We start from the raw sequence: 55859 nt of genomic DNA, 5'->3' as shown, positions 1-55859 counted from the left end.
CACAACCGAACGGCTGCTTGCGATCGATCATCGCACCGATATCGCCCGCCAGCGCCATTTCCGCGAGCGTCACCGCGATGCCACCATCGGATACGTCATGCACGGCGGAAAGCTGGCCGGACTGGATCGCCCCCCGGATCAGATCACCAGTTGCCTTTTCCGCCGCCAGATCGACGCGCGGCGGCGGGCCTTCCTCGCGACCATGCACTTCGCGCAACCACAGGCTCTGCCCGAGATGCCCGCGCCGCGTGCCCACCACCATTATCACGTCGCCCGATCCCTTGAAGGCAATCGTGGCGGATTTGCTCCAGTCCTTCAGCAATCCGACGCCGCCGATCGCCGGGGTCGGCAGGATCGCGGAGCCGCCACCGGTCGCTTTGCTCTCATTGTAGAGGCTGACGTTGCCGGACACGATCGGATAATCGAGCGCGCGACAGGCGTCCCCCATTCCCTCCAGACAGCCGACGATCTGGCCCATGATCTCGGGCCGTTGCGGATTGGCGAAGTTCAGGCAGTTGGTGATCGCCAGCGGCGTGGCGCCCACGGCGGTCAGATTACGCCATGTTTCGGCGACGGCCTGCTTGCCGCCCTCCACCGGGTCCGCGAAGCAATAACGCGGGGTGCAATCGGTGGTGATGGCGAGCGCTTTGTCGGTGCCGTGGACGCGCACTACCGCCGCGTCGCCGCCCGGGCGCTGCGCGGTGTCCGCGCCGACCATGTGGTCATATTGTTCCCAAATCCAGCGGCGGCTGGCGATGTCCGGCGAGCCCATCAGCGTCAGCAGATCGGCGGCGATGTCGCTGCTTTCCGGCACGTTGGTCAGCGCCTTGGCGGGCGGGGTGGGGACGTGCGGCCGATCATAGAGCGGGGCTTCGTCCGCGAGTGGCCCGAGCGGGATGTCGCACACGACATCGCCCTTCCACTTCAGCACCATCCGGCCGGTATCGGTGACGTGCCCGATCACCGCGAAATCCAGCTCCCACTTCCGGAAGATCGCCTCGGCGAACGCCTCGCGCCCCGGCTTGAGCACCATTAGCATCCGCTCCTGGCTTTCAGACAGCATCATTTCATACGGCGTCATGCCGCTCTCGCGCTGTGGCACGTCGTCCATTACGAGTTCGATGCCGACGCCACCCTTGGATGCCATCTCGACGCTGGAGGAGGTCAGGCCCGCGGCGCCCATATCCTGGATCGCGACGATCGCGTCGGACGCCATCAGTTCCAGGCATGCCTCGATCAGCAGCTTTTCGGTGAACGGATCGCCGACCTGCACCGTGGGGCGCTTCTCTTCCGAATCCTCGGAGAAATCGGCCGAGGCCATCGTCGCGCCGTGGATGCCGTCACGCCCGGTCTTGCTGCCCACGTAGACGATCGGATTGCCGATCCCGGATGCTGCCGAGTAGAAGATCTTGTCGGTATCCGCGACGCCCACCGTCATCGCATTGACCAGGATATTGCCGTCGTAGGCGGGGTGAAAATTCACCTCGCCGCCCACCGTCGGCACGCCGACGCAATTGCCATAGCCCCCGATGCCGTGCACCACGCCGGAAATCAGGTGGCGCATCCTGGGATGATCGGGCCTGCCGAAGCGCAACGCGTTCATGTTCGCCACCGGCCGCGCGCCCATCGTGAACACGTCGCGCAGGATCCCCCCTACGCCCGTCGCCGCGCCCTGATAAGGCTCGATATAGCTCGGGTGGTTGTGGCTCTCCATCTTGAAGATCGCCGCCTGCCCGTCACCAATATCGATCACGCCGGCATTCTCGCCGGGGCCGCAGATCACCCAGGGCGCTTCGGTCGGCAGCTTCTTGAGGTGGATACGGCTGGACTTGTAGCTGCAATGCTCGGACCACATCACCGAGAAGATTCCAAGCTCCACCAGATTTGGCTCGCGGCCAAGCGCGTGGAGAAGTCGGTCATATTCCTGCGGGGAGAGGCCGTGTTCGGCAACGATCTCGGGCGTGATCTGGCTCATGGCTGCGCCTTTAGGGGGCAAGGCCGATCGGAACAACACCAGGATGGCATCGACGCATTGCAATCAATCCCTGGCGCGGATTCTCAACCGGCGGAGCAGGCCGCGTTTCGAGAGCGGCTCGAACATTTCGGTCGGTCCTTCCGGGTCCAGAACCTCATTGTCCGCCAGCCATTTCTGGACATCGTCCAGATCGGGCACCTCATAGGGGATCAGCGTGTGGCCGCCCCCCCGGCGTGCCTCGATCGTGGCGATCAGGCCGTGTTCGGCGATGTCGGCGGCGATAGATGCCGGATCGCAGCCAAGATGCTCCGCCACCAGCCCGTCGCGGATCGCCGCGATGCGCGCGCCATCGTCAACGATGGTGACATCGCATTCGGTATCGAGCCTTAGCGAGCGATTGTTGAAGTTCGACGAGCCGACGCGAACCACCTCCTCATCGATCACCAGCACTTTGGCATGGACGTAGATCGCGCGGCCGGAGGTGGTGACCGGGTGATAAATGCGCAGCCGACCATGAGGATCGTTCTGTTTCAGCGCCTGAAACAGCCGGGCGCGCGCAGTATCCATCGCGATCGGCTCCAGCCAGCCCTGCGCGACGACGGGATTGATGATGACAATCTCGGGCCCGTCCGGCTCCGTCAGGCGCGCCGCGATCGCCTCCGCAACACGGCGTGAAGCGAAATACTGGCTCTCGGCATAGATGCGCCGCCTCGCGCGGGCGATCAGGTGGACGTAGAGGTTCTCTATTTCCAGCACTTCGGGCTGATCGCCGCAGTGCGGCTGGGTGCGGGAAATAGCGACGTCGATGTCCGTGAAGTCGGGGGTCAGGCTGGGCGGCCAGCCTTCGCCGTGGCGCGCGGGCGGGTGGATCGGTCGGCCTCCCGCGATCCGCCAGCGCTCGCGGCACAACTCGCCAAGCGCCGCAGCGACCGGGCCCTCGAGCGCGGTGGTTGCGTCATGCCACGGTTTGTATGGTTTGCCTCGGGGGGTAACACGGTGCACATCGTCGTCGCGATGGTCGCGCGTGTCCCAACGGGCGTCGGTCATGTCGATGCCGCCGCAGAATGCGATCGAATCGTCTATCACCACGATCTTCTGGTGCTGCGACGCGGCGATCGGATGGTGACCGTCAAGCTTCAGGTGGATCCGACGCCGGGCGAACCGCCATTTCGTGAGCGTCCACAGCGTCTTGCCTCGAAACAGCGTCTTCAGCGCGCCTTTGTCCCAGCGCAGGATATATACTTCCAGCCCGGGCGTACGATCCACCAGCCAGCCGATGAAGTCGCCCACCGTCACCGGAGCGACTACCTCCTCGTCGTCGAATACAAGAGAGATGCGCGCGTCGAAATCCCAGCCGACCAGCAGGATTTGCCGACGCGCCCGTTGCATCGCTTCCCATGCCGCACGGAAGTAATTGTCCGCGTCGATGACGACGGAAGCGCGACTGGCGCGCGCGGTGCGCCAGCGGGTATTCGCAGGCAGCGTCACAGTATGTCGCGCACCCGCTCGGGTGGGCGGGCAATGACGACGCCCTTGTCGGTCTCGACTACCGGGCGTTCGATCAGCGCCGGATCGGCGGCCATCGCATCCAGCGCCTCGTCATCGCTGGCCAGCGCCGGCGCATCCTTGCGCAGCGCTGCACGCGGGGCGATGCCGCCGCGCGCATAGAGCCGTGCCAGCGCGTCGCGCGTCGGCGGCGTCTTGAGATACTCGACGATGGTGACGTCCACGCCTGCTTCGTTGAGCAACGCAAGCGCCTCACGGGATTTCGAGCAGCGGGGGTTATGCCAGATAATAGCCTTCATCGCCTCCCTCTAGACCAGCCGGACGCGCGGTCCACCCTTCAGAACGCGCGTGCGCCCGACCCAGAAGGCGAGCGCCGCGAGCAGCGCATAAGCGACCAGCGCGGTCAAAGGTTGCGAGGCGGGGACCGGGTCGATCACCATTGTCGGTTGCGGGCTCAGCCAGTTGAACGCCTGCACCCCCGCCAGCGCGACCGCCAGCACCACCAGCGGCAGCCGCGCGCCGCGCGTACGGCCGGCATAGAAAAGCAGCGCGCCGCCGGTCAGCGCCACTTCCAGCGGCATTTCGATCGCCGGATGATTCCACAAGCCGAGCCCGTAGCGCGCGCCGCCGCCCAGCAACGTCAGATCCGGCGCATGGACCAGCAGGTCAAGAAACCAGTGCGACGCCACCACCGCCGCGCCGATCGCCGCCGCCGGCCACCCACCACCCAGCAAGCGCGTGCCCACCGCCCAGGCCGCCGCGAACCCAAGCGCGCCGATCAGGCTGTGCGTGTAGGGCATGCTGTACAGGTCCATCGCGTTCATGACGGTGAAGCCGGGCACCGCGCGCATATGTTCCGCGCCGAGCAGCACGAACGAGAAAAAGGCGATGTCGACGAGTTGCGCGGCGATGAACAACGGCCCCAGGCGCGGTGCCTTCGGGCTGGTCGCCGCGACGATTGCCGGTGCATAATGGCCGATGAACATGCGCTGCCTCCCCGTCCCCGCTCAGGGAGCGAGCGTCGCCCACGCGCGCGGGCGACGCAAGCGAAAGCGGCTGGTGGCGCGCCCGGCGCTATGGCTGCTTCGCCAGCCACTCCTCCAGCCACTTGATCGTATACTTGCCTTCCTGGAAATCGGGATCGTCGAGCAGGGCCTGATGCAACGGGATGGTCGTCTTCATCCCCTCGATCACGAATTCCTCCAGCGCGCGGCGCAACCGCCGCAGTGCGCCCTGCCGGGTGGTTCCATAGACGATCAGCTTGGCGATCATGCTGTCGTAATAGGGGGGCACCTTGTAGCCGGCGTAAAGCCCCGAATCGACGCGCACGTGCATCCCGCCCGGCGCGTGATACTGTTTCACCATCCCCGGTGAGGGCGCGAACGTGCGCGGGTCTTCGGCGTTAATGCGGCATTCGATCGCGTGGCCGCGGATGTGCACATCCTGTTGCCGCAACGTCAGCGGATGGCCCTCGGCGATGCGGATCTGCTCGCGCACCAGATCGAGGCCGGTCACCATCTCGGTCACCGGGTGCTCAACCTGAAGGCGGGTGTTCATTTCGATGAAATAGAATTCCCCGTCTTCCCACAGAAACTCGATCGTCCCCGCCCCGCGATAGCCCATGTCGGCCATCGCTTTCGCGACGATCCCGCCCATCCGCTCGCGCTCCGCCTCGGAAATGACGGGGGAGGGCGCTTCCTCCAGCACCTTCTGGTGGCGGCGCTGGAGCGAGCAGTCGCGCTCGCCGAGATGGATCGCGTTGCCGTTGCCGTCACCGAATACCTGGAATTCGATGTGGCGCGGGTTGCCGAGATATTTTTCGAGATAGACGGTCGCGTCCCCGAACGCGGCCTTCGCCTCGGTGCCGGCCTGCGCCATCTGCGTTTCGAGCGCCGCCTCGTCGGTCACGACCTTCATGCCGCGCCCGCCGCCGCCGGAGGCAGCCTTGATGATGACGGGATAGCCGGCCTCCGCCGCGATCGCCTTTGCCTCCGCAAGATCCGAAATCGGCCCGTCCGAACCGGGAACGAGCGGCAGGCCAAGCGCACCCGCAGTGCGCTTCGCCTCGATCTTGTCGCCCATCGTGCGGATATGTTCGGGCTTCGGCCCGACGAAGATCAGACCGTGCGCTTCGACGATCTCCGCGAACTTGGCGTTCTCGGAGAGGAAGCCGTACCCGGGATGGATCGCCTCCGCGCCGGAAATCTCGGCGGCCGAAATGATGTTCGGGATATTGAGATAGCTGTCGGCGGCCGCCGGCGGCCCGATACAGATCGCCTCGTCGGCGAGCCGGACGTGCATCGCATCGGCATCGGCGGTGGAATGGACCGCGACCGTCTTGATGCCCATTTCGTGGCAGGCACGATGGATGCGAAGCGCGATCTCGCCGCGATTGGCGATGAGCAGTTTCTTGATCTGCGGCATGTGCGCCTTACTCGACCACGACGAGCGGCTGATCGAACTCGACCGGCTGGCCATTTTCCACCAGCACGGCCTTCACCGTGCCGGCGGTGGGGGCCAGGATCGGGTTCATCACCTTCATCGCCTCGACGATCAGCAATGTGTCGCCGGCCTTCACCTGTTTGCCCGGCGACACGAACGGCGCCGCGCCCGGCTCCGCCGAGAGATAGACCGTGCCGACCATCGGCGAACGCACCGCATTCGCATTGCTCGGCGCAGCCGGCGCCTCTGCCGTGACGAGCGGCGTCGCGGCGACCGGCGCGGGGGCCGCCACCGGCGCCGGGGCGTAATGCATCGCCGGCGCGGCCGCGGCCTTGCGCGCGACGCGGATCTTGCGATCGCCTTCCTCAACCTCGATCTCGGTGAGGTTGGTCACGTCGAGCAGCTCGGCAAGCTGGCGCACCAGCCCGACATCGACCTTCATCGCGCCCTTGTTGTCTTCGTTGTCAGCCATGTGACCAATGTTCCCCTGGGAATTCAGGGCGCGCGCTCTGTCAGAACCGCGCCGCCGCTTCAAGCGCAAGCATATAGGAGGTCGCGCCGAAACCGGCGATCGTTCCCTTCGCGGCGCGCCCGACGAAAGAATGGTGGCGGAATTCCTCCCGCGTGTGTGGATTGGACAGGTGCACCTCGATCACCGGCGTCCGCACCGCCTTGATCGCATCATACAGCGCGATCGAGGAATGGGTGAAGGCACCGGCATTGAGGAGCACGGCCTTCGCGCCCTGTGCCTGCGCCTCGTGGAGCCAGTCGACTAGATGGCCCTCGTGGTTCGACTGGCGCATGTCGATCTCCAGCCCCAGTTCGCGGGCGCGATCCTCCAGCCGCCCGGCGATGTCGTCGAGCGTATCATGGCCGTAGATATCCGGCTCGCGCGTGCCGAGCAGGTTCAGGTTCGGGCCATTAAGGACGTAGACGAGGCCGGTCATCGCGCGCCTTCTCGCATTGCGGGCGAAGGAGCGCAACATCGCCCTGCGCCGCATTGCCCCCATGGGCTTTGAACCCTAGATGGCGCGGCATGACGCACACTGACGGCACCATCTCGATCACCGTTAACGGCGAGCATCGCCGCGTCGCGGCCGGCCTCACGCTTGCTGCCCTCGCGAGCGAACTCGGCCTCGCGCCCGAGAAGGTGGCGGTGGAGCGCAATCTGGTCGTGGTGCCGCGCTCCACGCTTGCCGAGGTGCGGATCGAGGACGGCGACGAGCTGGAGATCGTGCATTTCGTCGGCGGCGGCGATCATGACGACACCTGGACGGTGGCGGGGCGCACCTTCCGCTCGCGGCTGATCGTCGGCACCGGCAAATACAAGGATTTCGCGCAGAATGCCGCCGCACTGGAGGCGTCCGGCGCCGAAATCGTCACGGTCGCGGTGCGCCGCGTCAACGTCAGCGATCCGAACGCGCCGATGCTGACCGATTTCATCGATCCGAAGAAGATCACCTACCTGCCCAATACCGCCGGCTGCTTCACCGCCGAGGAGGCCATCCGCACGCTGCGGCTGGCGCGCGAGGCGGGCGGCTGGGATCTCGTCAAGCTGGAAGTGCTGGGCGAGGCGCGCACGCTCTATCCCGACATGGTGGAAACGCTCCGCGCGACCGAGGTGCTGGCCAGGGAGGGCTTCCTCCCGATGGTCTATTGCGTGGACGATCCGATCGCGGCGAAGCGGCTGGAGGATGCCGGCGCGGTGGCGATCATGCCGCTGGGTGCGCCGATCGGCTCGGGGCTGGGCATCCAGAACGAGGTGACGATCCGGCTGATCGTGGAGGGCGCGGGCGTGCCGGTGCTGGTCGATGCCGGTGTCGGGCAGGCGTCCGATGCAGCGCGGGCGATGGAGCTGGGCTGCGACGGTGTGCTGATGAACACCGCGATCGCAGAGGCGAAAGATCCGCTGGTGATGGCGGCGGCGATGAAGGCGGCGGTGGAGGCGGGGCGGCTCAGCTATCGCGCCGGCCGCATGGGCAAGCGCCGCTATGCCGATCCGTCAAGCCCGCTCGCCGGGCTGATCTAAGGAACCGCACGCGGGCTTGCCCGTTCTCTTCCCAGACAGGCCGCGTGGCCGGCATCTGAGAAGGAGATCGACAATGGGCGAGCTGATCGACAAGGTCAAAGGCAACGTGAACGAAGCCATCGGCAAGGCGAAGCAGGCCATTGCGGACAAGGATCCGGCAACCCGCACCGAGAAGGATGCGAAGCTGGAAGCCGAAGGTGCCGGTCAGGAGCTGAAGGGCAAGGCCCAGCAGGTGGCCGGCTCGGTAAAGGGCGCGTTCGGCAACAAGATCTGACCGACGCGCACAGTTTGAGCTGATGGAAGGGCCGCTCCGGGAAGCCGGAGCGGCCCTTTTCCGTGGACCGGTCCATCAGGAGTAATAGCGGTTCACCGCCTCGCGATGGCGGACAGGGTGGTGCCGGCGGTGATCTGCTCGATGTCCGTCTTCACATGCAGCAAGCGTACGCCGCGCTGCGCCATCGCGCGCTCCAGCGCCGGAGCGAAATCCTCCGTTTGCGTCACCGTTTCGCTCCACCCGCCATAGGCGCGGGCGAGCGCCGCGAAATCGGGGTTGGCGAGACGGGTGGCGGAGACGCGCCCGGGAAACTCGCGCTCCTGATGCATGCGGATCGTTCCATAGGCGCCGTTGTCAACCAGCACGACGAGCATCTCGCAGCCATGCTGCACGGCGGTTGCAAGTTCCTGTCCGTTCATCAGGAAATCGCCGTCGCCGGCCAGCGCCACCACGCCGCGGCCCGGATGGCGCAGCGATGCCGCCACCGCCGCCGGCACGCCATAGCCCATCGCGCCGGCGGTGGGCGCGAGCTGTGTTCCCGGCCCGGCATAGCGCCAGTAGCGGTGCCACCAGCCGGAGAAATTGCCCGCGCCATTGCAGATGATCGTATCTGCCGGCAGCCGCTCCCGCATCGCGGCGACGCACGGACCCAGATCCATGGCGACGCCTGCGCGCGCCTGCGGCGTCGACCAGACGAGATAATCGGCATGTGCCGCCGCGCCCGCGGTTCGGGCCGGGGCATCGATCGACGCAACGGCGCTGGCGAACCCTGCCATCGACGCGCAGATCGCCAGATCGGTGGCATAGGTCATGCCCAGTTCGTCGGCATCGGGATGAACATGCACCAGCCGCTGACCGGGATGATCGGGCGTAATGAGCGTATAGCCGTCGGTGGTCGCTTCCCCCAGCCGCGCGCCTGCGACGAGCAGCAGATCCGCTTCCTTCACCCGCGCGACCAGCGCCGGGTTCGGGCCATAGCCCAGGTTGCCGGCGTAGACCGGGCAATCGTTCGGCACCGCATCCTGCCGCCGGAAAGCAGCGACCACCGGGATGCCGATGCGTTCGGACCAGGCGCCGAAATCGCGGGCTGCGTCCGCGTCCCAGCCCGCACCGCCGATGATCGCGACCGGGCGTTCGGCCGCCGCGAGCAATGCCGCCAGCCGGTCGACCGCGGCGCTGTCGGCCGCCTGCGCGATGCGCTCGACGCGTGGGCGATCGATTGCCTCCACCTCGTCGAGCAGCATGTCCTCGGGCAGCGCGAGTACGACCGGGCCGGGGCGCCCGTTCATCGCGACGGCATAGGCGCGCGCGACATATTCCGGGATGCGCCGCGCATCGTCGATCCGGGCCGCCCATTTGACGACCGGGCCGAACATCGCCTCGAAATTGATTTCCTGAAACGCCTCGCGATCGCGCGTGCCACGATCGACATCCCCGACGAACAGGATCATCGGCTGGCTATCCTGCGTCGCGACATGCGCGCCGATCGAGGCATTGGTCGCACCCGGTCCGCGCGTGACGAAGGCGATGCCGGGACGGTGCGTCAGCGCGCCGTCTGCGCAGGCCATGAAGGCGACGCCGCCTTCCTGACGGCAGGTGACGACTTCGATCGCCGGGGCATCCACCAGCGCATCGAGCACCGCGAGGAAGCTCTCCCCCGGCACGGTGAAGATACGATCGCAGCCTTGCGCCACGAGTTGATCGACGAGGATGCGCCCCCCGGTGCGGATATTGCTCTCCATCCACGCCGTCTAGCCGCGCGGCGGCGGCGGTGGAAGGGTGGCTATTGCTAAGTCGCCCGCCTTGGACGATCCTTTCTCAAGACAGATAAGGAGAGCGAGCGCGTGAGCGATTTCACCCTTGTGGCCGATGGGCTGCGTTTCCCCGAAGGCCCGGTGGCGATGCCTGACGGCAGCATCATCCTGGTCGAGATCGAGCCGGGGCGCATCACCCGCGTTACGCCGGACGGCCGCAAGGAGACGGTCGCGGAGCCGGGCGGCGGCCCGAACGGTCTGGCGATGGGGCCGGACGGCATGCTTTATTGCTGCAACAACGGCGGCTTCGACTGGAACGAGAACGGCGGCTATCTCGCCCCGCACGGGATCGCGAGCGACTATGCCGGCGGTCGTATCGAGCGGATCGATCCGGCCACCGGAAAGGTCGAGGTGCTCTACAGCTCCGGCGACTTCGGCTGCGTGCTGCGCGGCCCGAACGATATCGTGTTCGACAGCCATGGCGGCTTCTGGTTCACCGATCACGGCAAGGTCGATTATGCGAAGCGTGCCCATGACATCGTTGGGATATTCTACGCCAAGGCCGACGGCAGCCACCTCGAAGAGGTGATCTTCCCGTCGAACAACCCCAATGGCTGCGGTCTCTCCCCCGACGGCAAGACGCTGTACGCGGCGGAAACCTACACCTGCCGCCTGATGAAATTTAACATCACCGCCCCCGGCAAGGTGGCGCCCGACGCGGGCCCGGGCGGGCCGGGCATCCCGCTCTATCGCCCGGCGGGGTATAAATTCTTTGATTCGCTGGCGGTGGAGGCGTCCGGCAACATCTGTGTCGCCACGATCGGCGAATGCGGTATCAGCGTGATATCGCCAGCCGGAGAACTCGTCGAGTTCGTCGCCACCGACGATATCTTCACGACCAATATCTGCTTCGGGGGCGATGACATGCAGGATGCCTGGATCACGCTTTCCGGCACCGGCCGGCTGGTCAGGACGCGCTGGAAGCGCCCCGGCCTGAAACTGGAATATTGACCGGTGCGCCCCCGCCATCGCGAAACCCATGTCGTAGACCGGATCGGCTGGCTGCGTGCCGCCGTGCTGGGGGCAAACGACGGCATCCTTTCCGTTTCCAGCATCATCGTCGGCGTGGCGGCGGCGAAGCCCGGTGCGGCGGCGATATTGCTCGCGGGTGTGGCCGCGCTGGTTGCCGGGGCGATGTCGATGGCGGCGGGCGAATTCGTCTCGGTCAGCAGCCAGGCCGACGCGGAAAGCGCCGACCGCGCCAAGGAAGCGGCCGAGCTCGCGGCTGATCCAGAAGGCGAGCATCGCGAACTGGCCGCGATCTATCACGCACGGGGGCTGGACGAGGCGCTGGCCGAACAGGTGGCGAGACAGCTTGCCCGGCATGACGCGCTGACAGCGCACCTGCGCGACGAACTGGGGCTGAGCGACGCCGTGGCCGCGCGGCCCGTCCAGGCGGCGTTCGCGTCGGCGGCCAGCTTCTTCGCCGGTGGCGCGGCGCCGATGCTCGCGGTGTTGATCGCGCCGGCGAGCGCGCTTGCCTGGGCGGTCCCGCTGGTGGCGCTGTTGCTACTGGGCGTGCTGGGCGCGATCGGCGCGAATGCCGGCGGCGCTTCACCGGCGAGGGGGGCGCTGCGCGTGACCTTCTGGGGGGCGGCGGCGATGCTTGTCACCTATCTGATCGGGCATCTGGTCGGCACGACTTTATAGCGGCGGGGCTTGCGATCCGCCGCGCGTCGCGGCACGAGGCGGATCGATGCAGCGCGACACAGTGATTTTCGATTTCGGCGGGGTGATCACGTCATCTCCGTTCGAGGCGTTCAACCGGCTGGAGCGGGAACGCAACCTGCCGACGGATTTCATCCGCAAGGTCAACGCGCTGTCACCGGATGACAACGCCTGGGCGCGGTTCGAGCGGGCGGAGATCGATTCGGCCGGGTTCGACGCCTCTTTCTCGCAGGAGGCGAAGGCGCTCGGCCACGAACTGCGCGGCGAGGATGTGCTGGCGGTCCTTGCCGGGGATATCCGTCCGCGTATGGTCCACGCGCTCGACTGGCTGAAGCGCCACGGTTATCACCTTGGCTGCATCACCAATAATGTGCCGGCGGGCGAAGGCGCCGGGATGGAGCGCAGCCGCGAGCGGGCGAAGGCGGTGACCGAGGTGCTCGCGCGGTTCGATTGCGTGCTCGAATCGAGCAAGGTCGGCGTGCGCAAGCCCGATCCGCGCATCTATCAGATGATGCTCGATCATTTCGCGAAGCCGGCAGCGGCATGCGTCTATCTCGATGATCTCGGCATCAACTGCAAACCGGCGGCAGGGCTCGGGATGCACGCGATCAAGGTGACGGGCGAGGCGCAGGCGCTGGACGACCTTGCCGATGCGCTGGGAGTGGAAAAGGGGTTGTTCTGAAAGGTCGCTGCGGATTTGCGACGAAACCTGAATAGCCATTCAACTTCACTTGCGATGGCTTCAGTCCGGCGGTAATCGGCGGCCCGGACGATGGAGAGTAAGCGCCGATGAAGAAGCTCTACCCCGATGCCGCCGCCGCGCTCGAAGGCGTGTTGTTTGACGGTATGACGATCTGCGCGGGCGGCTTCGGCCTGTGCGGCATTCCCGAGCGGCTGATCGATGCGCTTCTGGCCGCTGGGACGAAGGAGCTCACGATCGCCAGCAACAATGCCGGGATCGACGGCGAGGGGCTGGGCAAGCTGCTGCGCACGCGCCAGGTGAAGAAGATGATCTCCTCCTATGTCGGCGAGAACAAGGAATTCGAGCGCCAGTATCTGTCTGGCGAGCTTGAGGTGGAGTTCTGCCCGCAGGGCACGTTGGCGGAGCGTTGCCGGGCAGGCGGCGCGGGCATTCCCGGTTTCTACACGCGGACGGGGGTGGGCACCGAAGTGGCCAAGGGCAAGGAGATGAAGGAATTCGACGGCGAGGAATATATCCTTGAACGCGGCATCCGCGCGGACCTGTCGATCATCAAGGGATGGAAGGCGGACGAGGCGGGGAATTTGATCTTCCGCAAGACCGCGCGCAACTTCAACCAGCCGATGGCGACCGCCGGGAAGGTGTGCGTCGCCGAGGTGGAGGAGATCGTGCCGGTTGGCGCGCTCGATCCCGATCAGATCCATCTGCCCGGCATCTACGTGAACCGGCTCGTGCTCGGCGCGCCCTATGACAAGAAGATCGAGTTTCGCACGACGCGCGCGAGGGAGGCGGCATAATGGCCTGGACACGTGACGAGATGGCGGCACGCGCGGCGAAGGAATTGCGCGACGGTTTCTACGTAAACCTCGGCATCGGCATTCCCACCCTCGTGGCGAACCATATTCCGGCGGGCGTGGAGGTGACGCTCCAATCCGAGAACGGGATGCTCGGAATCGGGCCGTTTCCGTATGACGACGAGGTCGATCCCGATCTCATCAACGCCGGCAAACAGACGATCAGCCAGCTGCCGCAATCGGTGTATTTCGGGTCGGAACAGAGCTTCGCCATGATTCGCGGCGGGCATATCGATCTTACGGTGCTCGGCGCGATGGAAGTGGCCGAGAACGGTGACATCGCGAACTGGATGATTCCCGGCAAGATGATCAAGGGCATGGGCGGCGCGATGGATCTCGTTGCCGGCGTGAAGAAGATCATCGTGGTGATGGAGCATACTTCCAAGAACGGCGATCCGAAGTTCATTCCCGCCTGCACGTTGCCGCTGACCGGCAGGAACGTGGTGGACATGGTCATCACCGATCTGGCGGTGTTCCAGCGGCCAGATCACAATTCGCCGTTCAGGCTGATCGAGCTTGCGCCCGGAGTCACCGCCGACGAACTGGCCGCCAAGACGACCGCGCATTATGAGGTGGCGGTGGCGGCCTGAGCCGTCTCACGCAATTTCTTTACGGAAAAAGCATCGGAAACGGGCTTTCGCGAAAGCCTGCTTTCCGGTTAATGCGCTGCCATCATGGTAAGCCGCCCCCTCACGCTTTACGAGAAGGTCTGGAACGCGCATGTCGTGGAACGCCGCGACGATGGCACCTGCCTGATCTATATCGACCGTCATCTCGTCCATGAGGTGACCAGCCCGCAGGCGTTCGAGGGGCTTCGAGCCGCTGGCCGCAAGGTGCGCCGCCCCGATCTGACTCTCGCGGTGCCGGATCATAACCTGCCGACCACCGCGCGCGTCGATGCGGCGGGGCGGGAATTGCCGATCGCGGATCCCGAAAGCGCGACGCAGCTTGCCGCGCTGCGCCAGAATGTCGCGGAATTCGGTGTGCCCTATATCGATGCGCTCGCAGCCGAGCAGGGGATCGTCCACGTCGTTGGCCCGGAACAGGGCTTCACGCTGCCGGGAACCACCGTGGTGTGCGGCGACAGCCACACCTCCGCCCATGGCGCGCTGGGCGCGCTCGCGTTCGGGATCGGCACCAGCGAGGTGGAGCATGTGCTCGCCACGCAGACGCTGCTGCTGTCGCAATCCAGGACGATGGAGGTCCGCGTCGACGGCACGCTCGGCTTCGGCGTCAGCCCGAAGGACGTGATCCTCGCGATCATCGGCCGGATCGGCGCGTCGGGCGGCTCCGGCCATGTCATCGAATATACCGGGGATGTGATCCGTGCGATGTCGCTCGAGGGCCGGCTCACCGTCGCGAACATGTCGATCGAGGGCGGCGCGCGCGCCGGGATGATCGCGCCGGACGACACCACCTTCGCCTATCTCAAAGGCCGCCCGATGGCGCCGACCGGCGCGGACTGGGAGCGCGCGGTGGCGTGGTGGCGCTCGCTCGCCACCGATTCGGGCGCAGGTTACGACAAGCGCGTCGTGCTGGCGGCCAGCGATATCGCCCCTGGCCTCACCTGGGGCACGAGCCCGGAAGATGTGGTGGCGATCACCGGCGTCGTGCCGAGCCCGGATAGCTTCGCCGATCCATCCAAGCAGGCGGCGGCACAAAAGTCGCTCGATTACATGGGCCTGGCCCCCGGTATGCGGATGGAAGACGTGGCGATCCAGCACGTCTTCATCGGAAGCTGCACCAACAGCCGGATCGAGGATCTTCGCGCAGCCGCGGCGGTGGCGAACGGGCGCAGCGTGGCCGATGGGGTGCGCGCGATGGTCGTCCCCGGCTCCGGCCTGGTTAAAAGGCAGGCGGAGGAAGAGGGGCTCGATCGCATCTTCACCGCCGCCGGGTTCGAATGGCGTGAGCCGGGCTGCTCGATGTGCCTGGCGATGAACCCGGACAAGGTGCCACCGGGCGAACGCTGTGCCTCCACCAGCAACCGCAATTTCGTCGGGCGGCAGGGGCCCGGCGCGCGCACGCATCTCGTCTCGCCGGCAATGGCGGCGGCGGCGGCGGTGAGGGGCAGGCTTGCCGACGTCCGTGAACTGATGGGATAAAAAGAGGGGAAGAGGCATGAGGAAGGTGCTGGTTCTGCTGGTTGCGGGCTCGCTGCTGAGTGGCGTCGCGGCGTATGCGGCGATCGCGCATACGAATACTGTCGCCAAGGTTCGAACGACGCGCTGATCGGCGCGCGAGGAGTGATGAAATGGACGCCGTGACGCATGTTTCCGGCCGCGCCTATCCATGGGGCCAGAAGAACGTCGATACCGATGTTATCATCCCGGCGCATTGGCTCAAGACGATCACCCGCGCCGGGCTCGGTCGGGGCGCGTTTGAAACGGTGCGCGCGGTGCCGGGCAATGTGTTCGATGATCCGGCCTATGCCGGCAGCCCGATCCTGATCGCAGGCGATAATTTTGGTTGCGGCTCGAGCCGCGAGCATGCCGCCTGGGCGCTTGGCGATCTCGGTATCGCGGCGGTGATCGCGCCCAGCTTCTCGGATATCTTCTCCGGCAATGCCTTCAAGAATGGCATCGTCACCGTGGTGCTGCCGCAGGAGGCTGTCGATCGTCTGCTGGAGGTCGCGAGGACCGATCCGATCACGATCGATCTCGAAAATATGACCGTGACGACGCCGTTTCAGGATCGCTTCGAATTCGCGCTCGATCCGTTTCGTCGCCAGTGCCTGATGCAGGGGCTGGACGAGATCGGGCTGACACTGGAGCGCGACACGGCGATCGCGCATTACGAAGGCAAGATCGACGCCGGCCGGCCGTGGGTGAACTTGCGCGCGGCATAAAAAACCTTCCGCGCAAACCCTCTGGACGCGCAGCGCCGCGCGCTGCAAGAGGATACCGTTAATTCGAAAAAGCCGCACCCGCGCCGGTAAACGGCGCGTGCTGGCCAAGAGAGGGAGCGGATATGCGCGCATTGTTGTCCACCGCGATCGGCGGACCTGAAACGCTGACGGTCGGAGAGTTGCCCGATCCCACGCCCGGTGCGGGTGAAGTGCTGGTCGCCGTAAAAGCATGTGCGATCAATTTCCCCGATGTGCTGGTGATCGAGGACAAATATCAGTTCAAGCCGCCGCGCCCGTTCGCCCCGGGCGGCGAGATTTCGGGTGTGGTCGAGGCGATCGGCGAGGGCGTCACGGCGTTCAGGCCCGGCGATCGCGTGATGGGCAACACCGGCATGGGCGGCCTGTGCGAAAAACTCGTCATGCGCGAAAACGCGCTCTATCCGCTGCCGGCCGAGCGCAGCTTCGAGGAGGGGGCCTCGATGCTGCTCACCTATGGCACGACGATCCATGCGCTGGTCGATCGGGGCCATATCAGGTCGGGCGAGACGTTGCTGGTGCTAGGCGCGGCCGGGGGCGTTGGCCTTGCGGCGGTGGAGCTGGGCAAGGCGTTCGGCGCGCGCGTGGTGGGCGCGGTATCCAGCGAGGAAAAGGCGCAGGCGGTGCGCGAGGCGGGCGCAGACGACGTGCTCGTATATGGCCGCGGGCCGTTTTCGAAGGACGAATCCAAGGCCCTCGCCGACGCATTCAAGGCAAAGGCCGGCCCGGACGGATTCGATCTCGTCTATGATGCGGTCGGCGGGGACTATGCCGAGCCGGCGGTCCGCTCGATGGCATGGGAAGGGCGCTATCTGGTGATCGGCTTCCCCGCCGGCATTCCCCGGCTGCCGCTGAACCTGACGCTGTTGAAGAGCTGCGACGTGTGCGGCGTTTTCTGGGGCGCCTTCGCCGCGCGCGAGCCGGCGCGCAACCGCGAGAATATCGGGCGCCTCTTCGATCTGTGGGCGGCGGGCAAGATCGCGCCGAAGATCACCGAGGTATTCCCGTTGGAAAAGGGCGGCGACGCGATCGCCAAACTCGGTTCGCGCAGCGCTATCGGCAAGCTGGTGGTGCGCGTCGCTGACTAAGGTGCGTCAGAGCGCGCAATCCTGGCGGCGTTGCGCGCGCGCCGCTCCCTGCCTATCTCGTTGCCAAGAATATTTTGGGAGCAGACATGACAACCTTCGACGATCGCGAACGTGCCTTTGAGACAAAGTTCGCGCGTGACGAGGAACTGGCGTTCCGCATCGTCGCGCGCCGCAACCGTTTGCTTGGGCAATGGGCAGCCGAACTGATGAAGCTGACACCGGCCGAGGCGGATTCCTACGGCAAGACAGTGATCCATGCCGATCTGGAAGAGGCCGGCGACGACGATGTGGTGCGCAAGCTGCTCGGCGATCTCACCGCGGCGGGCGTGGATGTCGACGAGGCCGCCGTCCGTCGCGCCGTGGAGGAACAAACCGTCGAGGCGCGCCGCCAGTTGATGGAAATCCAATAATGCCGATGGCGGCCGACGACATCGCCGCGTTGATCCGGGAGGGCATTCCCGACGCGGAGGTGGAAATCACCGACCTTGCCGGCGATGGCGATCACTATGCGGCGCGCGTCGTGAGCGGTACTTTCGCCGGCATGACGCGCGTGAAGCAACATCAGGCGGTGTACGCCGCGCTCGGCGGTCGCATGGGGGGCGCGCTTCATGCCTTGCAGCTGACCACCGCAGTCCCGAAATAGCGACCAGCGATAGTTGAGGAACCGGCGATGACCGACGACGTACAGGCCCGCATCGATGCGGTCGTGAAGAATAATGATGTGGTGCTGTTCATGAAGGGCAGCCCGCTATTCCCGCAATGCGGCTTCTCCAGCCGCGCGGTGGCGATTCTCCAGCATCTCAATGTCGAGTTCGAAAGCGTCGATGTGCTGCAGGATCAGGGCATCAGGCAAGGTATCAAGGCGTATTCGGACTGGCCGACTATTCCGCAGCTTTATGCTGGCGGCGAGTTCGTCGGGGGGTCGGACATCATGATGGAGATGTACGAATCGGGCGAACTGGCAGAACTGTTCGCGGGCACCGCGAAGGTCGGTTGACCGGGTGAGGGCGGGGCATCGCGAGATCGAAGAAGCGACGCACCCGCCCTGCTGAAGCGTTTCCACGCTCGGTACACAACATACCCTGCACCCCGCGTGCCAATCCGGCCAACGGACGGAGCCACGCCAGATACGAAGGTTAACGCGAATTCGGCTTCGTTGCCGAATGTAAATTTCCCCGACAGACGCGGCGCCGGCGGGCTGTTTCCCGCAGCCTATTGACCACAGGTGTAATCGATGTAATTACATCCGTAATCGATAGGAGGCGCGAATCGTGGCCGAACGTATCAGTGATGCCGAGCATGCGGTGATGGAAGTGCTGTGGGATGATTCCCCGCTCACCGCGCAGGAAGTTGCGGAACGCGTAGGCCCCGAGCGCGGCTGGAGCGTGAACACCGTCAAGACCCTGCTCGGCCGGCTGCTCGCGAAGAGCGCGATCGCGCATGAAGAGGATGGGCGGCGGTATCTGTATCGCCCCACAGTCGAGCGCAACGATTACGTCTCTGGCGAGTCGCGACGGCTTATCGATCGACTGTTCGGCGGCAAGCTGACGCCGCTCGTCGCCCATCTTGCTGAGCGCGATGAACTTTCCGCGCAGGACATTGCCGAAATCGAGGCGCTGCTGAAGGCGCTGAAACAATGATCGGCTGGGCGGTGGAGGCGCTGCTTGCTTCGGCGATACTGATCGCGCTGGTGCTGGCGATCCGCGTTCCCGTTCGCCGCGCGTTCGGCGCGCCGGTCGCTTATGCCTTGTGGTTGCTGCCCGTGCTGCGGCTGACGCTTCCCCCACTGCCAACGACGTTGCGGGACGGTTTGGCCGCTCCGATGGCGGCACCGCTCCGGCAGGTGGGGCAGCAGGTTACATGGATGATCCTGCCAGCCGCGGTGCCCGATGCCGTCCCCGCCGGGCCGGACCTGATCGCGCTGTCGGCCAGCGCGCTGGTGATCCTGTGGAGCATCGGCGCGCTCTGTTTCATCGGTTGGCAGCTGATCGCTTATGACCGTTTCCGTCGCCGGCTGCTCGCCGCCGCGACGCCGCTCGACCGCATCGGCGGAGTGACGATTGTCGCCAGCCCGGCCGCCTCCGGGCCGCTAGCCTTCGGCATCGCGCGGCGCTTTGTCGCGTTCCCGCGGGATTTCGTCGGCCGCTATGATGAGGCCGAACAGGCACTGGCGCTGGAGCATGAGCTGGGTCACCATGCGCGCGGCGATCTGATCGCGAACTGGATCGCGCTCGCGGTGCTGGCGCTGCACTGGTTCAATCCGATCGCCTGGTTCGCGTTCCGTGCCTATCGCGCCGATCAGGAGATGGCGAACGACGCGCGCGTCCTTGCCGGGCGGAGCGCCGCGGAACGGCACGCTTACGCCTGCGCTATCGTCAAGGCGGCGCATGGCGGAGCGATCGCCGCCGCGTGTCACCTGCATACAGTAAATGATCTGAAGGGGAGATTGCGCATGCTTTCGACGCCCGCCACCCGCACGCGCATTTTCGCAGGCACCGCCGCGATCGCTGCACTCGGCATATCGGCACTCGGCCTCACCGCCTCCGGCACCGCAGCTGCCGCGAAGGTGCGCGCTGGGATGGAGCGCGCCACCGGCGTGGATATTGATGCGCTGGAGCCCGTCGCGCTGCTTCGTGCGCCACTCGTCCCACCCGTGCCCGAAGCGCCAGTCGCGCCCGGGGCGGGCGAGGATAGGCACCGCGCCGTTGTCCAGCGCGATGGTGCGGCGCAAGTCCGTGAGGGTGCCGAGGCCGACGCCTATGTCGCCGCCAACGCCCTGCCCGTTCCGCCGCAACCTCCCGTACCGCCTTTGGGCGATGCGGTGAGGCCGCCCGTTCCGCCAGCGCCGCCATCGTCCGCGGAAATCGATCGGAGGGTGGCGCGCGCGATGGCGGCGGCCCCGACGGTCCTGTCGAAAGCGTGTGGCGGCGAAGGGCGAATGACGCTCAACACAAGCGAGAATGGTCGCAGGGCGATCGTGATATGCACCGATCGCATCGCCCGCGCCGGTGAGGATGGCGCACGCCGCGCCGAGCTGGCTTCGGTGGACGCGACGGCGATCAGGCGCCGGGCAATGGCCAGCGCGATCGCCGGCATCCGCGCCACCCGCGCCTCGATCGCGGCCAATCGCAGCATGCCGGAGGAAGCGCGCCGCGAAACGCTGGCCGAGCTGGATCGCAGCATTGCCGAGATGGCACGGGACGACACCGACGAGCAATGATCGGTTCCGGGGAGGAAGCCGGTGGCCGGTCACCGCCAAGACAGTGGCGGGGCCGGCCATTTATCGTCGCTTTCCCTTGCCTTCGATCTCTCCAGCCGCCATCTCCGGGCAATGGACGAGCCACCGACCGGCATCGCGATCGCGCTCGAACCGCTGGTTACGCGGGTGCTGGCGCCTAATCCGTCGCCCTATACGTTCACCGGCACGCAAACCCATATCGTCGGAACGCGCGATCTTGCGGTGATCGATCCGGGGCCGGCGGATGAGGCGCATCATGCCGCGCTGCTCGCAACGATCGCGGGCCGCCCAGTGACGGCGATCGTCATCACACACCATCACCGCGATCATTCCCCCGGCGCGATCCGTCTGAAGGCGGAAACGGGCGCGCCGATCGTCGGCGCGGCTCCGTTTCATCTATCGGACGATGGGCCGCGCGCCGATGCGGCGTTCGATGTCGATTATGCGCCCGATCAGGTCCTGGACGAAGGCGATCGCGTGGCGGGCGCGGGCTGGACGCTGGAGGCGATCGCCACGCCAGGCCATACGTCCAATCACCTCGCCTTCGCGCTGCCGGAGACGAAGGCGCTTTTCTCCGGCGACCATGTGATGGGCTGGTCCACCAGCGTCGTTTCGCCGCCCGATGGCAACATGAGCGCGTACATGTCGAGCCTGGAGAAACTCGCCAGTCGCGATGATCGCATTTATTATCCCGCCCATGGGGAAGCGATAGAGCGACCACAACGGCTGGTGCGCGGGTTGCTCGGGCACCGCAAGCAGCGGGAGGGTCAGATACTGCGGCTGCTCGACAAGGGCGTCGGCACGGTACCCGCGATGGTGGAGCAGATGTATGCCGGGATCGATCGGCAGTTGTTCGGTGCGGCAGAGCGGTCGGTGCTGGCGCATCTCATCGATCTTGAACAGCGCAGGCTGGTTCAGTCGGAAGCGGATTCGTGGAAAAGACGCGCGTAAGGCCGTTCATCGTCGATTTCCTCGCGGCATTGGCGATATTGCTGCTGCTCGCGGGGGGCGGCTTGTGGCTGGCGCAACGCTACGTCGCCGCGCGGCTCGCGCCTGATCCGACGACGATTGCTAATGCCAGCCTTTCCGGCCTGCGCGAGCAAAATCGCCTGTCCGCCTTCGCTGCGCGTTTCGTCGCAGTGGTCACCTCGAAGCAGTCGCAGTTTGGCCTGAGCGCGGAGCGCACCACGATCATGCCGGGAATGGTGCGTTACGAGGTTGATCTCGGCCGCCTGTCGCAGCGCGACGTGGCGTGGGACGATACGACGAAAACACTCTCGGTTCGTTTGCCAGCGGTGGATGTGACGCCGCCCGCGATAGATCTCAATGCGATCCGCAGCTATGGCTCAGGCGGCGTCTTGATGACGCTGACCGATGCCCGCGAAACGCTCGATTCCGCTAACCGCAGCGCCGGGCAAGCGGAATTGCTGAAGCAAGCGCGCACGGCGCCGATGATGAACATGGCGAAGGATGCCACGCGCCGCGCGGTCGAGCGCAGCTTCGCGATGCCGCTCAAGGCGGCGGGCATCGACGCGACCGTAAATGTGCGCTTCGCCGATGATCCGCGGCGGACCGATGAACACTGGGATATCAGTCGCAGTCTGGACGATGTGCTAGGTAACCGATCCTAATTCACAGATTAGACAAAAATGAATTGATCGTTTCAAGTTTTACCGCGATCAAAAGCACTTTCTTATTTTCGGCTGTATAAATCATAATATAACGATGCCTTGCCAAGCGATATTGTTTTCATCGCATTTTATATTAGTATCGAAGCTAACGCCCGAGTCGTTTTACCGGCTCGAGGGGTGCAGGGTCGCATAGCATGAGCTTTTTCGAAGGGGTTCTGTTATGCCAAAGTTAAATATTGCCGCAGCATCACTTATCCTCACCGTCACAGCCGTTTCGGCGGGGGCGGCGTCGCCTGCTGTCGCAGGGCAGACCCAGGTGGCGACAATTGGCGGCTGTTACGACTGTCTGGGAAATTACGATACGCCGGTGCTGTTCTTCAACAATACTACTGGCGGCACTTTGAATAACGCCCAGATAGTGTTGAATGGCTATCAGGGGCTGAATAATGGGCGTACTGCGACCGTTTCGCTTGGTTCGCTAGGCAGCGGCACGACAAACTTTGCGTGGGGTTCGCTGCCCGGTGTCCCTGGCGGAACCACGCCGTTCAGTTTGACAGCGTATGATTATGACGACGAGTTTGGCGGAACGGCTTACGCGATCCCGACAAACGATTGCGGCCAGCCTGCAGGGTGCGTTGCGGGCGGCGGGCCCTATTGGTATGCTCACACGGGCAACTTTAGCGTCACGTTCACCGCGACCGTTTCCGGCGGCCAGTATGACGGGCAGTCAGTCTATTCGGTATTCAGCCCGCAGACAAACGCGACCGGCGGCTTCATCGGATGGGAAGGGCTGGATCCGAACGGCTATTCAGAGTCGCCCTATGATATTCATAGCGGCACGGTCACCGGTGACCTGGCGAACATCTTTCTGGGAACTGTTCCGGCCGGAGTACCGGAGCCGGCGACCTGGGGGATGATGATCGCCGGCTTCGGCCTCGTGGCCGGCGCGCTGCGCGTTCGGGGTCGTCGCGTCGCTGCCGTTTGATCGGAGCGCCGCCGTCTTCGCGCCGGCGGTGGTTTGTAGCGGCGGCGTTTACCTAGGTGCTCCCGCGCGCATTCCCTTGATTGCGCGGGCCGCCCGGTCCATCTGGGCGGGATGGAGCAGCCCACCAATCTGCGCGGCCTGGATCTGCGCGCCGAGATCGATCGCCTCCGCAAGGAGCGCAACGCCGTCATCCTGGCGCATTATTATCAGAAGCCGGAAATTCAGGATCTGGCCGATTTCGTAGGCGACAGCCTGGATCTGAGCCGCAAGGCGCAGGCGACTGACGCCGATGTAATCGCCTTCTGCGGCGTCCGGTTCATGGCCGAGACGGCGAAGATCCTGTCGCCTGACAAGATCGTCGTGCTGCCCGACATGGATGCCGGGTGCAGCCTGGAAGACAGCTGCCAGCCGGAAGAGTTCGCGGCCTTCCGTGCGCAGCATCCGGATGCGATCGCGCTGACCTATATCAACTGCTCGGCCGCGGTGAAGGCGCTGTCCGACGTGATCGTCACCTCGTCCTCGGCGGAAAGGATCCTGTCGCAGATTCCGAAGGGCCAGCCGATCATCTTCGGCCCCGATCGCAATCTCGGTGGCTATCTGGCGCGCAAGACCGGCCGCGAGCTGATCCTGTGGCCGGGCGTGTGCATCGTGCACGAGGCGTTCAGCGAAACGGAATTGCTGAAGCTGAAGGCGCAGCATCCCGGCGCGCCCGTCGCCGCGCATCCCGAATGCCCGGCGGTGATCCTAGATCATGCGGATTATGTCGGCTCGACCAGCGGTATCCTCGAATATGCCAAGTCGTTTCCCGGCGACACGCTGATCGTCGCGACCGAGCCGCACATCATCCACCAGATGGAAAAGGCGCTGCCGGGCAAAGCCTTTATCGGCGCGCCTGGCGCGGACGGAAACTGCAATTGCAACATCTGCCCGTATATGGCGCTCAACACGATGGAGAAGCTTTATGTCGCGCTGCGCGATCTGGAGCCGCGTATCGAGCTGGACGAAGAACTGCGGCTGAGTGCGAAAAAGAGCCTTGACGCGATGCTGGCAATGGCAAGCGCGACGGTGGGGCAGGGCGATCTTGGCCCAGCGCAAGTGAAGGGCGACTGAGCAACTGGCGGTTGCGAATCCCGCGCCAGCCGGCGCGAACCGCGTTCAGGCAACGAGCTCGATCAGTCCCTCGAACAGGCGCCGTCCTTCGATGCCGCCGTGTGCGGGCTCGATCCGACGCTCTGGGTGCGGCATCATGCCCAGCACGTTGCCAGCGTCGTTGAGTACGCCCGCGATTGCGCGCGCGCTGCCATTGACGTCCTCGGCATATCGAAAAGCGACGCGGCCTTCGCCTTCCAGCCGGTCCAGCGTCGCCGCATCCGCGAAGTAATTGCCGTCGTGATGCGCGACCGGAATTTTGATGCGCTCACCGGCGGCATAACGGCTCGTGAAGGCCGACTGTGCGTTCTCCACCGTCAACGCGACATCGCGACACACGAAATTCAGGCCGGCGTTGCGCATCAGCGCCCCGGGCAGCAGCCCCGCTTCGGTCAATACCTGGAAGCCGTTGCAGATCCCCAGTACCGGCATCCCCTTCGCCGCCGCATCGGAAACCGCGCGCATGATCGGTGAGCGCGCCGCCATCGCGCCGGAGCGAAGGTAATCGCCGTAAGAGAAGCCCCCCGGCAGCGCGACGAGGCGTGCATCGTCCGGCAGTTCGCTCTCTCCATGCCACACCATGGCCGGCTTGCGCCCGGTCACCGCTTCCAGTGCCACCGCGATGTCACGGTCGCAGTTCGATCCCGGAAAGACGATGACCGCGGTTTTCACTTCGCCGGCTCCAGACGCTCGATGCGATAATTCTCGATCACGGTGTTGGCCAGCAACTGGCGGCACATCGAATCGATCGCGGCATCATCCGTGGAATCGGCGACGTCCAGTTCGATCAGCTTGCCGACGCGTGCGTCGTTGATCCCGGAAAAACCGAGCCCGGCAAGGGCGTGTTCGATCGCCTTGCCCTGCGGGTCGAGCACGCCGGGCTTGAGTGTTACATGGATGCGCAGCTTCATGCGCGCGCCTATGCCGTTTCGCGCGCCGGCCCGCAACCTTAACGCGATGTTGACGTTGATCTGCGATCATCAGAGTTGCGGGGGTGAGGATCGATGTATGATCTCAGGTATCGCAACGGCTCTGTTCATTGCCCTGTTCGCTTTTGGCGGTGAATATTTCGGATGGGAAGACCCGGGCGGACGCGTCAGCACCGCGCTGCTCGCGGCGTTCGTTCTCGGGGTAATCGTAGGCTATCGCTTCAAGGGCTGATCGCCACGCGGCTGCGCGGCTAGTCGGCTGATCAGCACCGCGCTGCGCAGCGCCTGCCGCGGCAGGCTGGCGAGATCGACCCATTCGCCATCGGCATGGGCGTTCCCCGTCGATGCGCCCATGCCACCCATCGTCACCGCATCCGCCGCGACGAAGCTTGAATCCGCGGCGCCACGCTTTGCCGGATCATATTCCGGCATCTCGGGCAGCGCGAGATCGCGGTTGACGCGATTCAGCTCGGCCAGAAGCGCACGATTGGCGATGGTTGGCGGCATCGTTGGATACCCTTCAGAAAAAGCGATCGTCGCCGTCGTTCCGGACAGATGGTGAGCGACAATATCCTCCATCCGCCCGCGTATCCGCGCTTCCTGCTCAGGTGTCAGCGCGCGCAGATCGCCGCGCGCGACGGCGTCGGACGCGACGATATTGGGCTTGCCGGTGCCGGTCGCGATAAAACCTGCAGTGTCGAACGCGGCGGGCGTGCCGCCGGCCATCACCCCTACGTTGTAGGTGAGGTTCTGCTCGGGAAGTTCGCGACGGAACGTGTCAAGGATGCGCGCGAGTTCGTAAATCGCGCCATATCCCAGCTCAGCCCCGAACACCGCGCTCGAATGGCCGGTGCGGCCCTTGGCCACGATGTCCCAAGTGAGTGATCCGCGCCGCGCGATGGTAGCGTAGTCCGCGCCGTCCTCTGTCGCCACATTCTCATATTCGAGCGCCACATCGGCCCATTTTCCCGCGGCTATCAGATCGCTCCGCGCGGCATCCTGCGGTGTGCCGGATCGTTCCTCGTCTCCGGTCAGCACCACCTTGATATCGGCGTCGCGCAAAGTTCCGGCCGCCTGCATCGCGCGCAGCGCAGCAACGATAACCACCAGCCCGCCCTTGTCGTCACCCACGCCAGGGCCGATCGCACGACCGCCCTCGCGCCTGAAGCCGATAAACGGGCTGGACGGCTCGAACACCGTGTCGAGGTGTCCGATAAGCAGGATGCGCTTGCCGCGTCCGTTGCCGATGTGTGTCGCGACAATATGCCCGGCGCGGCCGGTGGCGCGCATGTCGATCCACTTTACGTCGAAGCCGAGCGGGGTGAGTTCCGCGCGCATCATCGCGCCCACCGTGGCCACGCCAGCCAGGTTGAGCGTGCCGGAATTCTGCTTCACCAGCCGCTCCAGCAGCGCCTCGTTGCGGGCGGTTTCGGCCCCGACGGTGGCCCGCATCGTTTGTTCTGGAGCGCTGTTCGCGGCGGTGGCGAGCAGCAGCGCTAAGCCGGCAAAGGCGACGCGAATGAGCATATGGCGAACTCCATTGAGTGTCCGTGCGATCCTGACGACGGCGGACGGCCTTGTCGACTGCGGGATACGTGGAGGCAGCGTGAACGGCGTGTTAGAAATTGTTGCCGGGCACCTCTGGCGTTGAACGGCTCCCCGCGTCCGATCATTCGGTGATGGCAGTACATAAGCGGCGCAGGAGGAACGCATGACGATTTTGCTGGTGGCGGGCATGCTGCTCGGCGGGATGGAGGGCATCGAGGCGCACCGCGTGACGCTCGATCATTCTGCAGGTGCGGTGGAGGCGGTTTATCGCGGCGCGGTGGACGTGGCGCATCGTCAGCTTGGTACGGTCGCCGGTGCTGGCCGCGCGAGCACTCTTCGGTGCCACTGGTCGGCGATGGTGCGGGTGGAGCGGGAGGCGCGGCATCCCGCAGGCCACCTGCTTTCCCGCAGCATCGCCAGCGAGGCGCCGTTAAGCGGAAGCCGTGCCGGCTGGTGCGAAGGTCAGCGCGGCGCGATCGTGGACGAGGTGGCGCGTCGTGCCGACAGGTTGCGCGATCATGTGATTGACGTCGCGGCGCGTGATCGCGAGGTTCTGCTGGCCGAGCTGGATGCCAGTGCACGCCCCCGGAGTTGAGATGCGTTACGCCGAAACACTTGCCGCCGCCGCCTTGCTGGTGCTGATCGCCTGGCCCGCCGCCGCGCAGGTTTCTCTGGGCGGATCAGTGGAGGTTGCGACCGACGAGCGCCGACGCGGAATCAGCTGGAGCGAGGGAAAGGCCGCCCCTGCCGCGTCGCTGTCGCTCCAGCTTCCGTCGGGTTTCGACATCGGCGCGCGTGTCACGGGCCTTCGTGGCAGCCCTCGATCGGGCGGGGCGGACGCGGTGGTCGATGCGTCGATCGGATATGGTGGCGATCTCGGGCTCGGGTTTCGCGGGGAAGGGTTCGTCGTCGCGCATGCCTTTACCGGCGCACGCGGGCGCATGGATTACCTGGAGGGCGGGCTGGGCCTGACTTATCAGCTCGGCCCGGCTCAGATCGGTGCCGATGCGCGCTACGCCCCGGCACAGAGCGCGATCGGCGGCGACAATCTTTATGTCGCGGCCCGCGCCCAGCTTGGCCTTCCGGCGACGCCCTATACTTTCGCCGCCAGCATCGGCCGTTCCTCCGGCGCCGTCGATGATCCGTTGCGGGCGGCGCGGCTGCGACCCGGCGGCAATTATAGCGACTGGCTGGTCGGTGTCCGGCGTGTGACCGGGCCGGTTTCACTTGGGCTGGACTATTCGGGCACCAGCATCGATCGCGTGATGGCGTCACCCTATGCGGATGCGCGGAACAGCGGCGATCGGCTGACGGCGCGGGCCAGCTTCTCCTTCTGACCACGGAACCTCGTCCGAACACGATCGGTTGAACGCGCATTCCGATGCCAAGGAGGCTTTCGATGCGAGTTTTCCCGATGATATTTGTCGGCGCCGCTATAGCCGCGATCACGCCCGCCGCTGCCCAGACCAACGTGCAGGCGCAAGACCCCGATGCGCCTCACGCGCCGCTCCCTTACGATCGCGGCTATGACAAGGACAGCCCGCGGACCGAGGCGATCGACGCCGCGGGGCGCCCTGCGGTAAACGCCGCAAACCGCGCCGCGCTGGCTGACAGCTCGTCGCAGGCTGCGGCGCAGGCAGACGTGCAAGCGGCGGATTCAGCGCAGTACGCGGCGGATGTGGCCGCCTACCGTCAGGCGATGCATGCGCATCACCGGGAAATTGCGCGCGACGAAGCGCGCTATGCGCGGCAGGAGCGCGCCTATGCTGACGCGATGGTCGATTGGCGACGGCAGGTTTATGCCTGCAAGCACGGCAGCAACGCGGCGTGCAACGCGCCTACGCCCGACCCGGCGGATTATCAGTAAAGTGTCGCTTTGAATATCAACGGCGCCGCGACACAGCGCCGTTAACCGTCATGAATGGGTGCGCCGGCCGACAGCGGCAATCTGCTGAGCGAGCCGGCGCAACCGAAGCTTATCCGCTATAATACATATCATATTCTACCGGGCTGGGCGTCATCTCCCAGCGCGCGACCTCTTCGTACTTCAGCTCGATATAGGCCTCGATCTGATCCTTCGAGAAAACGTCGCCCTTGAGCAGGAAGTCATGGTCGGCGGTCAGCGACTCGAGCGCCTCGCGCAGCGATGCGCAGACGGTCGGTACCTGCGAAAGCTCCGCCGGTGGCAGATCGTACAGGTTCTTGTCCATCGCGTCGCCCGGATGGATCTTGTTCTGGATGCCGTCGAGGCCAGCCATCATCAGCGCCGCATAGGCGAGATACGGATTCGCGAGCGCATCCGGGAAACGAACTTCGACGCGCTTTGCCTTTGCTCCGGCTCCATAAGGGATGCGGCAGGAGGCCGAGCGGTTGCGGCTCGAATAAGCGAGCAGCACGGGCGCTTCATAGCCCGGCACAAGCCGCTTGTAGCTGTTGGTGGACGGGTTGGTGAACGCGTTCACCGCCTTGGCGTGCTTGATGATGCCGCCGATGAAATACAGGCACATATCGGAAAGCCCGGCATAACCGTTACCGGCAAACAGCGGGGTCTTTCCTTCCCAGATCGAGAAGTGGGTGTGCATGCCCGAGCCGTTATCTTCCTTGATCGGCTTGGGCATGAACGTCGCCGACTTACCATAGGCATGGGCGACCTGATGCACGACATATTTATAGACCTGCATCCGGTCCGCAGTGGTGGTGAGCGTGCCAAAAGTAAGGCCCAGCTCATGCTGTGCCGCCGCTACCTCGTGGTGGTGCTTGTCGCAGGGCAGGCCCATTTCGAGCATGGTCGAAACCATCTCGCCACGGATATCCACAGCGCTGTCCACAGGGGCGACGGGGAAATAGCCACCCTTGGCGCGCGGACGGTGGCCCAGGTTGCCGCCCTCATATTCGCGGCCGCTGTTCCCGGGCAGTTCGATGTCGTCGATCTTGTAATAGCTGGTGGAATAGCTGTTTTCGAAGCGCACGTCGTCGAACATGAAGAATTCGGCTTCCGGGCCGACGTACACCGTGTCGCCGATTCCGGTTGTCTTGAGATAGGCTTCCGCGCGCTTCGCCGTTGAGCGCGGATCGCGGGCGTAGAGCTCGCCGGTCGCCGGCTCGACGATGTCGCAGATCAGGATAAGCATCGGCGTGGCCGAAAACGGATCGGTGTAGACCGCATCCAGATCAGGCTTCAGCGTCATGTCGGACTCGTTGATCGCCTTCCATCCGGCGATCGACGATCCGTCGAACATCAAACCGTCGGTCAGTTCATCCTCGCCCAGCACGCCGGCGCACATCGTGAGATGCTGCCATTTGCCCTTGGGATCGGTGAAGCGAAGATCGACCCACTCGATCTCCTCGTCCTTGATACGCTTCAGAACGTCGCTGGCCGTCGTCGCCATGATTAATGCCCTTCGTGTTCGAGATGCCGCCGGTCATGAAGGCCGGCGATGGTTCGTTTGAGTTGTGGTCGCGGATCAGATCGCGTCGTCGTCGCGCTCTCCGGTGCGGATGCGCAGAGCGGTCTCGACCGGGATGACGAAAATCTTGCCGTCGCCGATCCGGCCGGTCTGTGCGGCCTGCGCGACCGCTTCGACCACGCGATCGACCAGCCCGTCCTCGACGACTACCTCCAGCTTAACCTTCGGTAGGAAGTCGACGACATATTCGGCGCCACGATAAAGTTCGGTATGGCCTTTCTGCCGGCCAAAGCCCTTCGCCTCGGTTACGGTGATGCCGGACACGCCCACTTCGTGCAGCGCCTCCTTCACCTCATCGAGTTTGAACGGCTTGATGATCGCTTCGATCTTCTTCACGCGTTGATGCCCGTCCCCATTTGAAGCCATGCCGAATACCAACGGCTTTGCATCGAACGTGCCAGTCGCGCGCGCGAAGGGCAAGGCGGCGACTCGTCTCAAACCGGGGATATTCGTTGCCCGTTTTTCGGGCACGCGGACGAGCCGTGCCGGTTTCGAGGGCAGCGGCGCACGCGAGGGATGAGCGCGTGCCGCTGCCCTCGAACTATCTGGCGGACTTGGCCTGCACCGCGCCGCCGTCGCGCAGATTCTGCTGCGCCCAATGCGCTTCGTCGATCACATACAGGCGGATCAGTTGCGCCTGCTCGGGTGTCAGCACCTTGGCGAAGCTGACCATTCCCTGATCCTTGAGCGCACCATCGATCAGGATCGATTTCCACGCATCCGCATTGCCCAGCGCGCCCGAGCGTTGCAGGTTCGGCAACACGCCGCCGCCGCCCGCCGCCGAGGCGCCGTGGCACACCTGGCAGAAGCGACCGAACAGATCGCGGCCTTGGGCAACCTGCGCCGGCGTGCCGGTGGCGGCCGGCAGCGCCACCGGGCTGTTGTCGGGCGGCGTGGTCGTGGGGAGTGCGGTCTTGCCGCCCAGCTTGAAGACGATCAGCCGTGGACGATTGGGCACCTCCGCGCCCTTGCCATAAGCGTAGCCGAGCGACAGCGGCAGTGCGCCGCCCCGGCCGGCGAGCACCGCGACATATTGCGTGCCGCCGACCACATAGGTCGCCGCCCCCGCCATCACGCCGGTGCCGACCGGATAGGCGAGAAGCTGTTTCCCCGTATCGGCCGCATAAGCGCGGAATTCGCCCAGCGACGTGCCCTGGAATACCAGATTGCCCGCGGTGGTCATCGTGCCGCCATTCCACGGCGTCGGATATTTCACCGTCCACCGCGGCTTGTTCGCGACCGGATCCCAGGCCACGAGCAGGCCGGTCGCCGCCGCCGTCGCGCCCTTCACCGCTGCGGCGTCGCGCGGATACATCAGCGCGCCCATATTCTCGCCGACATTGAAGCCGATCGGCTTTGCCTGATCGAGCGGCGCGTTGCCTGCCATATAACCCGCGCCGACGATCTGCGCCGGGATATATGCAAGCCCTGCCTTTGGGTTGAAGCTCATCGGCTGCCAATTGTGCGCCGCAATCGCCGAGGGCACGGCGAGGAATGGCTTGCCTGTTTTGTAATAGCGCGATGCCGGGTTCTCGATCGGTCGCCCGGTCTTCATGTCATAGCCGGTCGCCCAATTGACGCCGGGAATGAACTGGCCGGCATTGATGAGCTTTCCGTCCGTCCTGTCGATGACGTAGAAGAAGCCGTTCTTCGGTGCCTGCATCAGAACCTTGCGCGGCTTGCCGTCAATCGTAAGCGTGGCGAGGTTGATCGGCTGTGTCGCTGTGAAATCCCAGCTTTCCGCGGGCGTTTCCTGATAATGCCAGAGATATTCGCCCGTTTCCGGCTTCAGCGCGACGATCGAGGACAGGAACAGATTGTCGCCCTGTCCTTCCGAGCGCAGCCCGTGGTTCCAAGGCGATCCGTTGCCGACGCCGAGGTAAAGCTGGTCAAGCTCTGCGTCATAAACGATCGAATCCCACACCGTCCCGCCGCCGCCGGATTGCTTCCACTGCCCGTTCGCGGACCAGGTGGGCGAAGCCTTCGCCATTGCCGCGTCGGAGGCTTCACCATCCTTCGCGCCGTTCGGATTGGGGACAGTGTAGAAACGCCATTTCTTGCTGCCGTTCGCGGCATCATAAGCGGTGACATAGCCGCGCACGCCGAACTCCGCGCCGCCGTTGCCGATCAGCACCATGTCCTTTACGACGCGGGGCGCGCCGGTGATCGTATAGGGCCTGGCCTTGTCGGTGGTCTGGACGGACCAGTCCTCCTTGCCCGTCGCCGCATCCAGCGCGACCAGCCGCCCGTCGAGCGTGCCGAGATAGAGCCGGCCCTTCCACGCCGCGACGCCGCGATTCACCACATCGCAGCACGCCTGCACGCCTTTTTGCGGATCGATCTTCGGATCGTATGTCCACAGCGCCTTCCCGGTCGCCGCGTCGAAGGCGAACACCTTGGACCACGGGCCGGTCACGAAAAGCTTGCCGTCGATCACGATCGGCGTCGCTTCCTGCCCGCGCGCGTCCGGCATGTCCGCGAACCAGGCGACGCCGAGCTGCCCCACATTGCCGTCGTTGATCTGGGTAAGGGGGGAGAAGCGCTGTTCGGCATAATTGAAGCCGGTCATCGCCCAGTCGCTGCCGTCGCCGCCGGTGGTGAGCAGCGCGCCATCGACCTTGCCCACGCCGGACGCGCCGCTTTTTGCCGGCTGGTTGTTGCCCCCGCTGGTGCACGACGCCAGCAGCGCCACGATCGCCGTCAGCGCGAAACCTTTCCGCATATCCCTCTCCCCGCTCCGCCGTTGTGGAGTCGTTCTGACAATGGTGGCGCAGGATTGACGCAAAGGGAAGGGGGTAAGTCGATTCGCTTAATCGCAGCGTCCTGCGCGCAATTCGATTGCCAGCGCGCGGATATCGCGGCAGCCTGAGCGTCATGAACGAGGCCGATCGCTCCGCCGCCGACCTGCGACGTCGCCGCAGGCGCAACGGCTGGAGCTGGGCGACCATCGCGGCGATCGCGCTGCTTGGCCTGCCCGCGTTGTGGTTCACCCTTGCCTATGGCGGTCTGCCGCGCCTCTGGAGCCATCATGAGCACAAGCTGATCGGCAAGCGCGCGGAGATCGTTTCCTATACAGCACAGGATATTCCTGGCGACCCGATCAACCTGGAGTTACACGGCGAGCGTCGCGCGATCGAATGCGTGTTCCGCCGCGGCGGCTGGTCGCTTGCCGATCCGGTAAACCTGCGATCGGGCCTTGGCATCGCGGCCAGCGTGCTGCTCGGCCGGCCCTATCCGGAGGCGCCCGTCAGCCCGCTGTATTTTGCGGATCGCACGCAGGATTTTGCCTTCCAGCGCGACGAAGGCAGGAGCGCGGACAAGCGCCACCACATCCGCTTCTGGCGCATCGGTCCGAATCATTGGGCGGCCGCCGCCACCTTCGATCGCGGCGTCGGTTTGAGCCTGTTCACGCTACAGATCACGCATCATATCGGGCCGAAGGTCGACGACGAGCGTGACGCTGCCGGCGCGCTGCTTCGCGCGAGCGGCGCCGAACTTGCCGATGCCCGGCAGTCGCGGATCACCCCCGGTTGGCACCGCAACGGCGGCGGGGACAAATACCTCACCGACGGGATGATCCACGTCTATCGATTGAGCGGGGGCGGATGTTGAGCGCCGCCACCGGGCGCGCTCACGCGTAAGGTGGTTGATCCAGGCCACCGGGCGATTGCGTAAAGATCTCGCAACCATCCTCGGTGATGCCGATGGAATGCTCGAACTGCGCGGAAAGCGAACGGTCGCGCGTCACGGCCGTCCAGCCGTCGTCGAGCAGCTTCACGTCCGGTCGCCCGATGTTGATCATCGGCTCGATCGTGAAGATCATGCCGGGGCGCAGTTCAGGCCCGGTCCCGGGGCGCCCGACATGAACGACCTCCGGCGCATCGTGAAACAGGCGGCCCACCCCATGACCGCAGAAATCACGAACCACACCGTAGCGATGCGCCTCCGCGTGACGCTGGATCGCGTGCGCCACATCACCCATATGATTGCCGGGCCTTGCCTGCTCGATCCCGAGCATGAGGCATTCATAGGTCACGTCGACGAGCCGTTTCGCCTTCAGCGGCACCTCACCAATCAGATACATACGGCTTGAATCGCCGTGCCAGCCGTCCAGGATGGGCGTGACATCGACGTTGACGATATCGCCCGACTTAAATGGCTTCTCGCCCGGGATACCGTGACAGACGACATGGTTGATCGAGATGCACGAGCTGTGCGTATAGCCGCGATACCCCAGCGTTGCGGGGACCCCGCCGCGGCTGACGATGAAGTCATGGATCAGCCGGTCGATTTCGGCGGTGGTCACGCCGGGCACCATGTGCGGCACGATCATGTCGAGCGTTTCGGCCGCCAGACGTCCGGCCCTGTGCATCCCGTCGAATGCGTCGCGCCCGTGGAGTTTGATCGCGCCATCGCGCCCCAGCGGCGCATCGCTGCTGACAGTCACATATTCAGTCATCATGTCGATATAGCGTGGCGAACGCCGATTGGCGAGGCTATGCCCCGAAACACATGGTTGACGAACGCATCTGGACCGCCGCACTCGTCGTGATCGGCGACGAGATTCTCTCCGGCAGAACGCAGGACAAGAACGTCGCGCAGATCGCGCTGTGGCTAAACGTGCAGGGCATCCGGCTCGCCGAGGTTCGTGTCGTCGCCGATCGCGAGGAAGCGATTGTCGAGGCGGTGAACACCCTGCGTGCGCGCAACGATTATCTTTTCACCACCGGGGGCATCGGGCCGACGCATGACGACATCACCGTCGATGCGATCGCGGCGGCGCTGGGTGTAGGCGTCGTCCATCATCCAAAGGCGGTCGCGGTGCTGGAGAATTATTATGCCACTCGTGGCGGCATTACCGATGCACGCCTGCGTATGGCGCGCGTGCCGGAGGGGGCGGACCTCATCGAGAATCGCATGTCGGGCGCGCCCGGCATCCGCTGCGGCAATATCTTTATCATGGCCGGGGTTCCCAGCATCACGGCCGGGATGCTCGACGCCCTGACGGGCACGCTGCAAGGTGGCCGCCCGGTAGTGAGCGGTACGCTCGGTTGCTGGGTGGCCGAGAGCGAGGTCGCGGAGCTGCTCGGCCGGATCGAGCGCAGCCATGCGGGCGTCGCGATCGGCAGCTACCCCTTCTTCCGTGAGGGCAGGACCGGCGCCAATTTCGTGGTCCGCTCGCCGGATTCGGCGCAGGTCGATCGCTGCATCGCCGATCTGGCCGAGGCGCTTGCCGCGGTCGGGCGCGAATCGGTGCCCGGCGGAATCTGAGCGGCGGTCAACTCTCCGCCACGGTAAGCGCCTCCAGCCGGAAGCTGGTGCGGGCTGGCGCCCGGTGCACTGACGCCACCGCGATATCGGCGACCAGATGCCCCAGGATCGGCAGCGTGTCTTCCCTCAGACCCGCCAGCCATTGGTCCAGCGCCGCACTCGTCGGCGCGCCACCGGCGATCTCGTGGCGCATGCCGGAGAAGGTCGCGCTGTGCCACTCCGTCGCGTGACTATCGGTAAAGGCGATGCTCGCGCCGCTCCGTCCGGCCGAGTTGCTCAGCGCCCGTTCCAGCAGGGCGACCACGCCCGGCCCCCGCTTCACTGGCTGCTCGCGATGAATGCGTCGACCCGCGCTGAAACACCCGGACCAGGCGTGCGCCCCAGCCTTAAGTCGCCCACCAGACGCGGATCGCGGACAGCGCGTCGGCCGAACGTGGTTGGCGCCATGCCGGTGCGGCGCAAATAGCGATCGATTTTGGCCAGTAGCGACATATCGTTCTCGACTCCCGATTCTCTGTTCCTTTTTTGTTCTCTCATGATTTCCAACTTGTCCAGGAAATTTCCTGCGACTAATGTCGGGAATGAGCAAAAACCCACGCGAAGCGCTGGTGCGACTTGCCGAGGCACGCGGCACAAGCCTCGCTGCGTTATCGACGATGCTCGGGCGCAACGTCGCCTATCTCCAGCAGTTCGTCGGGCGCGGCTCACCGAAGCGGCTGGCGGAAGATGATCGTCGCACGCTCGCCGCCTTTTTCGGCGTGGAGGAGAGCGTTCTCGGCGGCACGGCGGCGGGCGCGGCAATGATCGAGGTGCCATGGATCGCAGTGTCGGCGGCGGCCGGCGCGGGGGCGGATCCCGGCAGTGAGCGCCGCCTGCGCCCCGAGCGCTTCTCGCCGGAAACGCTTATGGCAGTCGGCATCGCTCCGCGCACCGCCTCGATCATTACCGCGCGGGGCGATTCGATGGCGCCGACGATCCTGGATGGTGACCGGCTGGTGGTGGACGGCGGCGACCGCAACGTGGGGCGAACCGGCGCGATCCTCGTGTTGCGCCGGGACGGCGACCTGCTCGTCAAACGGGTTATCGCCCAGCAGGGGATGCTCACGCTGATGAGCGACAATCCAGCCTATGCGCCTGTCACTGTTTCGGCCGAGGCGGTGCAGCCGATCGGGCGGGTCAAGCTCTTGTTGCGGATGCCGCAATAAGACGCTCGATAGTCACAATGGCGCCGTCTTGCTTGAGCGCTGATCGCGCGGCATTTGTTCCGGCACAAGACCCGCAACGAGCCGTCTTCCACGCAGCTCTTAATGATCGTCGCGCTTCAGATCGGCGCCGCGATTGGTTGGTTCCGGTGGTGAAGATGCGCTGGGTACCGCACTGCGGCGCCCGCGGTCGCCTAGCCGCGATCCCTCAGCCACAGCGCGATCGACACGCCGATCCCAATTGTCAGCCCGATCAGCAACCCAATCGTTGGCTGACCTGCGGCGAAGCCGAGGATCGCGCCGCCGAGCACGCCGCTGGCGATCAGGAAGCCGCCGGCGGCGGAAGGGCGTGCGGGTTTTTCGGCTGGCATGGCTCGCGCCTTGGCATGTCGCGCGTCACGATGCCAGTGCCCGGATCGCTAAACGCTTTGGAAAGGCTCTTTCCGAACGGAGTCTTAGGCGGCGCGCGCGCAATGGGAGCGCCGCATGGAAAACTTCCCTTATGTAGCCGGGCGTACGACGCTCGCCGATGCCGAGGCGCTGCTCGTCACCCATGGCCGCGCCGCTGCCGACGAGGCCGCCGCGCGCGCCGATCGCAGCAGGGATATCGGCAATCACATCCACTTCTGTCACTGGCGCCAGATCGAGCGGCTGGTTGAGCTGCTCGCGGCTGACCGCGTGGTGGGCACGATTCACTAGGGCCTAGCGGCGACACCATTGTCGCGCGGCGGGATCGCGCGCTATCAGGCTGAGATGGTTCGGCGAGGCGCCGCATTACTGGTCGCGATCCTCGCCGTGCCGCCCGCCGCGGCACAGCAACGAACACCCATGCCCGAAACGCTTTCGGTCACGCCGCCTGTCGGCGCGAGCGACATGCTCGATCCGGACGCACCGCTTTCACCGATGCCCGATATTGGCGTGGCGTGGCCCGATCTCGCCAAGGCGCCGGCAGATACCGCGCCCGAGGCGGCAAACGTTGTTGCCGAAACGCGCTACGCTTATCGCATCGAGGGGATCGATAACGTTGCGTCCTCCTTGCTGCGGCAGCGCTTCGCCGAACTTTCGGTGCTCGATCAGCATGACGGGGAGCCGGCCAATGCCGCCCAGCTCGATCGGCGCGCGCGGGAGGACGCCACGTTGCTTGTCGCGCTCCTGCGCGGCGAGGGCTATTATGACGCGCGCGTTCAAACCAGCGTGGATGCCGGCGCCGGCAAGCCGGTGGTGGTGCTGTCCGCCACACCGGGCCAGCTTTATCGCCTCGCTACCGTGACGATCGATGGGATGGCGGCGGCGGGCGACAGGTCGGCCGCGCTTACTGATGCGTTCGGCGTCAAGCAGAACGATCCCGTCAACGCCGACGCGATCGCCGCGGCACAGGCGCGGTTGACCGAACAGGCCGGCAAACAGGGTTTCCCGTTCGCCAAGATCGGCGATCCCGAGGTTACCGTTGATCGCACTGCGCGCACCGCGACGCTCGATCTGAAAGTCGATCCCGGCCGCGCGCGCAGATTCGGGCGCTTCCGGGTCAACGCGAACAATCGCGTGTTCGACGCCAAGCATGTGCAGGAGATCGCGCGCTTCCAGCCCGGCGAGCAATATTACGCCCCCGGCCTCGATGATCTGAAGCGCGCGCTGATCCAGACAAGCCTGGTTTCCAGTGCCGTAGTGAAGCCGGTGCCGGGCGCCGCGCCCGATATCGTCGATGTGGATGTCACGCTTCAGCCAGCTCCACCTCGCACGATCGCGGGCGAACTCGGCTATGGCACCGGTGAGGGGGCGCGCGCGGAGGTAAGCTGGACGCATCGCAACTTCTTCCCCCCCGAAGGCGCGATCATTCTGCGCGGCGTACTTGGGACTCAGGAACAGCTTGCGCAGATCACCTATCGCCGCAACAATTTCGAGGGGCGCGATCGCGTGCTGACCGGGCAGGTCGCGCTCTCTCACACCGAGCGGCTGGCCTATATCGCCGATACCTTCTCGATCTCCGGCTCGTTGGAGCGGCAGACCAATATCTTTTTTCAGAAGGCGTGGACATGGTCGATCGGTGCGGAGCTGGTCAGCACAGACGAACGCGACGTGATCGCCTCCACCGGGCAGCCGCGCCGCCGCACCTATTATATCGCCGCGCTGCCGCTGAGCCTCGTTTATGACGGCTCGGACGATCTCCTCAACCCAACCACCGGCTACCGGCTCGGTGGCCGGCTCAGCCCGGAGCTGTCGCTGCTCGGTCAGGCGTTCGGCTATGCCCGCACCCAGATCGACGCCAGCGCCTATACGCCGCTCGCCGACAAGCTGGTGCTCGCCGGACGGGTACGGCTCGGCACGATCGTCGGCGCCCCGCGTGACGCGATCGCGCCGTCGCGGCGCTTCTATGCCGGCGGCGGCGCATCGGTGCGCGGCTACGGCTATCAGGCGATCGGCCCACGTGATCCAAACAACGATCCGATCGGCGGGCGCAGTCTAACGGAATTCTCGATCGAAGCGCGGTTGAAGGTCGGCGGCAGCTTCGGCATCGTGCCGTTCTTCGATGCCGGCAACATCTACACCTCGCCGCTGCCCAAGTTCACTGCGCTGCAATACGGCGCCGGATTAGGCGTGCGCTATTATTCCAATTTCGGCCCGATCCGCCTGGATGTCGGCACGCCGCTAAACCCGCAGAAGGGCGATTCGCGCGTCGCCGTGTACGTCTCGCTGGGGCAGGCATTTTGAGGCGTGCGACCCGGTGGATCGCAGGGATCGCAGCGGCGGCGCTGGCGATCTTCGCCGCCGCGATACTGGTCGTCGACACCGACATGGGCCATCGCTGGGTCGCCGATCGCATCGCCGCGGTGCGCACGCCCAGCGGGCTGCGTTTCACGGTGGGGCGGATCGACGGCTCGCTTTACGGTCGCGCGATACTGCGCGACGTGCGCGTCCATGATCTCGATGGGCTGGTATTTTCCGCGCCTGTCGCACGGCTGGATTGGTCGCCGCTGCGCTGGTTCAACAACAGGCTCGACATCACCGCGCTCGATGTGCCTGTCGCCACTCTCGCCAAATGGCCGCGCACCCGCCCCAGCGCGAAGCAGGGGCCGCTGCTCCCCGATTTCGATATCCGCATCGGCCGGCTGACGGTCGACCGGATGATCGTCGATCGGCGGGTGACGGGGGTGGCGCGCTATGGCCGCATCCTGGGGCGGGCGGATATTCACGCCGGTCGCGCAATGGTCGATCTGTCGGCGGTGATCGAGGGCAGCGACGCGCTTCGGCTGAATATCGATGCCGAGCCGGATCGCGACAGGTTCGATATCGCCGTCCGCGCGCGCGGCGTGAAAGATGGTCTGCTCGCGCGGCTCACCGACATTCGCAAGCCGCTGCGGCTTGACGTGTCAGGCTCGGGAAGCTGGGCGAGGTGGGACGGCGAGGCGCGCGCCGATGCGGGCGGCGAGCGGGTGATCGATCTCTCGCTCGGCAATCGGAAGGGCGCATACACGCTCACGGGCGATCTCGTCCCCTCGGTGGTTTTTGGCGGCAAACTGCAACGGCTCACCGCGCCGCGCGTCACCGTGAACGGCGGCGCGACGCTCACCGACCGGCGCCTGGCGGGCAATCTGGCGCTCCGGTCCGCGGCGCTGGCGATCGACACTGCCGGCACGATCGATCTCGGCGCCAGCGCGTTTCGTTACGTCCGCATCCGCGCGCGGCTGCTCAAACCTGCCGCATTGTTTCCGAACATGACGGCGCGTGACATGGAACTGCGCGCCGTGCTTGAGGGTGCGTTCGCCACCGCCGCGTTCGATTACCGCCTCATCGCCACCCGCTTCGCCTTTGACGATACCGGTTTCGAACAGGCGCGGGCGGCGGGGAAGGGGCGGTTCTCCCGATCGCCGCTCGGCCTGCCGGTGCATTTCACCGCCGCGCGTGTGACGGGCGTGGGAGATGTAGCCGGGGGCATATTGCGCAATCTTTCCGTCGATGGCGTGCTGCGCGTCACCAGTCGCCTCGTCACCGGCGACGATCTGCGTGTGAGGTCAGACAAGCTGTCCGGGCGGGTCAATCTGTTGCTGGATCTGGCGAACGGCCAGTATCAGATCGGCGTCAACGGCGCACTGGGGCGCTATCTCATCCCCGGGCTCGGCGTGGTGGACGTAGCCTCCGTGCTGCGCGTCGCGCCGGGGCCGGGTGGCCATGGCACCCGCGTCATCGGACGCGGGGAGGCGCGGATGGTGCGGCTCGACAACGGCTTCTTCCGCGGTATCGCAGGCGGGCTGCCGCGCATCCAGACCGCGCTGGAGCGGACGCCCGATGGGGTGATGCATTTCACCAACCTCGTTCTTACCGCCCCGTCGCTGCGCCTTGTCGGCACCGGGCTTCGTCGCCGCGATGGCACGTTCGTCTTCGAGGGGCGTGGGACTCAGAAAAGCTATGGCCCGCTGACGCTAAAGCTCGATGGCCAGATCGAGAAGCCAACGATCGATCTGGTGCTGGCTGCCCCGAACGAGGCGATGGGGCTGAGGCAGGTGCGCGCGCATCTCGATCCAAGCGTCGGCGGCTTCGCTTTCGTCGCCGCCGGCGGGTCGCGGCTCGGCCCGTTCGAGGCGGCGGGAAATATCCTGTTACCGCCCGGCAGAAACGCGCAGATCGCTTTCGCCCGGATCGACGTGAGCGGGACGCGTGCGGTAGGCGCTCTCGATATCGTCGAGGGCGGTCTCGCCGGCCGGCTGGCGCTGGATGGCGGCGGTCTTTCCGGAGAGCTCCTACTCCGACCGGCCGGCGCGGTGCAGCGCGTGGAGGCGCATATCGATGCACGCCGAGCGAAACTCGGGGATCGCGTCTCGGTGCGTGTCGCGCATCTCGATCTAGTCGCGCTGCTTGATCCCGCGGGGTCATCGATCGAAGCAAGCGCCAATGGCGGAGGATTTCAGCGCGGCAGGCTGTCGATCGGGCGCTTTGCGGGCAATGCGCATCTGCGTGGCGGTACAGGCGAGATTCGCGCACAGATATCGGCGGCGCGCGGGCGGGCCTTTGATATCAGCAGCGTCATCGCCGTAACGCCTGACAGCTATCGTATCACCGCCGCGGGAACGGTAGATCGCCGGCAACTTAAGCTGCTCGAGCCGGCGGTGGTTACGCGAGCGGGCAATGCGTGGCGGCTTGCGCCGATGCGACTTGGCTTTGCGGGCGGCGAGGCGACGTTATCTGGCCAGTTCGGGGACGATTCCACTGAGATCGAGGCGACACTTGCGCGTATGCCGTTGTCGCTCCTCGACATCGGCTATCCGGGTCTCGCGCTTGGCGGCAGCGCGTCGGGCAGCGTGCATTATGCGATCCGCGGCGATGGCGCGCCGAACGGGCGGGCGGATCTAACGGTGCGCGGCCTCACCCGCGCCGGCCTGTTCGCCTCCTCCAAGCCGATCGACATCGGCATTGCGGGCGTCCTCTCCGCCGAAAAGGCAGGGGTCCGCGCCGTGATGGCATCGGGCGGGCAGACGATCGGTCGCGCGCAGGCGCTGCTGTCGCCGCTGGGACAGGGCGATATAGCGCAGCGACTGATGGGCGCGGGCCTTTCCGCGCAACTGCGCTACAACGGGCCGGCCGATACGTTATGGCGGCTGAGCGGCGTCGAGATGCTTGCGATCTCCGGCCCGGTGGCGATCGGCGCGGACGTGTCGGGTCGCGTGTCCGATCCCTCGATCCGGGGGATGCTGCGCGCCAACGGTGCGCGGATCGAAAGCGCGACGACCGGAACCGTGCTCACCAACGTTCAGGCGGCGGGGGCCTTCCAGGGATCGCGCCTCCAGATCCAGCAATTCGCCGCCGATGCTGGCAAGGGCGGGCGCGTGACCGGTAGCGGCCAGTTCGATTTTTCGACCGATGCGGGGATCGGTCTCGATCTGGTGCTCGACGCGCGCCGCGCGATGCTCATCAACCGCGACGATATCGCCGCGACCGTCACTGGCCCGCTGCGCTTTCATTCGAGCGGGGCGGGCGGGCTGATTTCCGGCGATGTTGTGCTCGATCGCAGCCGCTACCGGCTTGGGCAGGCGACGGCGGCCAGCGCGGTGCCAGCGCTCAAGGTACGCGAGATCAACCTGCCGGGCGGCGGCGAGGAAGATGAAGCGCGCCCTACGCCATGGCGGCTCGATGTGCACGCCCGAGCGCCGGGCCAGTTGATGGTCAGCGGCCTTGGTCTGTCGAGCGAATGGTCAGCCGACCTCAAGATCGGCGGCGCACCGGACAACCCGGCGATCACCGGCCGCGCCGATCTCGTGCGGGGCAATTATGAATTCGCGGGCCGCGAATTCCAGCTGGCGCGCGGGGTGATCCGGTTCGGCGGAGAAGTACCGGCCAACCCAGCTCTCGATATCGAGGCGAATGCGGATTCGACGAACCTGAACGCCACCATCCGTGTGACCGGTGTCGCGCAAAAGCCGGAAATCAGCTTCACCAGCACGCCCGCGCTGCCGCAGGACGAGCTGCTCTCGCGCCTTCTCTTCGGCACGTCGATCACAAGCCTGTCCGCGCCGGAGGCGTTGCAGCTCGCGGCGGCGGTGGCGGCGCTGAAGGATGGCAGCGGGGGGCTGAATCCGATCAACGCGGTCCGGCGCGCGGCCGGGCTTGACCGGCTGCGCATCCTTCCTGCCGATCCGCAGGCCGGACAACAGACATCGATCGCTGCGGGCAAATATGTGACGCGCAAGCTCTATGCGGAGATCATCACCGATGGGCAGGGCTATTCCGCGACGCGGATCGAATATCAGGTGACGCGCTGGCTGTCGCTGTTGTCCAGCATCTCGACCCTCGGGCGGCAAAGCGCCAATGTGCGCGTCTCCAAGGATTATTGAGTGGCAGGGCGGCTGCGAGCCGCCCCCCCCCCGATCTCACGCCAGCTTAGTACCGATCATCACCTGCGGCGTGATGTCCGTGAACTTCGCGACATCGGCCTGCAGTTCTCCGCGCCGCGGCGTGGCCATCGCCTCGCCAAGCGCCTCGGGCGACGCGAAGTGGAAATGCGCGATGAGCGCGAACGGGCTCGGCACCCCGCCCATCGGCTGACCCTCGATCAATTCGATCCGCTCGGGGCTCCAGATCTCGTCCGCCAACTGGGCGTGGTGATCGCGATAATAAGCGCTGTCGAACCGCGCGCCTTCGTGATTGGGATAGACGACCGATACGATCATGCCGTGCTCTCCTTCGAGCAAAAAAGAAGGGCGCCGTTTATTGCGGCGCCCCGTGGGGATGAAGGCTCAGGCTGGTTCGCCGACGATCGTTTTGACTTCCATGAAATCGGTGAGCCCGAACTTGCCGCCCTCGCGCCCGTTACCCGATTGCTTGTAGCCGCCAAACGCGGTTCCCGGGGTTGGGCCCCAGGTGTTTATCGTCACCAGCCCCGCGCGCAGCTTGCCCGCGATCTTCGCCGCTTCTGCCGGATCGCCGGAGATCGTGGCGGAGAGGCCGTATTCGGTGTCATTGGCCATCTCCACCGCCTGATCGCGATCGTCGTAGGTGGTGATCGTCGCGATCGGGCCGAAGGTTTCCTCGCGATAGATGCGCATTTCCGGCGTTACGTCCGCGAGCACGGTTGGTTTGACGAAATAGCCCGCATTACGGCCGTCGGGGCGGCCGGTGCCGCCGGTGACAAGCCGTGCGCCTTCGTCGAGCGCGGACTGGATCAGCCCCTGGATCTTCTCGAACTGCGCCTTGTTGACGACCGGGCCGATATGCGCGCCCTGCTCCTCGGGGTTGCCGACCTGTGTCGCATCCATGATCGCCTTGACCACCTCGGTCGCGGCGTCGGCCTGGCTCTTGTGGACAAGCAGACGGGTGGGCGCGATGCAGCTCTGCCCGGTATTGGCGATCACGCCGGCCAGCGTCGGCGGGAGCACTTCCTCCAGCTTCGCGCCCTCGAGCACGAGGTTCGGGGCCTTGCCGCCGAGCTCCTGATGGACGCGCTTCACCGTCGCGGCGGCCGCAGTGGCGACGGCAACGCCCGCGCGGGTCGATCCGGTGAAACTCACCATATCGACGCCCTTGTGTGCAGACAGTGCCGCGCCCACGCCCGGGCCATCCCCGTTGACCAGATTGAACACGCCGGCCGGAACGCCCGCGTCATGCAGGATTTCGGCAAAGATCAGCGCGTTGGCGGGGGCCTCTTCCGATGGCTTCAGGATCATCGTGTTGCCCGCCGCGAGCGCGGGAGCGACCTTCGCGCAGATCTGGTTGAGTGGCCAGTTCCACGGCGTAATCATCGCAACGACACCGACCGGCTCGTGAACTACGCGCGAGGCGCCGATCTGTTCGGAAAACTGGAACGCGCGCAGCGCGGCCAGCGTGCCCATGAAATGCCCGAGGCCTGCGGGGGCCTGCGCCATGTTCGCGAAGGAGATCGGCGCACCCATCTCGCGACTGGTCGCGGCGGCGAGATCGGGGATGCGCGCCTTGTAGCCCGCGATAATCTTTTCGAGGATCGCGGCACGCTCGTCGACGCTGGTCTGCGACCAGGTCTCGAAGGCCTTGCGCGCGGCGGCGACAGCCTTGTCGACATCGGCGGCGGTCCCGAGCGTGATTTCGGTGCACGGCTGCTCGGTGGCCGGGTCGATCACCTCATGGCGCCGTCCGCCATCGCTCTCCACCCATGCGCCATCGATATAGTGCTTCAGGTAGCTTTCCATGACGAGCCTCTCCAGCAAAGTTTGGGGATTCCGGTATGCTCATGCGTTGTCGTCGATTAGGTTGCAACAGGAAACGCGACGCCCGCCAACCGTACCGCGACGGGACGTTCGCGTGTTGCCTGACAAAGCCTCTTCCGTCGTCACCTGAGCGCGCGCAAGAAAGCGCGGTACGATGAAAGGAACCTTCCGGCATGCGCCGTCACGCTGCTCTCCTCGCCCTGTCGCCGCTGCTGCCGGCCGCCGCGACGCCCGCGCAGGCGCCGTTCACGATTGCGGAGACGGGCCAGGGCTTTCCACACCTGCAGGATGCGCTGATGGCGCGGCGGGGGCAGGATCTCACCGTGCTGATCGCCCCTGGCATCTATCGTGAATGTGCGATTCAACAGGCCGGGCGCGTCACCTTCAAGGCGACGGAGCCGGGCAAGGCGATCTTCGAGAATGCGTGCGAGGGCAAGGCCGCGCTGGTGCTGCGCGGGAAAGCCTCGATTGTGGACGGCCTGGTCTTTCGCAACATCCGCGTGCCGGATGGCAACGGCGCGGGCATCCGCATCGAGATCGGCGACCTTACGGTACGCAACTCCATGTTCGTGGATAGCCAGGAGGGTATTCTGGGCGCGACCGGCGACGCCACGCAGATCCTGATCGATCACTCCACCTTCTCCGGCCTCGGCCAGTGCGACGAGACGCCTGATTGCGCGCATTCCATCTATCTCGCCAACACCGGCGAGATATCGGTCACCAACTCGCGCTTCGAACGCGGGCGCGGCGGCCATTACGTCAAGCTGCGCACCCCGCATTTGCGCATCGACGACAACAGTTTTGACGACAGCGCGGGACGCAAGACCAATTACGCGATCGACCTGCCCGAAGGAGGAACGGGCGAAATTCTGCGCAACACCTTCGTGCAGGGGCCGAACAAGGAGAATTGGACAGGCATGATCGTCGTATCGGCCGAGGCGCGGAAATACCCCGCCACCGGCCTGCGCATCGCCGGTAATGTCGCCACGCTTGCGCCGGGGCAGAGCAAGAGCCCGGCGTTCGTCGCCAACGTCAGCGGAGATCGGCTGGCGCTGGGAGCGAACAGGCTGGGGCCCGGCGTGCGCGCTTATGAGGATCGCAAGCCCTAGGCCGCGAGCGCCACCCGCCGACGGATCATATCCGCCGCCTTTTCCGCGATCATGATAGTCGGCGCGTTGGTATTCGATCCCACCAGAGTTGGCATCACCGAGGCATCGACGACGCGTAGCCCCTCCACCCCACGCACCCTGAGCTGCGCGTCGACCACGGCCATCCGATCGCCATCGACGCCCATCTTGCACGTGCCGACCGGGTGGTAGATCGTTTCCGACTTCTGACGGACCCAGGCATCGATTTCGGCATCGCTGCGCACGCTTGCGCCGGGTGCGATCTCGTCGTCGCGATAGGGATCAAACGCGGCCTGTGAGGCCACGTCGCGCCCGATCTTCACGCATTCGCGCATAACGCGCACGTCCTCGGGCTGACTCAGGTAATTGGCAAAGATCAACGGATCCGCCAGCGGATCGCCCGATGCGATCGTCACGCGGCCGCGACTTTCCGGGCGAAGCTGGCACAGATGCATCGAGAAGCCGTCCTGCTTCACGCGCACCTTGCCATGATCCTGCATGATCGCGAGCACGCCATGGATCTGTATATCCGGGCGCGACAAGCCGGCGCGCGAATTCACGAAGGCGCCGGATTCAAGGAATTGTTGCCGCCCATAGCCGGTGCCACGGAGCAGATATTCGAGACCGATCCGGATCTGCCGCAGTCCCTTCGTCGCAGAATAGGCGGTGGTCAGGCCGTGGCAGCGCCAGTTCATGATGACATCAAGATGGTCTTGCAGATTCTCGCCGACGCCAGGCAGGTCGTGAACTGCGCGGACGCCGGCATCTTTCAGGCGTGCGGGATCGCCGATGCCGGAAAGCTGGAGGATCTGCGGGCTTTGCACCGCGCCCGCGCACAAAAGAGCTTCGCCCGCAACCGCGACGCGCGCGGGCTGATTGCCAGCGACGTATTCCACCGCAATCGCGCGACCGCTCTCGATCACGATTCGCGTTGTGCGCGCGCCCGTGATGACCGTAAGGTTGCGTCGTTCCATTGCCGGACGCAGATATGCCTCGGCGGTGGACCAGCGCCGGCCGTTGGCGATCGTCAGATCGTAGCGGCCGAACCCCTCCATCGCCGCGCCATTGAAATCGCCGGTGAGCGGATAGCCGGCCTGTCGGCCTGCCTCGATCAGCGCATCATGAAACGGGCTGTCATTCTCGCCGCCGGAAACGATCAGCGGGCCGCCCGCGCCGTGCAGCCCGTCGCTCTCACCCCGATGATGGCCTTCGAGACGGCGGAAATAGGGAAGCACGTCATCCCACGACCAGCCCGTGAGACCGAGCTGTCGCCACTCGTCATAGTCCTGCGGATGACCGCGCATATAGACCATGCCATTGATCGCGGACGATCCGCCGAGCCCTTTGCCGCGCGGCCACCACAGACGGCGGTTGTCTAGATGCGGCTCCGGCTCCGTCCAGAAGCCCCAGTTGTGCTTGCCCTTGGCCTTGATAAGATTGCCGACGCCAGCGGGCATCCGCACCAGCATCTCCTTGTTCGCGCCGCCCGCCTCCAGCAGGCAGACGCTAGCCGCCGGATCCTCGGAAAGTCGTGCCGCGAGCGCACATCCCGCGGAGCCGCCGCCGATAACGACATAGTCATAGCCTGCCACGTCATTCTCTCCTGATTTGTTCTCGCTATTCTACGGCACCAGAACGAGCTTCCCGACCATCGCGCTGTCGCGCATCGCCTCGAAGGCGGCACGCCAGTCGGCGAGCGGATATTCGGCGTGCACGCGCGGCCGGATCTGTCCCTGCTCGGCAAGTTGCCAGACCGCATCCATGTTCTCGCGCCCCTTGTCGGGGAATTGCCGTCCATATTCTCCGGCGCGCACGCCGACGACCGAGAAGCCCTTGATGAGCGGCATGTTGGTGGAGACGGTCGCGATCCGGCCTGATGTGAAGCCCACTACCAACAGACGGCCGCCGAACGCGATGCAGCGCGTCGATTCGTCGAAAACGTCGCCGCCGACGGGATCATAGATCAGGTTCGCGCCTCCACCGGTGATCTCCTTCACCTTCTCGCGAAAGCCCGGCGCGATCACGGTGGCTTCGGGTGCATAGTCCGCCGCCACCCGCGCAAGCTTTTCCGCGGAGCGGGAGGAGGCGATCACGCGACAGCCGAGGGATTTCGCGAGGTCCACCGCAGCCAACCCGACGCCGCCGGTTGCGCCGTGGATCAGCGCCCATTCGCCGGGCTGAGCCATGCCAAGCCGCACCAGCGCGACATAAGCGGTGAGATAGGCGGTGCCGACACACGCGGCTTCGGCAAACGAGAGGTGCTCGGGCTTTCGGCGGATACCCGCCGCGTCGGCCGAAACGATCTCTGCGAAGCCGCCAAGGCGTGTGCCGCAAACCACAGCCTCGCCCGGCGCAAATCCGTCGCCCGCGATCACTTCGCCCGCTACTTCCATGCCGGGCACAAAGGGAAGCGGAGGCTTGAGCTGATATTCGCCGCGCGTCATCAGCAGATCAGGATAGTTGAGCGACGCGGCCTTCACCCGCACCAGCACCTTGCCGGGCGCGGGGCGAGGCGCCGTGACATCCACGATTGCGGTGCCCGACAGATCGGGCGAGAGAGCGGAGACGACTAGCGCCCTCATCAGGCGGCTGCGCGCGCGATCATGATATCGAGCAGCGAATCGAACAACGATGCCATGTCGAGATGCGGCGCGTGGACCTTGCTCAGCCCCAGCGTGATTAACCCATAGGCGCGAACCTCTGCCTCATGCCGGGTGAAGCCCGCCTGGGTGAGGCTGCGCGCCAGAAAATCGAGCATCAGTTCATCGTGGCGTTCAACCGCGGCGCGCGCGCGCGCATCGCTTTCCGCCCACGCGCGCATAGCGATCGCCAGCCTGGAGGCGCCCCGCCGGCGAACGGTCTGTCCCAGCAGGCGTATGCGCGCGATCGGATCGGAGGTAGCGCGCTCCAGCGCGTCTATCAGGTCAGTTACCTGATCTTCTGCAAAATAGCGCGCGAGCTGCCCTTGATAATCATCGAAATCCTTGAAATGATGATAGAAACTGCCAGTGGAAACGCGCAGCTCCTCCGCGAGCGGCCGTAGCTTGAGCGCCTTCAGGCCGCCCCTTCGCAAGAGAGACTGGCCCGCTTCCAGCCAATCGCGCGGCGTGAGGTCCGGCGACCGCGCTGCGGTCTGAATTGCTGGCGACACGCTTGACATCCCCTGTACCATAACCAAGGTTATGCTGGAAATTGGCGCCGGTAAAGAGGCGGCGCCGTCATCAGGTCTGGAGAGGTTGCAATGCCCGACGCCTATATCATCGACGCCGTTCGCACGCCGCGTGGAATCGGCAAGCAGGGAAAGGGTGCGCTGGCTGATCTGCATCCGCAGCATCTCGCGGCGACCGTGCTTAAGGCGATCAAGGAACGTAATAATCTCAACACCGCCGAGGTGGACGATATCATTTGGTCCACCTCCACCCAGCGCGGGAAGCAGGGCGGGGACATGGGCCGTATGGCGGCGCTCGATGCCGGCTATGACGTTAAGGCTAGTGGCACGACGCTCGATCGTTTCTGCGGCGGCGGGATTACCGCGGTGAACTTTGCGGCGGCGCAGATCATGTCCGGGATGGAAGACCTCGTTATCGCGGGGGGCACCGAGATGATGAGCCTCACGGCCGCCATGTCGCAGGAGGATATGGAAGCCGGCAAGCCAATGCTAGGCATGGGATCGGGAAACGAGCGGCTCAATGCCGCGCATCCGCAGAGCCATCAGGGCATCTGTGGCGATGCGATCGCCAGCATGGAAGGGATCACTCGCGAGGAACTCGACGCGCTCGGCCTGGAAAGCCAACGCAAGGCGGCGGTGGCGATTGCCGAAGGGCGTTTCGACAAGTCGATCGTTCCAGTGACGGACGACTCTGGCAATGTCGTGCTCGCCAAGGACGAATATCCGCGCCCGCAAACCACGGCGGAGGGGCTTGCCAGTCTCAAGCCCTCGTTCGCGGCGATCGCGGATATGCCCTATAACAAGAAGGGCGACACATTCCGTGCGCAGATCAATCGCAAATATCCCGATTTGAAGATCGAGCATTTCCACCACGCCGGCAACTCTTCGGGTGTCGTGGACGGGGCGGCGGCGGTGCTGCTCGCTTCAAAGGAATATGCTGACAAGCATGGCCTGAAGCCGCGCGCACGCATTGTTGCGATGGCGAATATCGGCGACGATCCCACGCTAATGCTAAACGCGCCAGTCCCAGCGGCGAAGAAGGTGCTCGCGAAGGCGGGTCTCACCAAGGACGATATTGATCTATGGGAGATCAACGAGGCGTTTGCCGTGGTGGCGGAAAAGTTCATCCGCGATCTCGATCTCGACCGCTCCAAGGTCAACGTCAACGGCGGCTCGATCGCGCTGGGCCACCCGATCGGCGCGACCGGATCGATCCTTATCGGTACCGTCGTCGATGAGCTTGAGCGACAGAACAAGCGCTATGGCCTCGTCACGATGTGTGCCGCCGGCGGCATGGCGCCGGCGATCATCGTCGAACGCGTCGAGAGCTGAAGAAATGCCGGCGTGGACGACGCGCAAGATGTCGCCGCGCCCTTCTTTTGGAGAGTGAGAAATGCTGCATCCGGTCGCTCATGCTCGGGCGACGCCTGACAAGGCCGCCTATGTAATAGCCGCCACGGGCGAGACGGTAACCTATGCCGAGCTGGATCGCCGCGCCGACCAGGGCGCGCAACTGATCCGCTCGCTGGGCCTGAAGCGCGGCGACGCGATCGCCGTGATGATGGACAACAACGCCCGCTATCTGGAGGTGATGTGGGCGGCGGAGCGGGCCGGGGTGTATGTCACCTGCCTGTCGTCGAAGCTGATGGTCGACGAGGTGGACTATATCCTTCGCGACGGCGACTGCCGCGTGCTGATCGTGTCGAAGGCGACCGAGGCGTGCGCCGCCGCGCTGCTGCCGCGCATCGCGGATCTGCGGCGCTTCATGGTCGGCGGCACGGCCGAAGGCTATGAGAGCTACGAGGCCGCGCGCGACGCGCAGCCCGCCGCGCCGATCGCAGACCCTTCTCCCGGCCAGATCATGCTCTATTCGTCCGGCACCACGGGCAAGCCGAAGGGCGTGCGGTTCGCGCTGCCGCAAGAGCCGCTGGGGATGAACCCGTCGCCGCTCGTCATGCTGGGGCAGGCACTTTACGGCTGGACGCCCGACATCGTCTATCTCAGCCCGGCCCCGATGTACCACGCCGCGCCGCTGCGCTGGTCGATGGCGGTGCAGCAGCTTGGCGGCACGGTCGTCATCATGGACCGGTTCGATCCCGAAAAGGCGCTGGAATATATCGAGAAATACAAGGTCACCCACGCCCAGTGGGTGCCGACGCACTTTATCCGCATGTTGAAACTGCCCCCCGAGGTGCGCGCGAAATACGACATGTCCTCGCTCAAGGCGGTGTGGCACGCGGCGGCGCCCTGCCCGGTGCCGGTGAAGCAGGCGATGATCGACTGGTGGGGGCCGATCGTCGGCGAATATTACGCCGGCACCGAGGGCAACGGCTTCCACGCGATCCAGGCGGCGGAATGGCTGACGCACAAGGGCTCGGTGGGACGCAACCTCACCACGATCACCCACATCTGTGACGAGGACGGTAACGAGGTGCCCCCGCGGACCGAAGGGACGATCTATTTCGAGAGCCCGACCGGTGAGCGCACCTTCACCTATCACAACGACCCGGAGAAGACGGCCGACTCCACCGACAGCCACGGCTGGACCACGCTGGGCGATGTGGGCTGGGTGGATGAGGAAGGGTATCTCTACCTCACCGATCGCAAGAGCTTCATGATAATTTCGGGGGGCGTGAACATCTATCCTGCCGAGATCGAGAATCTGCTCGTCACGCATCCCAAGGTGGCGGATGTCGCGGTGATCGGTGCCCCGCACGAGGAAATGGGCGAAGAGGTGATCGCGGTGATCCAGCCGCGCGACATGGCGGAAGCCGGCGAGGGACTTGCCGCCGAGCTGACCGCGTTCGCGCGGGAGCATCTCAGCCACGTCAAGACGCCGCGCCGCATCGATTTTCGCGCCGAGCTGCCGCGTCATGACACCGGCAAGCTCTATAAACGGCTGCTTCGCGACGAATATTGGGGGAAGAAGCCGCTCGTCGAAGGCGCCGCCGCGTGAGTTTCAACTTTGGCGACATGATCGAGGCGGTCGAGCGGAAGATTCCCGCCGATCGCGTGGCGCTGGCGCACGGAGACGAGGTGATCGACTGGGGCGAGTTTCGCCGCCGATCGAACAATCTCGCCCGCGCGCTGATCGAACGGGGCCTGCAGCCGGGCGAGCGCGTGGCCTTCTATGCCTATAACAGTGCCGATTACATGATCGCGCTGATGGCTTGCTGGAAGGCGCGCGGCGCCCACGTCAACGTCAACTATCGCTATGTCGCGGATGAACTGGCCTACATCCTGGCGGATAGCGACGCGACCGTGCTGTTCTATGACGCGCGGCTGCGCGATGCGGTGGCGGCGGTGGTCGATCGCGCCCCGCTCGTGCGTACATGGGTTGAATGGGGTGGTTCCGCCGATGCCCCGCCAGCCTTCGCCGTATCGCAGCGGACGCTGACGGAGGGCGACGGCGCATCGCTGGATATCATTCGCGATCCGGCCGATCGCTTCTTCATCTACACCGGCGGCACGACCGGAATGCCGAAGGGCGTGGTGTGGACCCATGCCGATCTCAACGCGATCGGGCTGGCGGCGGCGGCTGCGCAGGGGCTGCCGTTGCCCGAGGATGTGGAGCAGGCCGCATCGTTCGCCGCCGCCAATCCCGATTATCCCAGGACGGTGGTTGGCCCGCCGATCATGCACGGCACCGGCCTGCTATCCGCTTATGGCGCCATGCTGGGCGGTGGCATGGTGGCGACGCTGCCCGGCAAGAGCTTTCGCGCGGAGGAGGCCCTGGACGCGATCGACCGCTGGAAGGCGAACCGGCTGGTCGTGGTCGGCGATGCCTTCGCGCGGCCGATCGTCGATGCGCTCGATGCCGCGCCCGGCCGCTGGGACGTTTCGTCGATGCGGGTGATCATTTCATCCGGCGTGATGTGGACGCAGGGCGTGAAGGACGGGCTGCTCCAGCATATGCCCGAGGCGATGTGCCAGGATAACTTCAGTTCTTCCGAGGCGATCGGCATGGGCGTGTCGATCACCACCCGCGAGGGCACGGTGGAAACCGCCAAGTTCATGGTCGGCCCGCGCTGCCGGGTGCTCGATGAGCAGGATCGCGACGTGGTGCCGGGATCGGGGATGCGCGGGATCGTGGCGCTCGGGCCCCCCAATCCGGTCGAGTATCACAAGGACCCGGAGAAGAGCGCGCGTACCTTCCGCACGATCGACGGTGTGCGCTATTCGATCCCCGGCGATTTCGCTGAGGTGGCCGCAGACGGCACGCTGATCCTGCTCGGGCGCGGCTCCGCCTGCATCAATTCGGCCGGCGAGAAGATTTTCCCCGAGGAGGTGGAGGAGGCGCTGAAGCTGTGCCCCGGCGTCGAGGACGCGCTGGTGTTCGGCATCCCAGATCCGAAATGGGGGCAGGCCGTGGCGGCGGTCGTTCAGGCGGGCGATGGCTATGCGGAGGATGCCGTGCGCGACGATCTGCGCGCGCGACTCGCCGGATACAAGCAGCCCAAGCTTTTCGTCGCGACGGATCAGTCGCTGCGGGCGCCCAATGGCAAGGCCGATTACGGCAAGGCGAGGGGGCTTGCCGGGATCGCCTGACGGCGGCGGCCCGGCTCAACCGTCGCTGGCACGCTCGATATCGGCCCCTACGGCGCTCAGCTTCTCCTCCAGCCGCTCGTAGCCGCGATCGAGGTGATAGACGCGGCTGACCGCCGTTTCCCCCTCGGCCGCGAGGCCGGCGAGGATCAGGCTCATCGACGCGCGCAGGTCCGTCGCCATCACGGGGGCGCCGACGAGGCGATCGACGCCGCGCACCACCGCCGTCCGCCCATGCACCTGGATGTCTGCGCCCATCCGCGCCAGCTCGGGCACGTGCATGTAGCGGTTCTCGAAAATCGTCTCGGTCAGCACGCTCGCGCCGTCGGCCTTGCACAGCATCGCCATGAACTGCGCCTGCATGTCGGTGGCGAAGCCGGGGAAGGGAGCGGTGGAAAGCGTCAGCGGGGCGAGCTTGCCGGTTGCCGACACGCGCACCGAACGCTTGCCCTCCGCCACCGTGACGCCCGCCGCGCGCAGTGCGTCCAGCGTCGCGCCCATGTCGCTCGCGTCCACGTTGGTGAGTTCGATATCGCCGCCGGTGATCGCGGCGGCGCAGGCATAGCTGCCCGCCTCGATCCGATCCGGCATCACCGCATAGGTCGCGCCGTGCAGCCGCTCCACACCCTCGATCTCGAGCGTCTCGGTGCCGATCCCCTCGATATGCGCGCCCATCGCGACGAGGCAGCGGCACAGATCGACGATTTCCGGCTCGCGCGCGGCATTCTCGATGCGACTGGAGCCTCTGGCGGTGACGGCGGCCATCACGACATTCTCGGTCGCGCCCACGGACACGATCGGGAAGGAATAGCGCCCGCCTGCCAATCGTCCGCCGGGGGCGCGCGCGGTGACGTAGCCGGCCGACATTTCCAGATCGGCCCCGATCGCTTCCAGCGCCTTCAGATGCAGGTCGATCGGGCGATTGCCGATCGCGCAGCCGCCCGGTAGCGACACCCGCGCCTCGCCCGCACGCGCGAGGATCGGGCCGAGGACGAGGATCGACGCGCGCATCTTGCGCACGATGTCGTATGGCGCCTCGGTCGAGGTGAGCTTGCCGGCGCGGATCGTCATCACGCGGCCGAAATCCTCGGGCCTCGATCCTTCGATCGCGGTGGAGGCGCCCAACTGATTGAGCAGATGACCGAAGCTGTCGACATCCGCGAGCCGCGGCAGATTGCGCAACGTCAGCGGCTCATCGGTGAGCAACGCGCAGGGCAGGAGCGTGAGCGCGGCATTCTTCGCGCCGGAAATCGGGAGGGTGCCGGAAAGGCGGTTGCCGCCACGGATGAGGATACGGTCCATCCGACCGCGTCTATCGAACCCTGTTCACCGCGCCAAGCGGCGATCAGAGAAGATCGGCGATCACGCTTTTTCGAGCGTGCATTGCAGCGGATGCTGGTTCTGCCGCGCGAAATCCGTCACCTGGCTGACCTTGGTTTCCGCCACTTCATAGCTGAACACCCCGCACACACCGACGCCCTTCTGATGGACGTGCAGCATCACCCGCGTCGCCTCTTCCATGTTCATGCGGAAGAAGCGCTGGAGGCAAAGCACGACGAACTCCATCGGCGTGTAATCGTCGTTGAGCATCAGCACGCGATAAGGCGTGGGCTGTTTGGTGCGGGTCCGCGTGCGGGTGGCGATCCCGATCCCGGTGCCGCCATCGGAATCGTCATCGCGACGCTCGGCCATGAG

58 protein-coding genes (1 of these 58 running past the window's edge) are annotated in these 55859 nt (G+C 65.4%); 34 read left to right on the top strand and 24 right to left on the bottom strand.

The annotated features are described in order from the left end of the window. From purL to aroQ, 7 genes are all read right to left on the bottom strand, one after another. A protein-coding gene (purL, locus tag FFS35_RS14915) for a phosphoribosylformylglycinamidine synthase subunit PurL (protein ID WP_137787887.1) crosses the window boundary here: on the bottom strand, positions 1–1975 show its 5' portion. It extends 239 nt beyond the left edge of the window; only the first 1975 of its 2214 coding nucleotides appear in the window; it begins with the start codon at positions 1973–1975; its stop codon lies beyond the left edge, outside the window. Positions 1976–2038: 63 nt separating this feature from the next. After that, positions 2039–3463, bottom strand: coding sequence for a phospholipase D-like domain-containing protein (locus FFS35_RS14910; RefSeq protein ID WP_249341681.1), 1425 nt, complete (start codon positions 3461–3463; stop codon positions 2039–2041). Beyond that, on the bottom strand, positions 3460–3780 hold the full coding sequence (locus tag FFS35_RS14905; protein WP_137787886.1) for an arsenate reductase family protein: 321 nt from the start codon (positions 3778–3780) through the stop codon (positions 3460–3462). The genes FFS35_RS14910 and FFS35_RS14905 overlap by 4 nt, the downstream gene beginning before the upstream one ends. 9 nt (positions 3781–3789) lie before the next feature. Next, a complete protein-coding gene (locus tag FFS35_RS14900; RefSeq protein WP_137787885.1) occupies positions 3790–4467 on the bottom strand; it encodes a hypothetical protein in 678 nt (225 codons plus the stop codon). An 88-nt stretch (positions 4468–4555) separates the two neighbouring features. Next, positions 4556–5905: an acetyl-CoA carboxylase biotin carboxylase subunit gene (accC, locus tag FFS35_RS14895; RefSeq protein WP_137787884.1), complete on the bottom strand. Its 1350-nt coding sequence runs from the start codon at positions 5903–5905 to the stop codon at positions 4556–4558. Between the two features lie 7 nt (positions 5906–5912). After that, positions 5913–6395 (bottom strand): acetyl-CoA carboxylase biotin carboxyl carrier protein, encoded by a 483-nt coding sequence (gene accB, locus FFS35_RS14890; protein WP_137787883.1) that lies wholly within the window; start codon positions 6393–6395, stop codon positions 5913–5915. 40 nt (positions 6396–6435) lie between these two features. Next, positions 6436–6870, bottom strand: a complete 435-nt coding sequence (aroQ, locus tag FFS35_RS14885; protein ID WP_137787882.1) for a type II 3-dehydroquinate dehydratase — start codon at positions 6868–6870, stop codon at positions 6436–6438. Between the two features lie 89 nt (positions 6871–6959). On the opposite strand from aroQ, the gene thiS reads away from it, so the two are divergent. Both thiS and FFS35_RS14875 read left to right on the top strand, forming a co-directional pair. After that, positions 6960–7952, top strand: a complete 993-nt coding sequence (gene thiS, locus FFS35_RS14880) for a sulfur carrier protein ThiS (protein ID WP_137787881.1) — start codon at positions 6960–6962, stop codon at positions 7950–7952. A 73-nt stretch (positions 7953–8025) separates the two neighbouring features. Continuing rightward, positions 8026–8226, top strand: coding sequence for a CsbD family protein (locus tag FFS35_RS14875; protein WP_137787880.1), 201 nt, complete (start codon positions 8026–8028; stop codon positions 8224–8226). Positions 8227–8318: 92 nt separating this feature from the next. On the opposite strand, the gene FFS35_RS14870 is transcribed toward FFS35_RS14875, so the two are convergent. After that, complete coding sequence (locus FFS35_RS14870) at positions 8319–9968, bottom strand: thiamine pyrophosphate-binding protein (RefSeq protein ID WP_137787879.1); 1650 nt, start codon at positions 9966–9968, stop codon at positions 8319–8321. 102 nt (positions 9969–10070) lie between these two features. Between FFS35_RS14870 and FFS35_RS14865 the strand changes: the two genes are divergently transcribed. The 17 genes from FFS35_RS14865 to nadA all read left to right on the top strand — a co-directional run bounded on the left by FFS35_RS14865 (position 10071) and on the right by nadA (position 24198). After that, positions 10071–10991, top strand: coding sequence for an SMP-30/gluconolactonase/LRE family protein (locus tag FFS35_RS14865; protein WP_137787878.1), 921 nt, complete (start codon positions 10071–10073; stop codon positions 10989–10991). A 3-nt stretch (positions 10992–10994) separates the two neighbouring features. Further along, entirely contained in the window at positions 10995–11690 is a 696-nt protein-coding gene (locus FFS35_RS14860; RefSeq protein ID WP_137787877.1) for a VIT1/CCC1 transporter family protein, read from the top strand. Between the two features lie 46 nt (positions 11691–11736). Then, the gene (locus FFS35_RS14855) at positions 11737–12390 is read left to right on the top strand and encodes an HAD-IA family hydrolase (RefSeq protein ID WP_137787876.1); all 654 of its coding nucleotides are present in this window, start codon (positions 11737–11739) and stop codon (positions 12388–12390) included. 107 nt (positions 12391–12497) lie between these two features. Next, positions 12498–13205: a CoA transferase subunit A gene (locus FFS35_RS14850; protein WP_137787875.1), complete on the top strand. Its 708-nt coding sequence runs from the start codon at positions 12498–12500 to the stop codon at positions 13203–13205. Next, positions 13205–13852 carry a 3-oxoacid CoA-transferase subunit B gene (locus tag FFS35_RS14845; protein ID WP_137787874.1) on the top strand — a complete coding sequence of 216 codons (648 nt, stop codon included), beginning with the start codon at positions 13205–13207 and terminating at the stop codon, positions 13850–13852. Before FFS35_RS14850 ends, FFS35_RS14845 begins: the two co-directional genes overlap by 1 nt. 84 nt (positions 13853–13936) lie before the next feature. Continuing rightward, complete coding sequence (leuC, locus tag FFS35_RS14840) at positions 13937–15367, top strand: 3-isopropylmalate dehydratase large subunit (RefSeq protein ID WP_137787873.1); 1431 nt, start codon at positions 13937–13939, stop codon at positions 15365–15367. 149 nt (positions 15368–15516) lie between these two features. Beyond that, positions 15517–16110, top strand: coding sequence for a 3-isopropylmalate dehydratase small subunit (gene leuD, locus FFS35_RS14835; protein ID WP_137787872.1), 594 nt, complete (start codon positions 15517–15519; stop codon positions 16108–16110). A gap of 122 nt (positions 16111–16232) precedes the next feature. After that, on the top strand, positions 16233–17234 hold the full coding sequence (locus tag FFS35_RS14830; RefSeq protein WP_137787871.1) for an NADPH:quinone oxidoreductase family protein: 1002 nt from the start codon (positions 16233–16235) through the stop codon (positions 17232–17234). Positions 17235–17320: 86 nt separating this feature from the next. After that, positions 17321–17644 carry a DUF1476 domain-containing protein gene (locus tag FFS35_RS14825; RefSeq protein ID WP_137787870.1) on the top strand — a complete coding sequence of 108 codons (324 nt, stop codon included), beginning with the start codon at positions 17321–17323 and terminating at the stop codon, positions 17642–17644. Then, a complete protein-coding gene (locus tag FFS35_RS14820) occupies positions 17644–17877 on the top strand; it encodes a BolA family transcriptional regulator (RefSeq protein ID WP_137787869.1) in 234 nt (77 codons plus the stop codon). The genes FFS35_RS14825 and FFS35_RS14820 overlap by 1 nt, the downstream gene beginning before the upstream one ends. Positions 17878–17904: 27 nt before the next feature. After that, a complete protein-coding gene (gene grxD, locus FFS35_RS14815) occupies positions 17905–18231 on the top strand; it encodes a Grx4 family monothiol glutaredoxin (protein ID WP_137787868.1) in 327 nt (108 codons plus the stop codon). A 274-nt stretch (positions 18232–18505) separates the two neighbouring features. Beyond that, positions 18506–18874, top strand: coding sequence for a BlaI/MecI/CopY family transcriptional regulator (locus FFS35_RS14810; protein WP_137787867.1), 369 nt, complete (start codon positions 18506–18508; stop codon positions 18872–18874). Beyond that, positions 18871–20454, top strand: a complete 1584-nt coding sequence (locus FFS35_RS14805) for a M56 family metallopeptidase (protein ID WP_137787866.1) — start codon at positions 18871–18873, stop codon at positions 20452–20454. Before FFS35_RS14810 ends, FFS35_RS14805 begins: the two co-directional genes overlap by 4 nt. A 111-nt stretch (positions 20455–20565) precedes the next feature. Next, positions 20566–21423: an MBL fold metallo-hydrolase gene (locus FFS35_RS14800; RefSeq protein WP_137787959.1), complete on the top strand. Its 858-nt coding sequence runs from the start codon at positions 20566–20568 to the stop codon at positions 21421–21423. Further along, complete coding sequence (locus FFS35_RS14795) at positions 21405–22103, top strand: DUF4230 domain-containing protein (protein WP_137787865.1); 699 nt, start codon at positions 21405–21407, stop codon at positions 22101–22103. The genes FFS35_RS14800 and FFS35_RS14795 overlap by 19 nt, the downstream gene beginning before the upstream one ends. Before the next feature lie 316 nt (positions 22104–22419). Further along, positions 22420–23088 (top strand): PEPxxWA-CTERM sorting domain-containing protein, encoded by a 669-nt coding sequence (locus FFS35_RS14790; protein WP_249341680.1) that lies wholly within the window; start codon positions 22420–22422, stop codon positions 23086–23088. Between the two features lie 111 nt (positions 23089–23199). Beyond that, positions 23200–24198, top strand: coding sequence for a quinolinate synthase NadA (gene nadA, locus FFS35_RS14785; protein WP_137787863.1), 999 nt, complete (start codon positions 23200–23202; stop codon positions 24196–24198). 45 nt (positions 24199–24243) lie between these two features. Here nadA and purQ read toward each other — a convergent pair whose 3' ends face one another. Both purQ and purS read right to left on the bottom strand, forming a co-directional pair. Next, complete coding sequence (gene purQ / locus FFS35_RS14780) at positions 24244–24909, bottom strand: phosphoribosylformylglycinamidine synthase subunit PurQ (RefSeq protein ID WP_137787862.1); 666 nt, start codon at positions 24907–24909, stop codon at positions 24244–24246. Then, on the bottom strand, positions 24906–25148 hold the full coding sequence (gene purS / locus FFS35_RS14775) for a phosphoribosylformylglycinamidine synthase subunit PurS (protein WP_137787861.1): 243 nt from the start codon (positions 25146–25148) through the stop codon (positions 24906–24908). Before purS ends, purQ begins: the two co-directional genes overlap by 4 nt. A gap of 97 nt (positions 25149–25245) precedes the next feature. Between purS and FFS35_RS20065 the strand changes: the two genes are divergently transcribed. Next, positions 25246–25398: a hypothetical protein gene (locus FFS35_RS20065; protein WP_171007646.1), complete on the top strand. Its 153-nt coding sequence runs from the start codon at positions 25246–25248 to the stop codon at positions 25396–25398. Here the strand turns inward: FFS35_RS20065 and FFS35_RS14770 are convergent. Next, the gene (locus FFS35_RS14770) at positions 25380–26693 is read right to left on the bottom strand and encodes a M20/M25/M40 family metallo-hydrolase (protein WP_137787860.1); all 1314 of its coding nucleotides are present in this window, start codon (positions 26691–26693) and stop codon (positions 25380–25382) included. The two genes, FFS35_RS20065 and FFS35_RS14770, sit on opposite strands and share 19 nt — an antisense overlap. A gap of 184 nt (positions 26694–26877) precedes the next feature. On the opposite strand from FFS35_RS14770, the gene FFS35_RS14765 reads away from it, so the two are divergent. From FFS35_RS14765 to FFS35_RS14755, 3 genes are all read left to right on the top strand, one after another. Continuing rightward, the gene (locus tag FFS35_RS14765) at positions 26878–27309 is read left to right on the top strand and encodes a hypothetical protein (RefSeq protein ID WP_249341679.1); all 432 of its coding nucleotides are present in this window, start codon (positions 26878–26880) and stop codon (positions 27307–27309) included. A gap of 1 nt (position 27310) precedes the next feature. Next, positions 27311–28051, top strand: a complete 741-nt coding sequence (locus tag FFS35_RS14760) for a TorF family putative porin (protein WP_137787859.1) — start codon at positions 27311–27313, stop codon at positions 28049–28051. A gap of 62 nt (positions 28052–28113) precedes the next feature. Next, positions 28114–28581 carry a hypothetical protein gene (locus tag FFS35_RS14755; protein WP_249341678.1) on the top strand — a complete coding sequence of 156 codons (468 nt, stop codon included), beginning with the start codon at positions 28114–28116 and terminating at the stop codon, positions 28579–28581. Between the two features lie 109 nt (positions 28582–28690). Here the strand turns inward: FFS35_RS14755 and glnA are convergent, their stop codons facing one another. Both glnA and FFS35_RS14745 read right to left on the bottom strand, forming a co-directional pair. Then, positions 28691–30103 carry a type I glutamate--ammonia ligase gene (glnA, locus tag FFS35_RS14750; RefSeq protein WP_137787858.1) on the bottom strand — a complete coding sequence of 471 codons (1413 nt, stop codon included), beginning with the start codon at positions 30101–30103 and terminating at the stop codon, positions 28691–28693. 75 nt (positions 30104–30178) lie between these two features. Further along, positions 30179–30517: a P-II family nitrogen regulator gene (locus tag FFS35_RS14745; RefSeq protein ID WP_137787857.1), complete on the bottom strand. Its 339-nt coding sequence runs from the start codon at positions 30515–30517 to the stop codon at positions 30179–30181. 28 nt (positions 30518–30545) lie between these two features. On the opposite strand from FFS35_RS14745, the gene FFS35_RS20060 reads away from it, so the two are divergent. Beyond that, complete coding sequence (locus FFS35_RS20060; RefSeq protein WP_171007648.1) at positions 30546–30701, top strand: hypothetical protein; 156 nt, start codon at positions 30546–30548, stop codon at positions 30699–30701. Between the two features lie 21 nt (positions 30702–30722). Here FFS35_RS20060 and FFS35_RS14740 read toward each other — a convergent pair whose 3' ends face one another. Then, complete coding sequence (locus FFS35_RS14740; RefSeq protein ID WP_137787856.1) at positions 30723–32903, bottom strand: PQQ-dependent dehydrogenase, methanol/ethanol family; 2181 nt, start codon at positions 32901–32903, stop codon at positions 30723–30725. Between the two features lie 152 nt (positions 32904–33055). Here FFS35_RS14740 and FFS35_RS14735 point away from each other — a divergent pair, with 152 nt between their 5' ends. Then, positions 33056–33793: an LssY C-terminal domain-containing protein gene (locus tag FFS35_RS14735; protein WP_137787855.1), complete on the top strand. Its 738-nt coding sequence runs from the start codon at positions 33056–33058 to the stop codon at positions 33791–33793. Positions 33794–33812: 19 nt separating this feature from the next. Here FFS35_RS14735 and map read toward each other — a convergent pair whose 3' ends face one another. Further along, complete coding sequence (gene map / locus FFS35_RS14730; RefSeq protein ID WP_137787955.1) at positions 33813–34640, bottom strand: type I methionyl aminopeptidase; 828 nt, start codon at positions 34638–34640, stop codon at positions 33813–33815. A gap of 53 nt (positions 34641–34693) precedes the next feature. On the opposite strand from map, the gene FFS35_RS14725 reads away from it, so the two are divergent. After that, entirely contained in the window at positions 34694–35452 is a 759-nt protein-coding gene (locus FFS35_RS14725) for a molybdopterin-binding protein (protein ID WP_137787956.1), read from the top strand. A 7-nt stretch (positions 35453–35459) separates the two neighbouring features. Here FFS35_RS14725 and FFS35_RS14720 read toward each other — a convergent pair whose 3' ends face one another. Further along, the gene (locus tag FFS35_RS14720; protein ID WP_137787854.1) at positions 35460–35774 is read right to left on the bottom strand and encodes a hypothetical protein; all 315 of its coding nucleotides are present in this window, start codon (positions 35772–35774) and stop codon (positions 35460–35462) included. A 259-nt stretch (positions 35775–36033) separates the two neighbouring features. Here FFS35_RS14720 and FFS35_RS14715 point away from each other — a divergent pair, with 259 nt between their 5' ends. After that, the gene (locus FFS35_RS14715; protein WP_137787853.1) at positions 36034–36657 is read left to right on the top strand and encodes a S24 family peptidase; all 624 of its coding nucleotides are present in this window, start codon (positions 36034–36036) and stop codon (positions 36655–36657) included. 191 nt (positions 36658–36848) lie between these two features. Here the strand turns inward: FFS35_RS14715 and FFS35_RS20055 are convergent, their stop codons facing one another. Beyond that, complete coding sequence (locus tag FFS35_RS20055) at positions 36849–37025, bottom strand: hypothetical protein (protein ID WP_171007647.1); 177 nt, start codon at positions 37023–37025, stop codon at positions 36849–36851. A gap of 115 nt (positions 37026–37140) precedes the next feature. Here FFS35_RS20055 and FFS35_RS14710 point away from each other — a divergent pair, with 115 nt between their 5' ends. From FFS35_RS14710 to FFS35_RS14700, 3 genes are all read left to right on the top strand, one after another. After that, positions 37141–37353 carry a hypothetical protein gene (locus FFS35_RS14710; RefSeq protein ID WP_137787852.1) on the top strand — a complete coding sequence of 71 codons (213 nt, stop codon included), beginning with the start codon at positions 37141–37143 and terminating at the stop codon, positions 37351–37353. A 129-nt stretch (positions 37354–37482) separates the two neighbouring features. Next, on the top strand, positions 37483–39363 hold the full coding sequence (locus FFS35_RS14705; RefSeq protein ID WP_249341677.1) for an autotransporter assembly complex family protein: 1881 nt from the start codon (positions 37483–37485) through the stop codon (positions 39361–39363). After that, positions 39360–43478, top strand: coding sequence for a translocation/assembly module TamB (locus tag FFS35_RS14700; RefSeq protein WP_249341676.1), 4119 nt, complete (start codon positions 39360–39362; stop codon positions 43476–43478). Before FFS35_RS14705 ends, FFS35_RS14700 begins: the two co-directional genes overlap by 4 nt. Before the next feature lie 36 nt (positions 43479–43514). Here the strand turns inward: FFS35_RS14700 and FFS35_RS14695 are convergent, their stop codons facing one another. After that, positions 43515–43814, bottom strand: coding sequence for an EthD family reductase (locus tag FFS35_RS14695; RefSeq protein ID WP_137787850.1), 300 nt, complete (start codon positions 43812–43814; stop codon positions 43515–43517). 66 nt (positions 43815–43880) lie between these two features. Beyond that, complete coding sequence (locus FFS35_RS14690) at positions 43881–45305, bottom strand: aldehyde dehydrogenase family protein (RefSeq protein WP_137787849.1); 1425 nt, start codon at positions 45303–45305, stop codon at positions 43881–43883. A 191-nt stretch (positions 45306–45496) separates the two neighbouring features. Here FFS35_RS14690 and FFS35_RS14685 point away from each other — a divergent pair, with 191 nt between their 5' ends. Beyond that, the gene (locus FFS35_RS14685; protein ID WP_137787848.1) at positions 45497–46432 is read left to right on the top strand and encodes a right-handed parallel beta-helix repeat-containing protein; all 936 of its coding nucleotides are present in this window, start codon (positions 45497–45499) and stop codon (positions 46430–46432) included. Here FFS35_RS14685 and FFS35_RS14680 read toward each other — a convergent pair. From FFS35_RS14680 to FFS35_RS14670, 3 genes are read right to left on the bottom strand one after another with little or no spacing between them, the layout of a single operon-like run. Further along, positions 46429–48042, bottom strand: a complete 1614-nt coding sequence (locus FFS35_RS14680) for a choline dehydrogenase (RefSeq protein ID WP_137787847.1) — start codon at positions 48040–48042, stop codon at positions 46429–46431. The two genes, FFS35_RS14685 and FFS35_RS14680, sit on opposite strands and share 4 nt — an antisense overlap. Before the next feature lie 30 nt (positions 48043–48072). After that, entirely contained in the window at positions 48073–49032 is a 960-nt protein-coding gene (locus FFS35_RS14675; RefSeq protein ID WP_137787846.1) for an NADPH:quinone oxidoreductase family protein, read from the bottom strand. After that, positions 49032–49610, bottom strand: a complete 579-nt coding sequence (locus FFS35_RS14670) for a TetR/AcrR family transcriptional regulator (protein ID WP_249341675.1) — start codon at positions 49608–49610, stop codon at positions 49032–49034. The genes FFS35_RS14675 and FFS35_RS14670 overlap by 1 nt, the downstream gene beginning before the upstream one ends. 81 nt (positions 49611–49691) lie before the next feature. Here FFS35_RS14670 and FFS35_RS14665 point away from each other — a divergent pair, with 81 nt between their 5' ends. The 3 genes from FFS35_RS14665 (at position 49692) to FFS35_RS14655 (ending at position 54167) form a co-directional block, all read left to right on the top strand. Next, entirely contained in the window at positions 49692–50951 is a 1260-nt protein-coding gene (locus tag FFS35_RS14665; RefSeq protein WP_137787844.1) for an acetyl-CoA C-acetyltransferase, read from the top strand. A 61-nt stretch (positions 50952–51012) separates the two neighbouring features. Continuing rightward, the gene (locus FFS35_RS14660) at positions 51013–52575 is read left to right on the top strand and encodes an acyl-CoA synthetase (protein ID WP_212742222.1); all 1563 of its coding nucleotides are present in this window, start codon (positions 51013–51015) and stop codon (positions 52573–52575) included. Continuing rightward, the gene (locus tag FFS35_RS14655) at positions 52572–54167 is read left to right on the top strand and encodes an AMP-binding protein (RefSeq protein WP_137787843.1); all 1596 of its coding nucleotides are present in this window, start codon (positions 52572–52574) and stop codon (positions 54165–54167) included. The genes FFS35_RS14660 and FFS35_RS14655 overlap by 4 nt, the downstream gene beginning before the upstream one ends. Positions 54168–54182: 15 nt before the next feature. Here FFS35_RS14655 and murA read toward each other — a convergent pair whose 3' ends face one another. Together murA and clpS are read right to left on the bottom strand one after the other, a co-directional pair. Continuing rightward, the gene (gene murA, locus FFS35_RS14650; protein ID WP_137787842.1) at positions 54183–55466 is read right to left on the bottom strand and encodes a UDP-N-acetylglucosamine 1-carboxyvinyltransferase; all 1284 of its coding nucleotides are present in this window, start codon (positions 55464–55466) and stop codon (positions 54183–54185) included. 60 nt (positions 55467–55526) lie between these two features. After that, positions 55527–55856 carry an ATP-dependent Clp protease adapter ClpS gene (gene clpS, locus FFS35_RS14645; protein WP_137787952.1) on the bottom strand — a complete coding sequence of 110 codons (330 nt, stop codon included), beginning with the start codon at positions 55854–55856 and terminating at the stop codon, positions 55527–55529. Between the last annotated feature and the right edge of the window lie 3 nt (positions 55857–55859).

The organism is Sphingomonas sp. 3P27F8 (genome assembly GCF_005502745.1).
GTDB lineage: Bacteria > Pseudomonadota > Alphaproteobacteria > Sphingomonadales > Sphingomonadaceae > Sphingomonas.
This window is presented reverse-complemented; position numbering and strand designations above follow the sequence as displayed.

Coding starts and splice junctions, on each gene's coding strand:
- FFS35_RS14905 (WP_137787886.1), bottom strand. CDS start 3,780: ATGAAGGCTATTATCTGGCATAACCCCCGCTGCTCGAAATCCCGTGAG.
- FFS35_RS14900 (WP_137787885.1), bottom strand. CDS start 4,467: ATGTTCATCGGCCATTATGCACCGGCAATCGTCGCGGCGACCAGCCCG.
- accC (WP_137787884.1), bottom strand. CDS start 5,905: ATGCCGCAGATCAAGAAACTGCTCATCGCCAATCGCGGCGAGATCGCG.
- accB (WP_137787883.1), bottom strand. CDS start 6,395: ATGGCTGACAACGAAGACAACAAGGGCGCGATGAAGGTCGATGTCGGG.
- aroQ (WP_137787882.1), bottom strand. CDS start 6,870: ATGACCGGCCTCGTCTACGTCCTTAATGGCCCGAACCTGAACCTGCTC.
- thiS (WP_137787881.1), top strand. CDS start 6,960: ATGACGCACACTGACGGCACCATCTCGATCACCGTTAACGGCGAGCAT.
- FFS35_RS14875 (WP_137787880.1), top strand. CDS start 8,026: ATGGGCGAGCTGATCGACAAGGTCAAAGGCAACGTGAACGAAGCCATC.
- FFS35_RS14870 (WP_137787879.1), bottom strand. CDS start 9,968: ATGGAGAGCAATATCCGCACCGGGGGGCGCATCCTCGTCGATCAACTC.
- FFS35_RS14855 (WP_137787876.1), top strand. CDS start 11,737: ATGCAGCGCGACACAGTGATTTTCGATTTCGGCGGGGTGATCACGTCA.
- FFS35_RS14850 (WP_137787875.1), top strand. CDS start 12,498: ATGAAGAAGCTCTACCCCGATGCCGCCGCCGCGCTCGAAGGCGTGTTG.
- FFS35_RS14845 (WP_137787874.1), top strand. CDS start 13,205: ATGGCCTGGACACGTGACGAGATGGCGGCACGCGCGGCGAAGGAATTG.
- leuC (WP_137787873.1), top strand. CDS start 13,937: ATGGTAAGCCGCCCCCTCACGCTTTACGAGAAGGTCTGGAACGCGCAT.
- leuD (WP_137787872.1), top strand. CDS start 15,517: ATGGACGCCGTGACGCATGTTTCCGGCCGCGCCTATCCATGGGGCCAG.
- FFS35_RS14830 (WP_137787871.1), top strand. CDS start 16,233: ATGCGCGCATTGTTGTCCACCGCGATCGGCGGACCTGAAACGCTGACG.
- FFS35_RS14825 (WP_137787870.1), top strand. CDS start 17,321: ATGACAACCTTCGACGATCGCGAACGTGCCTTTGAGACAAAGTTCGCG.
- FFS35_RS14820 (WP_137787869.1), top strand. CDS start 17,644: ATGCCGATGGCGGCCGACGACATCGCCGCGTTGATCCGGGAGGGCATT.
- grxD (WP_137787868.1), top strand. CDS start 17,905: ATGACCGACGACGTACAGGCCCGCATCGATGCGGTCGTGAAGAATAAT.
- FFS35_RS14805 (WP_137787866.1), top strand. CDS start 18,871: ATGATCGGCTGGGCGGTGGAGGCGCTGCTTGCTTCGGCGATACTGATC.
- FFS35_RS14800 (WP_137787959.1), top strand. CDS start 20,566: ATGGACGAGCCACCGACCGGCATCGCGATCGCGCTCGAACCGCTGGTT.
- nadA (WP_137787863.1), top strand. CDS start 23,200: ATGGAGCAGCCCACCAATCTGCGCGGCCTGGATCTGCGCGCCGAGATC.
- purS (WP_137787861.1), bottom strand. CDS start 25,148: ATGAAGCTGCGCATCCATGTAACACTCAAGCCCGGCGTGCTCGACCCG.
- FFS35_RS20065 (WP_171007646.1), top strand. CDS start 25,246: ATGATCTCAGGTATCGCAACGGCTCTGTTCATTGCCCTGTTCGCTTTT.
- FFS35_RS14770 (WP_137787860.1), bottom strand. CDS start 26,693: ATGCTCATTCGCGTCGCCTTTGCCGGCTTAGCGCTGCTGCTCGCCACC.
- FFS35_RS14765 (WP_249341679.1), top strand. CDS start 26,878: ATGACGATTTTGCTGGTGGCGGGCATGCTGCTCGGCGGGATGGAGGGC.
- FFS35_RS14760 (WP_137787859.1), top strand. CDS start 27,311: ATGCGTTACGCCGAAACACTTGCCGCCGCCGCCTTGCTGGTGCTGATC.
- FFS35_RS14755 (WP_249341678.1), top strand. CDS start 28,114: ATGCGAGTTTTCCCGATGATATTTGTCGGCGCCGCTATAGCCGCGATC.
- glnA (WP_137787858.1), bottom strand. CDS start 30,103: ATGGCGACGACGGCCAGCGACGTTCTGAAGCGTATCAAGGACGAGGAG.
- FFS35_RS20060 (WP_171007648.1), top strand. CDS start 30,546: ATGCCGAATACCAACGGCTTTGCATCGAACGTGCCAGTCGCGCGCGCG.
- FFS35_RS14740 (WP_137787856.1), bottom strand. CDS start 32,903: ATGCGGAAAGGTTTCGCGCTGACGGCGATCGTGGCGCTGCTGGCGTCG.
- FFS35_RS14735 (WP_137787855.1), top strand. CDS start 33,056: ATGAACGAGGCCGATCGCTCCGCCGCCGACCTGCGACGTCGCCGCAGG.
- map (WP_137787955.1), bottom strand. CDS start 34,640: ATGACTGAATATGTGACTGTCAGCAGCGATGCGCCGCTGGGGCGCGAT.
- FFS35_RS14725 (WP_137787956.1), top strand. CDS start 34,694: ATGGTTGACGAACGCATCTGGACCGCCGCACTCGTCGTGATCGGCGAC.
- FFS35_RS14715 (WP_137787853.1), top strand. CDS start 36,034: ATGAGCAAAAACCCACGCGAAGCGCTGGTGCGACTTGCCGAGGCACGC.
- FFS35_RS20055 (WP_171007647.1), bottom strand. CDS start 37,025: ATGCCAGCCGAAAAACCCGCACGCCCTTCCGCCGCCGGCGGCTTCCTG.
- FFS35_RS14710 (WP_137787852.1), top strand. CDS start 37,141: ATGGAAAACTTCCCTTATGTAGCCGGGCGTACGACGCTCGCCGATGCC.
- FFS35_RS14705 (WP_249341677.1), top strand. CDS start 37,483: ATGCCCGAAACGCTTTCGGTCACGCCGCCTGTCGGCGCGAGCGACATG.
- FFS35_RS14695 (WP_137787850.1), bottom strand. CDS start 43,814: ATGATCGTATCGGTCGTCTATCCCAATCACGAAGGCGCGCGGTTCGAC.
- FFS35_RS14690 (WP_137787849.1), bottom strand. CDS start 45,305: ATGGAAAGCTACCTGAAGCACTATATCGATGGCGCATGGGTGGAGAGC.
- FFS35_RS14685 (WP_137787848.1), top strand. CDS start 45,497: ATGCGCCGTCACGCTGCTCTCCTCGCCCTGTCGCCGCTGCTGCCGGCC.
- FFS35_RS14675 (WP_137787846.1), bottom strand. CDS start 49,032: ATGAGGGCGCTAGTCGTCTCCGCTCTCTCGCCCGATCTGTCGGGCACC.
- FFS35_RS14670 (WP_249341675.1), bottom strand. CDS start 49,610: ATGTCAAGCGTGTCGCCAGCAATTCAGACCGCAGCGCGGTCGCCGGAC.
- FFS35_RS14665 (WP_137787844.1), top strand. CDS start 49,692: ATGCCCGACGCCTATATCATCGACGCCGTTCGCACGCCGCGTGGAATC.
- FFS35_RS14660 (WP_212742222.1), top strand. CDS start 51,013: ATGCTGCATCCGGTCGCTCATGCTCGGGCGACGCCTGACAAGGCCGCC.
- murA (WP_137787842.1), bottom strand. CDS start 55,466: ATGGACCGTATCCTCATCCGTGGCGGCAACCGCCTTTCCGGCACCCTC.
- clpS (WP_137787952.1), bottom strand. CDS start 55,856: ATGGCCGAGCGTCGCGATGACGATTCCGATGGCGGCACCGGGATCGGG.